At 67.9% G+C, this 56,179-nt stretch carries 48 protein-coding genes (2 of these 48 cut by a window edge); 21 read left to right on the top strand and 27 right to left on the bottom strand.

The genetic code is table 11. The annotated features are described in order from the left end of the window. The 6 genes from G4D77_RS15735 to G4D77_RS15760 form a co-directional block, all read right to left on the bottom strand. Positions 1-581: the start of a benzoate/H(+) symporter BenE family transporter gene (locus G4D77_RS15735; RefSeq protein WP_154836291.1), read on the bottom strand. 601 nt of this gene lie to the left of the window's left edge; the window shows 581 of its 1,182 coding nt (coding positions 1-581); its start codon is at positions 579-581; its stop codon lies beyond the left edge, outside the window. Between the two features lie 50 nt (positions 582-631). Beyond that, positions 632-2,500, bottom strand: a complete 1,869-nt coding sequence (locus tag G4D77_RS15740) for a potassium transporter Kup (protein ID WP_026062036.1) — start codon at positions 2,498-2,500, stop codon at positions 632-634. 97 nt (positions 2,501-2,597) lie between these two features. After that, on the bottom strand, positions 2,598-3,893 hold the full coding sequence (gene gshA, locus G4D77_RS15745; protein ID WP_012207794.1) for a glutamate--cysteine ligase: 1,296 nt from the start codon (positions 3,891-3,893) through the stop codon (positions 2,598-2,600). Positions 3,894-3,974: 81 nt separating this feature from the next. Next, positions 3,975-5,441 carry a TrkH family potassium uptake protein gene (locus G4D77_RS15750; protein ID WP_016447201.1) on the bottom strand — a complete coding sequence of 489 codons (1,467 nt, stop codon included), beginning with the start codon at positions 5,439-5,441 and terminating at the stop codon, positions 3,975-3,977. A 9-nt stretch (positions 5,442-5,450) separates the two neighbouring features. Further along, complete coding sequence (trkA, locus tag G4D77_RS15755) at positions 5,451-6,908, bottom strand: Trk system potassium transporter TrkA (RefSeq protein ID WP_016447202.1); 1,458 nt, start codon at positions 6,906-6,908, stop codon at positions 5,451-5,453. Positions 6,909-6,967: 59 nt separating this feature from the next. After that, the gene (locus G4D77_RS15760; protein WP_016454225.1) at positions 6,968-8,248 is read right to left on the bottom strand and encodes a glutamate-5-semialdehyde dehydrogenase; all 1,281 of its coding nucleotides are present in this window, start codon (positions 8,246-8,248) and stop codon (positions 6,968-6,970) included. A gap of 178 nt (positions 8,249-8,426) precedes the next feature. Between G4D77_RS15760 and G4D77_RS15765 the strand changes: the two genes are divergently transcribed. Beyond that, the gene (locus tag G4D77_RS15765; RefSeq protein ID WP_016454224.1) at positions 8,427-8,729 is read left to right on the top strand and encodes a hypothetical protein; all 303 of its coding nucleotides are present in this window, start codon (positions 8,427-8,429) and stop codon (positions 8,727-8,729) included. A gap of 10 nt (positions 8,730-8,739) precedes the next feature. Here G4D77_RS15765 and holA read toward each other — a convergent pair whose 3' ends face one another. The 3 genes from holA to leuS form a co-directional block, all read right to left on the bottom strand. Next, on the bottom strand, positions 8,740-9,792 hold the full coding sequence (holA, locus tag G4D77_RS15770; RefSeq protein ID WP_016447205.1) for a DNA polymerase III subunit delta: 1,053 nt from the start codon (positions 9,790-9,792) through the stop codon (positions 8,740-8,742). A gap of 5 nt (positions 9,793-9,797) precedes the next feature. Continuing rightward, positions 9,798-10,304, bottom strand: a complete 507-nt coding sequence (locus G4D77_RS15775; RefSeq protein ID WP_016447206.1) for an LPS-assembly lipoprotein LptE — start codon at positions 10,302-10,304, stop codon at positions 9,798-9,800. A 157-nt stretch (positions 10,305-10,461) separates the two neighbouring features. After that, complete coding sequence (gene leuS / locus G4D77_RS15780) at positions 10,462-13,197, bottom strand: leucine--tRNA ligase (protein ID WP_154836292.1); 2,736 nt, start codon at positions 13,195-13,197, stop codon at positions 10,462-10,464. Positions 13,198-13,548: 351 nt separating this feature from the next. On the opposite strand from leuS, the gene G4D77_RS15785 reads away from it, so the two are divergent. Continuing rightward, positions 13,549-14,763 carry a mechanosensitive ion channel family protein gene (locus G4D77_RS15785; RefSeq protein ID WP_213757988.1) on the top strand — a complete coding sequence of 405 codons (1,215 nt, stop codon included), beginning with the start codon at positions 13,549-13,551 and terminating at the stop codon, positions 14,761-14,763. A gap of 51 nt (positions 14,764-14,814) precedes the next feature. Here the strand turns inward: G4D77_RS15785 and G4D77_RS15790 are convergent, their stop codons facing one another. The 4 genes from G4D77_RS15790 to G4D77_RS15805 all read right to left on the bottom strand — a co-directional run bounded on the left by G4D77_RS15790 (position 14,815) and on the right by G4D77_RS15805 (position 17,590). Beyond that, on the bottom strand, positions 14,815-15,294 hold the full coding sequence (locus G4D77_RS15790; RefSeq protein ID WP_016447209.1) for an ExbD/TolR family protein: 480 nt from the start codon (positions 15,292-15,294) through the stop codon (positions 14,815-14,817). Positions 15,295-15,318: 24 nt separating this feature from the next. Then, positions 15,319-16,050: a MotA/TolQ/ExbB proton channel family protein gene (locus G4D77_RS15795; RefSeq protein WP_213757687.1), complete on the bottom strand. Its 732-nt coding sequence runs from the start codon at positions 16,048-16,050 to the stop codon at positions 15,319-15,321. Between the two features lie 30 nt (positions 16,051-16,080). Further along, on the bottom strand, positions 16,081-16,917 hold the full coding sequence (gene dapB / locus G4D77_RS15800) for a 4-hydroxy-tetrahydrodipicolinate reductase (protein WP_016454221.1): 837 nt from the start codon (positions 16,915-16,917) through the stop codon (positions 16,081-16,083). Positions 16,918-17,041: 124 nt separating this feature from the next. After that, positions 17,042-17,590, bottom strand: a complete 549-nt coding sequence (locus tag G4D77_RS15805; protein ID WP_016447212.1) for an outer membrane protein assembly factor BamE — start codon at positions 17,588-17,590, stop codon at positions 17,042-17,044. Positions 17,591-17,746: 156 nt separating this feature from the next. On the opposite strand from G4D77_RS15805, the gene fur reads away from it, so the two are divergent. From fur to G4D77_RS15820, 3 genes are all read left to right on the top strand, one after another. Continuing rightward, on the top strand, positions 17,747-18,172 hold the full coding sequence (fur, locus tag G4D77_RS15810) for a ferric iron uptake transcriptional regulator (protein WP_013804774.1): 426 nt from the start codon (positions 17,747-17,749) through the stop codon (positions 18,170-18,172). 143 nt (positions 18,173-18,315) lie between these two features. Beyond that, a complete protein-coding gene (locus G4D77_RS15815) occupies positions 18,316-19,893 on the top strand; it encodes a DUF1800 domain-containing protein (RefSeq protein WP_154836294.1) in 1,578 nt (525 codons plus the stop codon). A gap of 16 nt (positions 19,894-19,909) precedes the next feature. Further along, positions 19,910-21,124, top strand: a complete 1,215-nt coding sequence (locus G4D77_RS15820; RefSeq protein ID WP_017407283.1) for a DUF1501 domain-containing protein — start codon at positions 19,910-19,912, stop codon at positions 21,122-21,124. Here the strand turns inward: G4D77_RS15820 and sigJ are convergent, their stop codons facing one another. The 5 genes from sigJ to G4D77_RS15845 form a co-directional block, all read right to left on the bottom strand. Beyond that, entirely contained in the window at positions 21,125-22,048 is a 924-nt protein-coding gene (gene sigJ / locus G4D77_RS15825) for an RNA polymerase sigma factor SigJ (protein ID WP_016447215.1), read from the bottom strand. 70 nt (positions 22,049-22,118) lie between these two features. Further along, the gene (locus G4D77_RS15830) at positions 22,119-22,619 is read right to left on the bottom strand and encodes an NUDIX hydrolase (RefSeq protein WP_017407282.1); all 501 of its coding nucleotides are present in this window, start codon (positions 22,617-22,619) and stop codon (positions 22,119-22,121) included. Positions 22,620-22,731: 112 nt separating this feature from the next. Continuing rightward, entirely contained in the window at positions 22,732-23,274 is a 543-nt protein-coding gene (locus G4D77_RS15835; protein ID WP_016447217.1) for a GNAT family N-acetyltransferase, read from the bottom strand. Positions 23,275-23,361: 87 nt separating this feature from the next. Continuing rightward, positions 23,362-24,363: an HD-GYP domain-containing protein gene (locus G4D77_RS15840; protein ID WP_016447218.1), complete on the bottom strand. Its 1,002-nt coding sequence runs from the start codon at positions 24,361-24,363 to the stop codon at positions 23,362-23,364. Further along, on the bottom strand, positions 24,360-28,148 hold the full coding sequence (locus G4D77_RS15845; protein ID WP_016447219.1) for a PAS domain S-box protein: 3,789 nt from the start codon (positions 28,146-28,148) through the stop codon (positions 24,360-24,362). The genes G4D77_RS15840 and G4D77_RS15845 overlap by 4 nt, the downstream gene beginning before the upstream one ends. A gap of 138 nt (positions 28,149-28,286) precedes the next feature. Here G4D77_RS15845 and G4D77_RS15850 point away from each other — a divergent pair, with 138 nt between their 5' ends. Continuing rightward, entirely contained in the window at positions 28,287-28,559 is a 273-nt protein-coding gene (locus tag G4D77_RS15850) for a DUF2061 domain-containing protein (RefSeq protein WP_154836296.1), read from the top strand. A 411-nt stretch (positions 28,560-28,970) separates the two neighbouring features. Here G4D77_RS15850 and G4D77_RS15855 read toward each other — a convergent pair whose 3' ends face one another. Continuing rightward, positions 28,971-29,939 (bottom strand): LysR family transcriptional regulator, encoded by a 969-nt coding sequence (locus G4D77_RS15855; protein ID WP_154836297.1) that lies wholly within the window; start codon positions 29,937-29,939, stop codon positions 28,971-28,973. A gap of 246 nt (positions 29,940-30,185) precedes the next feature. Here G4D77_RS15855 and aptA point away from each other — a divergent pair, with 246 nt between their 5' ends. After that, positions 30,186-31,544, top strand: a complete 1,359-nt coding sequence (aptA, locus tag G4D77_RS15860) for an omega-aminotransferase AptA (RefSeq protein WP_016447223.1) — start codon at positions 30,186-30,188, stop codon at positions 31,542-31,544. A gap of 79 nt (positions 31,545-31,623) precedes the next feature. Here aptA and G4D77_RS15865 read toward each other — a convergent pair whose 3' ends face one another. Both G4D77_RS15865 and G4D77_RS15870 read right to left on the bottom strand, forming a co-directional pair. Next, a complete protein-coding gene (locus G4D77_RS15865; protein WP_016454212.1) occupies positions 31,624-32,652 on the bottom strand; it encodes a Bug family tripartite tricarboxylate transporter substrate binding protein in 1,029 nt (342 codons plus the stop codon). A gap of 109 nt (positions 32,653-32,761) precedes the next feature. Next, positions 32,762-33,778, bottom strand: a complete 1,017-nt coding sequence (locus G4D77_RS15870) for a FadR/GntR family transcriptional regulator (RefSeq protein WP_213757688.1) — start codon at positions 33,776-33,778, stop codon at positions 32,762-32,764. 244 nt (positions 33,779-34,022) lie between these two features. Between G4D77_RS15870 and G4D77_RS15875 the strand changes: the two genes are divergently transcribed. The 10 genes from G4D77_RS15875 (at position 34,023) to G4D77_RS15920 (ending at position 45,392) form a co-directional block, all read left to right on the top strand. Further along, positions 34,023-35,228, top strand: coding sequence for an ABC transporter substrate-binding protein (locus tag G4D77_RS15875; RefSeq protein ID WP_034365479.1), 1,206 nt, complete (start codon positions 34,023-34,025; stop codon positions 35,226-35,228). Between the two features lie 194 nt (positions 35,229-35,422). Next, positions 35,423-36,283, top strand: coding sequence for a branched-chain amino acid ABC transporter permease (locus G4D77_RS15880; RefSeq protein WP_016447227.1), 861 nt, complete (start codon positions 35,423-35,425; stop codon positions 36,281-36,283). Between the two features lie 5 nt (positions 36,284-36,288). Next, positions 36,289-37,281, top strand: coding sequence for a branched-chain amino acid ABC transporter permease (locus G4D77_RS15885; protein ID WP_026062103.1), 993 nt, complete (start codon positions 36,289-36,291; stop codon positions 37,279-37,281). Continuing rightward, positions 37,278-38,057 (top strand): ABC transporter ATP-binding protein, encoded by a 780-nt coding sequence (locus G4D77_RS15890; RefSeq protein ID WP_012207823.1) that lies wholly within the window; start codon positions 37,278-37,280, stop codon positions 38,055-38,057. Before G4D77_RS15885 ends, G4D77_RS15890 begins: the two co-directional genes overlap by 4 nt. Beyond that, positions 38,054-38,764: an ABC transporter ATP-binding protein gene (locus tag G4D77_RS15895; RefSeq protein ID WP_017404300.1), complete on the top strand. Its 711-nt coding sequence runs from the start codon at positions 38,054-38,056 to the stop codon at positions 38,762-38,764. The genes G4D77_RS15890 and G4D77_RS15895 overlap by 4 nt, the downstream gene beginning before the upstream one ends. A gap of 32 nt (positions 38,765-38,796) precedes the next feature. Continuing rightward, positions 38,797-40,092 (top strand): Zn-dependent hydrolase, encoded by a 1,296-nt coding sequence (locus G4D77_RS15900; RefSeq protein WP_046238005.1) that lies wholly within the window; start codon positions 38,797-38,799, stop codon positions 40,090-40,092. Further along, complete coding sequence (locus G4D77_RS15905) at positions 40,089-41,555, top strand: M81 family metallopeptidase (protein WP_154832941.1); 1,467 nt, start codon at positions 40,089-40,091, stop codon at positions 41,553-41,555. Before G4D77_RS15900 ends, G4D77_RS15905 begins: the two co-directional genes overlap by 4 nt. 208 nt (positions 41,556-41,763) lie before the next feature. Next, the gene (locus G4D77_RS15910) at positions 41,764-44,073 is read left to right on the top strand and encodes an NADP-dependent malic enzyme (RefSeq protein WP_016447231.1); all 2,310 of its coding nucleotides are present in this window, start codon (positions 41,764-41,766) and stop codon (positions 44,071-44,073) included. Positions 44,074-44,397: 324 nt separating this feature from the next. Beyond that, positions 44,398-44,817: a guanyl-specific ribonuclease gene (locus G4D77_RS15915; RefSeq protein WP_016447232.1), complete on the top strand. Its 420-nt coding sequence runs from the start codon at positions 44,398-44,400 to the stop codon at positions 44,815-44,817. 149 nt (positions 44,818-44,966) lie between these two features. After that, positions 44,967-45,392 (top strand): barstar family protein, encoded by a 426-nt coding sequence (locus G4D77_RS15920; RefSeq protein ID WP_013804792.1) that lies wholly within the window; start codon positions 44,967-44,969, stop codon positions 45,390-45,392. Positions 45,393-45,458: 66 nt separating this feature from the next. Here G4D77_RS15920 and rsmA read toward each other — a convergent pair whose 3' ends face one another. The 3 genes from rsmA to G4D77_RS15935 form a co-directional block, all read right to left on the bottom strand. Further along, positions 45,459-46,226 (bottom strand): 16S rRNA (adenine(1518)-N(6)/adenine(1519)-N(6))-dimethyltransferase RsmA, encoded by a 768-nt coding sequence (gene rsmA, locus G4D77_RS15925; RefSeq protein ID WP_017404994.1) that lies wholly within the window; start codon positions 46,224-46,226, stop codon positions 45,459-45,461. Positions 46,227-46,302: 76 nt separating this feature from the next. Next, positions 46,303-47,730 carry a peptidylprolyl isomerase gene (locus G4D77_RS15930; protein WP_016447234.1) on the bottom strand — a complete coding sequence of 476 codons (1,428 nt, stop codon included), beginning with the start codon at positions 47,728-47,730 and terminating at the stop codon, positions 46,303-46,305. 41 nt (positions 47,731-47,771) lie between these two features. Continuing rightward, the gene (locus G4D77_RS15935) at positions 47,772-50,207 is read right to left on the bottom strand and encodes an LPS-assembly protein LptD (RefSeq protein WP_043791605.1); all 2,436 of its coding nucleotides are present in this window, start codon (positions 50,205-50,207) and stop codon (positions 47,772-47,774) included. Between the two features lie 92 nt (positions 50,208-50,299). Here G4D77_RS15935 and G4D77_RS15940 point away from each other — a divergent pair, with 92 nt between their 5' ends. Continuing rightward, positions 50,300-51,397, top strand: a complete 1,098-nt coding sequence (locus G4D77_RS15940; protein WP_016447236.1) for an aminoglycoside phosphotransferase family protein — start codon at positions 50,300-50,302, stop codon at positions 51,395-51,397. Positions 51,398-51,410: 13 nt separating this feature from the next. Next, positions 51,411-52,163, top strand: coding sequence for a 16S rRNA (uracil(1498)-N(3))-methyltransferase (locus G4D77_RS15945; protein ID WP_154832943.1), 753 nt, complete (start codon positions 51,411-51,413; stop codon positions 52,161-52,163). Here the strand turns inward: G4D77_RS15945 and G4D77_RS15950 are convergent. Next, entirely contained in the window at positions 52,150-53,034 is an 885-nt protein-coding gene (locus tag G4D77_RS15950) for an alpha/beta hydrolase (RefSeq protein ID WP_154832945.1), read from the bottom strand. The genes G4D77_RS15945 and G4D77_RS15950 overlap by 14 nt on opposite strands. After that, entirely contained in the window at positions 53,034-54,548 is a 1,515-nt protein-coding gene (locus G4D77_RS15955; protein ID WP_154832947.1) for a M20 family metallopeptidase, read from the bottom strand. The genes G4D77_RS15950 and G4D77_RS15955 overlap by 1 nt, the downstream gene beginning before the upstream one ends. Positions 54,549-54,671: 123 nt before the next feature. On the opposite strand from G4D77_RS15955, the gene G4D77_RS15960 reads away from it, so the two are divergent. Together G4D77_RS15960 and G4D77_RS15965 are read left to right on the top strand one after the other, a co-directional pair. Next, positions 54,672-55,061, top strand: a complete 390-nt coding sequence (locus G4D77_RS15960; RefSeq protein ID WP_016447240.1) for a MerR family transcriptional regulator — start codon at positions 54,672-54,674, stop codon at positions 55,059-55,061. A gap of 38 nt (positions 55,062-55,099) precedes the next feature. Continuing rightward, entirely contained in the window at positions 55,100-55,741 is a 642-nt protein-coding gene (locus G4D77_RS15965; protein ID WP_016447241.1) for an NAD(P)H-dependent oxidoreductase, read from the top strand. On the opposite strand, the gene G4D77_RS15970 is transcribed toward G4D77_RS15965, so the two are convergent. Next, positions 55,725-56,179 carry the 3' end of a glycerophosphodiester phosphodiesterase gene (locus G4D77_RS15970; RefSeq protein WP_193726184.1) on the bottom strand. The gene runs 709 nt beyond the window's last position, so the window shows 455 of its 1,164 coding nt (coding positions 710-1,164); its start codon lies beyond the right edge, outside the window; its stop codon occupies positions 55,725-55,727. The two genes, G4D77_RS15965 and G4D77_RS15970, sit on opposite strands and share 17 nt — an antisense overlap.

Consider the following 56,179-nt stretch of genomic DNA (forward strand, 5'->3'; position numbering starts at 1 on the left):
GCGGACCATTGCATTTGCCCGTTGAGCGCCACCCAGGCGATGGAGGCCACCAGCGTGGCGATGACCGCATAGCGCGGTGCCAGGCGGCGCGACAGCAGATAGGTCAGCAGCATGACCAGCACCAGGGGCAGCGCATCCCTGGCGGCGGCAAAGGCCTGCATGCCGAAGTTGGCCAGTACGCCCGCCAGGAGGGCGGCAGCGATTTCCATGGGGATGCGGTTCATGACGCGCTCGAACCAGCCTGTGGCTCCCACCAGGATGATCAGCCCCGCGCTGATGATGAAGGCGCCAACGGCCTCGCCCATGGAAAAGCCCCCCGCAAGCCCTGCCGTGGCAAGGACGGCTGCGCCTGGCGTGGACCAGGCGACCATGACCGGCATGCGCAGTATCAGCGAGGGCAGCAGAGAGCACAGGCCCATGCCCAGTCCCAGCGCCCAGATCCAGGACGTGATCTGCTCGGGCGTGGCATGGAAGGCCTGGGCGGCCTGAAAGACCAGGGCCACCGAGCTGGTGAAGCCCACGAGCACGGCCACGAAGCCGGCTGCGAAGGCAGAGGGACTCAAGTCACGGAAAAAGCGCATCGCGCGATTCTGTCACCACAGCCGCCGACCGTGCGATGCGCTGGCGACGCCTACAGCTCGATCTTGGAGCCCAGCTCCACCACGGAGTTGCTGGGCAGGTGCAGGAAGTCGGAGACACGGCTGGCGTTGCGGTGCATCTGGGCAAACAGCTTTTCGCGCCAGGGCGCCATGCGGTGGCTGATGCGCGGGATGATGACATCGCGCGACAGGAAGTAGCTGGTCTCCATGGCGTCGAGCTGGCAGCCCCGGGGACGCAGCAGGGACAGTGCCGCCGGCACGTCCGGTTCGTTCTTGAAGCCGTAGTTGATGATGACCTGCCAGCAGTCGCTGCCCAGCGCCTCGATCTCGGTGCGCTTGTCCAGGCCCACCCAGGGAATTTCATGGTTGCGCACCGTGACGAAGATGTTCTGGTTGTGCAGCACCTTGTTGTGCTTGAGGTTGTGCAGCAGGGCGTTGGGTACGGTGCCCGGTTCGCCGGAAAGAAAGACGGCCGTGCCCGTCACGCGCGCCGGCGGATGGCGCCAGACCGATTCGAGGAAGCTCTTGAGGTCGATGGCATCGGCCTGCAGCTTTTCGTGCAGCAGCTCGCGGCCCTTGCGCCAGGTCATCATCAGCGAGAACACCGTGCCGCCGATCAGCAGCGGGAACCAGCCGCCGTCGAACAGCTTGAGCAGGTTGGACGAGAAGAAGGCCAGGTCCACCAGGAAAAAGAATCCGGTGGCCGCGATGCACAGGGCCAGCGGGTAGTTCCAGCGGTAGCGGATCACGAAGAAGGTCAGCGTGGTGGTGATCAGCATGTCCAGCGTGACCGCAATGCCGTAGGCGGCCGCCAGGTTGCCGCTGGAGCGGAACAGCACCACGGCCAGCGCAATCGCCACGAACAGGCTCCAGTTGACCAAGGGCATGTAGATCTGGCCGGTCTCGCGCACGCTGGTGTGGCGCACTTCCAGGCGCGGCAGATAGCCCAGCTGTATGACCTGGCGCGTGACGCTGAAGGCGCCCGTGATCAGGGCCTGCGAAGCGATGACCGTGGCCATGGTGGCCATCAGCACCAGGGGCAGCAGCGCCCAGGCCGGGGCCATCATGTAGAAGGGATTCTTCACGGCGGCCGGGTTGGCCAGCAGCAGCGCACCCTGGCCGAAATAATTCAGCGTCAGCGCCGGCATGGCGACCGAGAACCAGGCCAGGCGGATGGGCTTCTTGCCGAAGTGGCCCAGGTCGGCGTAAAGCGCCTCCGCCCCGGTCACGCACAGCACGACGGCGCCCAGGATGATGAAACTGGTGCCGGGGTTGTCCCAGATGAAGCGCACTGCGAAGTGCGGGCTGATGGCCGCCAGGATTTCGGGATGGCCCGCGATCTGGTGCACGCCCAGCGCTGCGATGGTGGCAAACCAGACCAGGGTGATGGGGCCGAAAAACCGACCGATCCCCGCCGTGCCGTGCTTCTGGAACCAGAAAAGCAGGAAGAGGATCACCAGGGTCAGCGGGATCACGGCCTTGGTGAAGTGCGGAGAGACCACTTCCAGGCCTTCGACGGCCGAGAGCACGGAGATGGCCGGCGTGATCACGCCATCACCATAGAACAGCGAAGTGCCGAAGATGCCGATGAGCAGCAGCACGTTGCGCAGGCGGGGCTTGTCCTTGACGGTCTGCGAGGCCAGGGCCAGCATGGCGACCAGGCCGCCTTCGCCGTTGTTGTCGGCACGCAGCACCAGGACCACGTACTTGAGCGAGACGATGACCGTCAGGGTCCAGAACAGCAGCGACAGAACGCCGTAGATGTTCTCCTGGGTGAACGGCACATGGCCGGAGCCGAAGACCTCCTTGACCGAATACAGCACGCTGGTGCCGATATCGCCATAGACCACGCCGATGGCGCCCAGGGTGAGCGCGGCCAACGAAGATTTGGTTTTCTGCACAGGTCTATGCGCCATCCCGTGGGGAGATGGCTTCAGTCAATTGAAATGCCGGCATTGTCCGCTGTCCTGATGACGAGCGCATCGGACAGCACCCCGATCAGTCGTAGATTTCCGCGTTGGGGTTGGTCGCCTCCAGCTCATAGCTGGCCGCCAGCATGGCGACCCGGGCCACCACGCCATACATGTAGAAGCGGTTGGGCATGCTGGCACCCGGGCGCGCGCCTATCTGGGGCAGCTGGGTGCTGTGCTGGAAGGCCAGCGGCACGAAGCCGGCTCCGGGCGCGTTGAGGTTTTCGTCCACATCGCGCTCGGGGTGCATGCGGTAGAAGCCGCCGACCACGTAGCGGTCCATCATGTAGACCACGGGCTCGGCCACGGCGTTGTTCATGCGCTCCTGGGTGAGCACGCCTTCCTGGATGATCACGTCGTGCACGGTCTGGCCGTCCTTGATCATGCCCATCTTGTTGCGGCTCTTGCGCGGCAGCTCGGCCAGCTCCTTGGCATCGCGCACGGTCATCACGCCCATGCCATAGGTGCCGTTGTCGGCCTTGACGATGGCAAACGGCTTTTCCTTGATGCCGTACTCCTTGTACTTGCGGCGCACCTTGGCCAGCAACACATCGACCTGTTCGGCCAGGCCTTCCATGCCCACGCCATTGGCGAAGTCGATGCCTTCGCTGCGCCCGAACAGCGGGTTGATCAGCCAGGGATCGATGCCCAGCAGCTTGCCGAAGCGCTTGGCCACTTCCTCATAGCTCTGGAAATGGCGGCTCTTGCGGCGCACGCTCCAGCCTGCATGCAGGGGGGGCAGCAGGTATTGCTCGTACAGCTCCTCGACGATGCCCGGGACGCCGGACGACAGGTCGTTGTTGAGCAAGATGGTGCAGGGATCGAAATCCTTGAGACCGATGCGGCGCTTGCTGCGGATCACCGGCTCCAGCGTCACCGTGTCGCCATGCGGCAGGGTGACGGTGGTGGTCTTCTTCACATCGGGGCTGATGGAGCCGATGCGCACGTTCAGACCGGCCATGTTGAAGATGCGCTTGAGCTGCACCACGTTGGCCAGGTAGTGCGTGTTGCGCGTGTGGTTCTCGGGAATGATGAGCAGATTGCGCGCTTCGGGGCAGATCTTCTCGATCGCCGCCATGGCCGCCTGTACGGCCAGCGGCAGCATTTCGTCGGTCAGGTTGTTCCAGCCCCCGGGGAAGAGGTTGGTGTCCACGGGTGCGAGCTTGAAACCGGCGTTGCGGATGTCCACCGAGCAATAGAAAGGCGGCGTGTGTTCCATCCATTCGAGCCGGAACCAGCGCTCGATCGCCGGCATGGAGTCGAGGATGCGCTGCTCAAGCTCGTTGATCGGGCCGGTCAGGGCCGTGATGAGATGTGGAACCATAAAGACCCTCTGGGTACGACGGTGGGGGGCAATTGTAGAGATTGGACCATGGTCTAGGTGTTTTCCCCAGTCTTTGCAGCGTCAGCGGCGCCAGAAAGCCGGCGAAAGCAAGGCCATGAAGCTGAGGATTTCCAGGCGTCCCAGCAGCATGGCCAGGGTGCAGACCCAGGTCTGGAATTCGGTGAGCACAGCATAGTTGGAGGACGGGCCCACCGCGCCCAGGCCCGGCCCCATGCAGTGCACGCTGGCCAGCACGGCGGAGAAGGCGGTCACCGGGTCCAGGTCGGTGAGCAGCAGCACCATGCTGAGTGTGATCACGGTGGCGCCATAGACCAGCATGAAGGCCAGCACCGAGAAGATCATGCGGTTGTCCACCACGCCGGTGCCCAGCCGCACGGGCTGCAAGGCGCGCGGATGCGCGAGCCGCGTGAGTTCACGCCGCGCCTGCTTGAGCAGGATGAGCATGCGCACCATCTTGATGCCGCCGCCCGTGGAGCCCGCACTGGTGGCCACACCCGACATCAGCAGCATGAGCACGGGCGCAAAGACGGGCCAGGTCAGGTAGTCCACCGTGGTGAAGCCGGTCGTCGTGGCCACCGAGACCACATGGAAGAGACCGTAGCGCAGGGCCTCCACAGGCCCGTACACGCCCTTGGCCCATAGCAGCAGCGCCACGATCAGCCCGCCTCCCAGCAGCACGGCCAGCGTGGCGCGCATTTCCGGATCGCGCCAGAAGCCGTCCCAGCGGCCCTTGCGCATGGCCACGAAGTACAGCGCGAAGTTGCAGCTGGCCAGCAGCATGAAGACCAGGGCGGTCAGTTCGATCAACGGCGAGTCGAAATACGCAAAGCTGGTGTCATGCGAGGACAGGCCACCGAGGCTGACGGTGGCGAACATGTGCATCAGCGCATCCAGCGGCGACATGCCTGCCGCCCAGAAGGCCAGCAGACAGGCCAGCGAGAACACGCCGTACACGCCCCACAGGCCCTTGGCGGTCTCGGTCACGCGCGGCGTCAGCTTGGTGTCCTTGATGGGACCAGCGGCTTCGGCACGGAACAGCTGGGCGCCCCCCACGCCCAGCAGGGGCAGGATGGCCACGGCCAGGATCAGGATGCCCATGCCGCCCAACCATTGCAGGAAGGTGCGCCAGACATTGATGGACACGGGCAGCGCATCCAGCCCCGTGAGCACGGTGGCGCCGGTGGTCGTCAGGCCCGAGACGGCCTCGAAATAGGCATGGGTGAAGCTGATGCTCAGCCCCACATGGCCCATGCCCAGCACCAGGGGCAGCATGGCGCACAGCGGCAAAACCACCCAGACCAGGGTGACGAGGATGACGCCGTGGCGCGGCTGCAGCTCGCGCCGGAAGTGGTCCAGGCCTATCCACAGCGACAGCCCCGCCGCCGCCGTGATGCCGATGGCCCAGGGGTAGATGCGCCAGATGCCGTCGTCGGTGAACCAGGACACTGCAAAGGGCAGCAGCATGGACAGCGCAAACATGACCATGAGCATGCCAAGCACGCGCAGGACGGGTAACAGGTCGCGCATGGTGTCGGCTCAGAAGAAGGTGGCGCTGACGCGAAACAGGTTCTCCACGTCCCGTACCAGCCGCTTGTGGGGCAGGAAGAAGATCACGTGGTCGCCGCTCTCGATCACGGTGGTGCTGCGCGGGATGATGACCTCGGGCTCGGCACCGGCCGCGATTTCGTCGGCCGGCACGCCTTCGGGTATGCCGCGCACGATGAGGCCGATGTGGGCATCCTCGGGCACGCGCAGGTCCTCGACCTTGCGGCCGACCACGCGCGAGCTTTTGCGGTCGCCGCGCGCCACGATCTCCAGCGCCTCGGCCACGCCCCGGCGCAGGCTGTGCACGGCCTGCACGTCGCCGCGGCGCACATAGGCCAGCAGTTCGCCAAGCATGGCCTGGGCCGGCGACAGCGCAATGTCGATCTGCGTGCCGTGCATCAGGTCGGCGTAGGCACGCCGCGTGATCAGCGACAGCACGCGCCGCGCGCCCATGCGTTTGCCCAGCAGGCTGGCCATGATGTTGTTCTCATCGTCGTCGGTCAGGGCCAGGAACAGGTCCACGTCCTCCACGCTTTCATCGGCCAGCAGGTCCTCGTCGGTGGCATCGCCGTGCAGCACCAGCACCTCGGCCGGCAGCAGCGAGGCCAGGTCCTGGCAGCGCTGCTCGTCGGGCTCGATGATCTTGATGTGGAAGCGGCCCGGCACGCGCGACAGCTGCAGCGCCAGGCGCTGGCTGACCTGGTCACCGCCGGCGACCATGATGCGGTAGACCGGGCGCGAAGGCCGGCCGGCAGGCTGGTGGATGGCACGCAGCACCTCGGCCACATGCTCGCGTGCGGCCAGGATGAAGACCTCGTCGCCGGGCTCGATGCGCGTGTTGCCGTCGCAGCGGACGAAGCGGTCGGGCTCGTCCAGGAAACGCCGGTAGATGGCCACGATGCGCATGGCCAGCTCGGGCATGCAGTCCCGCAGCTCGCCGATGCGCTTGCCGACGGCGGGGGCGCCGTCGCGCGCGCGCACCGAGGCCAGTGCGGCCCGCCCGCCCGCGAAGGCACGCACCTGCATGGCTTCGGGAAACTCGATGAGCTTGCTGATGTAGTTGGTCAGCGATTCCTCGGGGCAGATGATGCGGTCGACGCCAAAGCCTTCCTTGCCCAGCAGCGCCTCGTCCTCGCCAAAGCCCGAGGAGCGCACGCGCGCGATGCGTGTGGGAATCTCGAACAGGACCTGGGCCAGCTTGCAGCACACAAGGTTGGTTTCGTCGAGCGCGGCGCAGGCGATCAGCAGGTCCGTGTCCTTGGCGCCAGCCTCGGCCAGCACATGGGGATCGATGCCGCTGCCCACGACGCCACGCAGGTCGAAGCGCGACTCCAGCTCGCGTAGGCGCCGTGCGTCGGTGTCGATCACCGTGATGTCGTTGCGTTCGGACACCAGGCTTTCTGCCACGCTGTAGCCCACACGGCCGGCGCCAAGAATGATGATTTTCATGGATTCATTGCAGTGCTGCGGTGCCGGCGCGGGGCATTCCGGCGCGCAGCACGGCTCGGTCAGGTGCGGACTTCGCCTTCACCCAGCACCACGTATTTGAGCGAGGTCAGACCTTCGATGCCCACAGGACCGCGCGCATGGAACTTGTCGGTGCTGATGCCGATTTCCGCGCCCAGGCCGTACTCGAAGCCATCGGCAAAGCGCGTGCTGGCATTGACCATGACGCTGGCCGAGTCCACTTCGCGCAGAAAGCGCTGGGCGTGCATATGGTCGCGCGTCAGGATGGCGTCCGTGTGGTGGCTGGAGTAGCGGTTGATGTGGGCGATGGCCTCGTCCACGCCGGACACGATCTTGACGCTGATGATGGGCGCCAGGTATTCCTCGCTCCAGTCCTGCTCGGTGGCCTCGGCCAGTTGAGCGCCGGCCACAGACTTCAGGATGGCCAGCGATTCGGGGCAGCCGCGCATCTCCACGCCCTTGGCGGCGTAGATGGCGCCGATCTTCGGCAGGAATTCGGCGGCCACGCCGCGCGCCACCAGCAGGCTTTCACTGGCATTGCAGGGGCTGTATTTGTTGGTCTTGGCGTTGTCGGCCACCTTGACGGCCATGGCGATGTCGCAGGGATCATCGACATAGGTGTGGCAATTGCCGTCCAGGTGCTTGATGACGGGCACCTTGGCCTCGCGGCTGATGCGCTCGATCAGGCCCTTGCCGCCGCGCGGGATGATGACGTCCACATAGTCGGGCATGGCGATGAGCTGGCCCACGGCCTCGCGGTCCGTGGTCTGCACCAGTTGCACGCCGTGCTCGGGCAGGCCGGCTTCGGCCAGCGCCCTGGCGACGAGGGCAGCCAGCGCCTTGTTGGAGTCGATGGCCTCGGAGCCGCCGCGCAGGATGCAGGCGTTGCCGCTCTTGATGCTGAGGCTGGCCGCCTCGATGGTCACGTTGGGGCGGCTTTCGTAGATCATGCCGAACACGCCGATCGGCACACGCATCTGGCCTACGCGGATGCCGCTGGGCATTTGCTTCATGCCGATGATCTCGCCGATCACATCGGCCATGGAGGCCAGCTGCTCACATCCCTGGGCACAGGTTTCCAGCACCTTGGGCGTCAGGCGCAGGCGGTCCACCATGGGAGCGGACAGGCCGTTGGCCACGGCGCGGTCGAGGTCACGGGCGTTGTCGGTCTGCAACGGCTCCACGTTCTCCCGCAGCAGGCGCGCCAGCGCCAGCAGGGCGCGGCTTTTGACGGCAGCCGAGGCTCGGGCCATCTGGGCGGAGGCCACTTTGGCCTGAACGCCCAGGTTGTGGGTGTATTCGACGATATTGAGCGCGTTCATTCCGAGATTCTCGCCGAGTTGCGCCCATTTGCGCACCGAGAGCGGGCATGCCCCGCGCCAACATGCGGCTGGGATGCGTCCTCGCACGGCCACCAGAGGGCAAACCCCGCGTTCCGGCGGCCGGCAGGATGTCGCGGCCACCCTACACTGCTGCCCAGTACGCAGAGGTTTTCCCGCCATGTCCACCAGCCACGACACTCTTCTCGCCGCCCAGCAGCTCGCACAGTTGCGCGCGGGCTTCGCCCAACTGGCACAGCAGCAGCTGCCGGCCGCCGTGCTCGGGCAGCAGGCCAGGGCTTCCTCGGAGTTGCTGCAGGCCCTGCCGCCGCGCTACGGCGAAGTGCTGCTCAATCTGCTGGACCGATTGGAATCCAGCGCGCTGTTCAGCGAGGAAAGCTGCTCCTTCAGCCAGAAGGACCTGCTGGACAACCTCGAGACCTGGGCCACCAAGGCCCAGGCGCAGCTGGAAAAGACGCGCTAGGAACGGTACGTCAGCCCTTGGCGCCGGCCTGGGCCAGGTCCATGGCCAGGCGGCGCAGGGCCTGCCAGCCGTCGCGGGGCCAGCCCTCGAAGGCCAGGCCCTTGACGATGCCGTCCACCGCGTGGGCCGATTGCAGCAGGCGCGCGGCCTGGGCGTCGGTGATGCGCGGCAGCAGGCGCTCGAACAAACGCTCCTTGACGCCCCAGACGCGCTGGGCGCGCAGGGCCATGGGCAGGGGCTGACCTGCGGCCATGGCGTCCTTGACGCGGCAGATGGAGCGGATGTCCTCGGCCAGGGTCCAGTGCACCAGCACCTCGGCCGTGCCCTCGGCCTGCAGGCCGTCGAGCATGCGCGAAACGCGCGCCAACTGGCCGGACAGCACGGCCTCGGACAGCTTGAACACGTCGTAGCGCGCCACATTGAGCACTGCCTGCTCCACCTGCGCCTGGCTCAGCTCGCCGGCGGGGTGCAGCAGGGCCAGTTTCTGGATCTCCTGGTGTGCGGCCAGCAGGTTGCCCTCGACGCGGTCGGCAAAGAACTGCAGTGTGCGCTGGCCTTCCTCGCCGGGTGCCACGCGCTGGCCCTGGGCTGCCAGGCGCTGGGCAATCCAGGCCGGCAGCTGGCCGCGCTCTATGGGATCAATCTGCAGCGTCATGCCCTGGGCTTCCAGCGCGCTGAACCAGGCGCCGGTCCTGGTGGCCTTGTCCAGGCGCGGCAGCATGACCAGGGTGAGCGTGCTGTCATTGCCGCGCGCCGCCTCGGCGATCTGCTGCAGCGCGGCGCCGCCGTCCTTGCCGGGCTTGCCCGAGGGAATGCGGATCTCGATGATCTGCCGATCGGCAAACAGCGACAGCGAACCACCGGCCGCCAGCACGGCACTCCAGTCGAAATGGGCGCCGGCCACGGTGTAGCTGCTGCGCTCGGTGTAGCCCGCGGCGCGCGCGGCGGCACGGATGGCGTCGGCAGCCTCCTGCTGCTGCAGCGGCTCGTCGCCGTGCAGCACGTAGAGCGAGCGCAATCCCTTGGCCAGATGGCCGCCGAGCTGGTTCAGGGCAAGCTGCATGGGGCTCAGGTCAGGCTCTTGACGGCCGACAAGCGGCGCAGCAACTGCTGGACGATGTCGGTACGCATGTCCTTGTAGAGCATGGCCTCCTCGGCCTCCTTGGACAGCGCATTGGTTTCGTTGTACGTCACGTCGCGCTGCTGCAGGATCTCGGTCTCGGGGATCGGCTCGTCTCCATTGGGCGTGCGCAGCTTGAAGCGCACGCGCAGGCGCAGCTGCAGCTCGCGCACCTGGCCCAGCGCGTTCATGCCGACGATGACCCGCTCCTGCCGCTCGCTGATGATCTGGAAGATCGCATCCGCATCGTCGGGCGATGCCGGATCGCGCAGCACGGTCAGCTTGTCGCTGGCACTGGCCAGGTTGCGCGACAGCTCCCGCGCCACCGGAGAGCCCCGGCCCGCCTGGATGTAGAGCGAGCGGAACACGAAGGTCGGCACCCCCCGCAGGCGAAAGCCGCAGGCCCCCAGCAGCGGAGCCAGGGCCAGGGCGGTGAGCAGGGTACGTTTTTGCATATCAGTTCTCCAAGGCGCTTGCGCCACTCACAGCCCTTGCAACGGTCGCGCCCAAAGCGAGGGACACCGAGCAAGGGCCGCCCCGCAGCGAGGGTGTCGTCCCCCCCGCGAAGCGAGAGGGGGAAGGCGCGCAGCGCCTCAGGGGGCATGCCATGGCCTAGACCACGACGTTGACCAGGCGGCCCGGCACCACGATCACCTTCTTGGGCGCCGCGCCATTGGTGAACTTCTGGCATTCCTCGTTGGCCAGGGCAATGCGCTCGATCTCGGCCTTGTCGGCCGTCGAGGACACGAGGATGGCCCCGCGCAGCTTGCCATTGACCTGCAGCACCAGAGAGATCTCGTCCTGCACCAGGGCCAGGGGATCGACCTGGGGCCAGGGCGCGTCCAGCACATCGCCCAGGTGGGCGGCGTAGCCCAGTTCGCTCCACAGCACATGGGCCAGGTGGGGCGTTGCCGGGTAGAGCACGCGCAGCAGGATGCCGAAGCCTTCGATCAGCGCCACCTGGGCGCCCGCGTCGTCGTGGGACTTGAAGTCCTCCAGCGCGTTGATCATCTTCATGGCGCCCGAGACCACGGTGTTGTACTGCATGCGCTGGTAGTCGTACTCCACCTGCTTGAGCACGGTGTGGATCTCCAGGCGCAGCGCCTTGGCGGCCTTGCCGAATGCCACGTCGTCCAGAGACTTGGCGCCGGCCACGCTCTGCACGGCGCCGGCCATGTCCATCTGCGACAGTTTGGCGCCGAAGTTGTAGACGCGGCGCAGGAAGCGGTAGCTGCCTTCGACGGCGGCATCGTTCCACTCCAGCGTCAGCTCGGGCGGCGCGGTGAACATGGTGTACAGGCGCGCGGTGTCGGCGCCGTACTTCTCGATCAGCTCCTGCGGATCGATGCCGTTGTTCTTGGACTTGGACATGGTGCCCACGCCCTCGTAGTCGATGTCCGTGCCCACGGGCAGCAGGCCGTCGGCGCTGTCCACCTCGGCCTTGAGCCTGGCGCCCACGATCTTGCCGGTCTCGTCGAACACATGCTCGACATCCTTGGGCCAGAAGTACTCCTTGGCACCCTTGGCCGTGCGGCGGCTGTAGATGTGGTTGAGCACCATGCCCTGGGTCAGCAGCTTGGTGAAGGGCTCATCGACCTTGACCAGGCCCAGGTCGCGCATGACCTTGGTCCAGAAGCGCGCGTACAGCAGGTGCAGGATGGCGTGCTCGATGCCGCCGATGTACTGGTCCATGCCGCTGCCGCCGGTGGCGGCATGCTGGTCCCGCATCCAGTAGTCCGTGCCCTTGCCCACCATCTGCTCGCTGTTCCTGGCGTCGCAATAGCGCATGAAGTACCAGGACGAGTCCACGAAGGTGTCCATGGTGTCGGTCTCGCGGCGCGCGCTCTTGCCGCAGCAGGGGCAGACCACGCCGGCGTGGAAGGCTTCGCTCTTGACCAGGGGGTTGCCCGAGCCATCGGGCACCAGGTCCTGGGGCAGGACCACGGGCAGGTCCTTGGCAGGCACGGGCTGGGCGCCGCAGTCCTCGCAGTGGATGATGGGAATCGGCGTGCCCCAGTAGCGCTGGCGGCTCACGCCCCAGTCGCGCAGGCGCCAGGTGGTTTTCTTCTCGCCAAGGCCCTTGGCGGCCAGCAGTTCGGCCACCTTGTCCACGGCAGCCCCATGGGGCAGGCCGTCGAGTTCGCCGGATTCGATGCAGACAGCGCGCTGCTTGTCGCCGTACCAGTCGGCCCATGCCTCGGTGCTGAAGGTCTCGCCCTCGACCGCGATGACCTGGCGGATGGCGATGCCGTACTTCTTCGCAAAGGCGAAGTCGCGCTCGTCATGCGCGGGCACGCCCATGACGGCGCCGTCGCCGTAGCTCATGAGCACGTAGTTGCCGACCCAGACCTCGACCTGGGCCCCCGTCAGCGGATGGGTGACGAACAGGCCCGTGGGCAGGCCTTCCTTTTCCTTGAGCGCGAGTTCGGCCTCGGTGGTGCCGCCCTTCTTGCATTCTTCGATGAAGGCCGCGAGCTTGGGCTGCGATGCCGCGGCATGCTGGGCCAGCGGGTGCTCGGGCGCCACGGCGCAGAAGGTCACGCCCATGATGGTGTCGGCACGCGTGGTGAACACGTACAGGCGGCCGTCCTGGATGGGCTGGCCGTCGGCGCCACGGATGTCGTGGGTGAACGCAAAGCGCACGCCGGAGCTCTTGCCGATCCAGTTTTCCTGCATCAGGCGGACTTTTTCAGGCCAGCCGGTCAGCGTGGCCTTGTCGCCACCCACCTGGACATGGTCCAGCAGCTCCTGGGCGTAGTCGGTGATCTTCAGGTAGTAGCCGGGGATTTCGCGCTTTTCGACCGGCGCGCCCGTGCGCCAGCCGCGGCCGTCGATGACCTGCTCGTTGGCCAGCACGGTCTGGTCCACCGGGTCCCAGTTCACGATCTGGGTCTTGCGGTAGGCAATGCCCTTTTCCAGCATCTGCAGGAACAGCCACTGGTTCCACTTGTAGTAGTCGGGATCGCAGGTGGCCACTTCGCGGCTCCAGTCGATGGCCAGACCCATCGCCTGCATCTGCTTTTTCATGTAGGCGATGTTGTCGTAGGTCCACTGCGCAGGCGGCACCTTGTTCTTGAGCGCCGCGTTCTCGGCCGGCAGGCCGAAGGCATCCCAGCCCATGGGCATGAGGACGTTGTAGCCCTTCATGCGCAGCTGGCGCGCCAGCATGTCGTTGATGGTGTAGTTGCGCACATGGCCCATGTGCAGCTTGCCGCTGGGGTAGGGCAGCATGGAGCAGGCGTAGAACTTGGGCTTGGCCTGGTCTTCGGTCACGCGGTAGGCGTCGCGGGCGGACCAGTGGTCTTGCGCTGCGCGCTCAACGTCGATGTGGTTGTATTTCTCTTGCATGGTGCTGCGGCCCCAAGGGCCGGACAAGGTGGCCGGACGAGCCGGATGGCCGGAATCAACCGACGATTTTAGGGCCCCGGCCCGCCGGTGCCGCAAGCAGCCCACAAGCCCGCAGGCGGTACTGCGCCATCGGCACCCGGTTGCCCGGCCGCCGCGCGGGGAAAAGCCGCGCTGCGTATGCTTGGCACCCTCTGTGGCAGTGCGCCGCAGACGTTCCGCCATCGCCAGCCCGGACTTGCGCAGGAACGGATACGGACATCCCGGGCATGCCGCTATCGCGCGGCAGGTTTTTCCGCGCCCTGGAGTTTTCTCTTGCTGAACTGGTCTTTGATTTCCGGCTGGGATCCCGTCATGCAGGCCCTGGCTGCGCTGTGCGCGCTGGTGCTGCTGGCCCGCTCCGCGGGTTTTGTCGTGCAATGGCTGCTGTTGCGCGTGCTGCCGCGCATGCGCAGCACGCTGGTGGAGATGGAGTGGGCCCAGGTGCTGCTGCACGACAGCGTGCTGCAGCGGCTGGCCAAGGCCGTGCCTTCGCTGGTCATGCAGTCCGGCGTGCAGGCCATACCGCAGCTGCAGCCGCAGTGGGCCACCCTGATCCTGAACCTGGCCATCGCCTGCACCATCTACCACGTGGCCCGCGTGGTCAGCGCCCTGCTCAATGCCATGAACGAGGCGCACGACCTCAAGGAAGAGCGCAAGGCCACGCAGGCGCACTCGATCAAGAGCTATGTGCAGCTGGGCAAGCTGCTGGTGTTCCTGATCGCCATCGTGCTCATCGTCGCCACCCTGGTGGACCGCTCGCCGCTGCTGCTGCTGTCCGGCCTGGGCGCGGCCTCGGCCGTGCTGATGCTGATCTTCAAGGACACCATCATGTCCTTCGTGGCCGGCGTGCAGCTGGGCTCCAACGACATGCTGCGCGTGGGCGACTGGATCGAGATGCCCCAGGTCGGCGCCGACGGCTTCGTGATCGACATCGCGCTGCACACGGTCAAGGTGCAGAACTGGGACAAGACCATCACCACCATTCCGACCTGGCGGCTGATGAGCGACAGCTACAAGAACTGGCGCGGCATGTTCGAGTCGGGCGGGCGCCGCATCCGCCGCTCGCTGCACATAGACGCCCACACCATCCGCCTGCTGACGGCAGAGCAGCGGCAGAAATTGTCATTGCTTGAGCCCCTCAAGGACTATTGGAGCAGTGATGGCGGCCTGCGCATGGCCGATGCGCCGGCGGGCAGCGAGATGGCAGCGCAGCATCTGAGCAATCTGGCCGCGTTCAAGGCCTATGCATACGCCTACCTGCTGCGCCATCCGCACATCCACAAGACACCGAACATGTTCCTGCTGGTGCGCACCATGGAGCCTTCTCCCATGGGGGTGCCGCTGGAGCTGTTTTGCTACACCAGCACCACGGTCTGGGTGGAGTACGAGGCCATACAGGGCGCGATCTTCGATCACCTGATCGGCATGCTGCCGCTGTTCGGGCTCAGTCTGTACCAGCGCTCCTCGGACCATGGCCAGCATCTGCGGCTGGCGGGCAACGAGCGCTGGCCCGAAGGACAGGATTAGGTTCGCGGGCGCAGGCCCGGCGGCGCTTGAGCGCTTGAGCGCCTGATCGCTTCAGCGCCCGGCGCCGGTGGGACCCAGGACGGCTGCGGGTTTTCCATCCTGGTTTCGCGCCGGCTCGGCCACGAAGCCTATGCGCGTCAGCCCTGCCGCGTGGGCCCAGCCCATGAGTTCGGCCACGCGGCCATAGGGCACGGCCTGGTCGGCACGCAGTTGCAGTTCTGCCTGGGGGTTGCGCGCGCCGAGCTGAGCGAGACGCTCACGCAGCGCATCCGCCGTGGCGGGCTGGCCCTGCATCCAGAGCGCGCCCTTCGCATCGACCTCCAGCAGCAGCGCATCGTCCTCGCCCGCGGCGGCCATGGGCTGGGTGCCCTGGGCCTGGGGCAATTGCACGCGCAGCGAGGCGGCCAGCATGGGTGCCGCGAGGATGAAGATAACGACGAGCACCAGCATCACATCCACCAGCGGGGTGACGTTGATGGCGTGCATGGGCTGGGAGGAGCTTTCCTTGCCGCTCAGTCGTCCAAAGGCCATGTGCGCTCCTGGCGAGCCGCCCCGTCAGGGCGCTTCCATGGGGCCGGCCGGCAGGCCGGCGACGGCCATGCCGTCATCGTGCTGCGCCTGCTCCGCCGGCTGGGTGCCGAACATGGCCTGCAGGTCATGGGCAAAGCCTTCCAGCAGGGCCTCCATCTGGGCCGCAGCCCGGCCCAGCAGGTTGTAGGCCAGCACGGCCGGCAGGGCCACGGCCAGTCCGGCCGCCGTCATCACCAGGGCCTCGCCCACCGGGCCGGCCAGTTGTTCGATGCCGATCTGCCCGCTGCCCGCCAGCGTGGCCAGCGCGTGGTGAATGCCCCAGACGGTGCCCAGCAGGCCGACAAAGGGCGCCGTGGCGCCCACCGTGGCCAACAGGGTCTGGCCCCATTGCAGCTGGTGGCTGGCCGATTGCAGCGCCTGGCGAAGCCCCCGCGTCAGGCGGACGGAATGCGCCGCGCGTCCCGCAAGCGCCAGGCCGCTGCCCATGGGCGCCAGCGCCTGTGTCACGGCCTCGGCCATGGGTGCCACCAGTTGCTGGCGATCCCCCTCGCCCATGCGGGCCTGGCCCGAGGCCAGGTCCGGCGCGCTCCAGAAGGCCGCAATGGCCTGGGGAACGCGGCGCCGGCTGGCGGCCATGAACCAGACCTTCCAGACGATGACCACCCAACTGGCCACCGACAGCGCCAGCAGCAGCAGCGCCGTGCCGCGCGCGACGGCATCGCCTTGCTGCCACCAGAGCCAGAGTGGACCGCTCATGGTCTTACCTTGCCCGTGCTGCGAGCCTCGTCACAGGCCCAATACGGCGTACATGTCGTACTGGCCGCTGGTCTTGTCCGCCAGGAAGCGCGCGGCACGCAGGCTGCCCTGGGCATAGCCGGCACGGCTGCTGGACTTGTGCGAGATCTCGATGCGCTCGCCCGTGCCCGCAAACAGCACCGTGTGGTCGCCGATGATGTCGCCACCGCGCACGGTGGCAAAGCCGATGGTGTTGTCCTCGCGCGCACCGGTGTGGCCGAAGCGCTCGTAGACGGCGCGGTCGGCCAGCTTCGTGCCCTGGGCTTCGGCGATGACCTCGCCCATCTTGAGGGCGGTGCCCGAAGGCGCATCCACCTTGTGGCGGTGGTGGGCCTCGACGATCTCGATGTCGTAGCCGCTGGACAGGGCCTTGGCCGCCATCTCCAGCAGCTTGAAGGTCACGTTCACGCCCACGCTCATGTTGGGCGACAGCACCACGGCCGTGCGCTGGGCGTATTCGGCGATGCGCGCCTTTTGCTCGTCGCTGAAGCCCGTGGTGCCGATGACCAGCCTGACGCCCAGTTCGGCGCAGATGGCCAGGTGCTCCAACGTGCCCTCGGGGCGCGTGAAGTCGATCAGGCAGTCGGCCTTGGAAAGCGCGGCGCGCACATCGCTTTCGATGACGATGCCGCTGGCCAGGCCCAGGAAGGCCGAGGGATCGGTGCCCAGCGCAGGGCTGTCGGGACGGTCCAGCGCGGCGGTCAGCGCAAGGTCATCGCTTTGCGCGATGGCCTCGATCAGCATGCGGCCCATGCGGCCGGAGGCGCCGGCCACGGCCACGCGCAGGCGCTGGTTGTTGCTGGAGGAAGTGGCGGTCGTGGCGTTCATGTCGGGAAAGAGATGCAAAGGCTCAATGCGTGGAAAGTGGACTGCCCGGGCGCACGGCAGGCACCGCGGCAGCCGCCATCCACGGAAAAACGCCCGCATGCCTTGCGGCGCGCGGGCGGCGATATCAGCGGGCGCCGGGCTCCAGTGGCGGATAGCTGGCCGCCGCGGGCGGCGGCTCGGCGGCCACGGGCTCTTCGACCGGCTTGGCAGCGGGGAACTTGGACAGTTGCTCCTCGCTGGCTTCCAGCTGAGGAATCTTGCCCAGCTTCTTCTTGGAGCCCAGGCTGGCGACGAATTCGGCCTCGGTGGGCATCTCGTCGCCTTCGGAGCGGGCGAACAGGTCGCCGTTGAAGAAGACGGTCAGCTTGCGCACCTGGGAATCGACGCCGGGACGCTTGATGGTGAACACATATTCCCAGCGGTCGGCGTGGAATACGCTGGTGACCAGCGGCGTGCCGAGGATGTCACGCACCTGCTGGCGGCTCATGCCGGGCTGCAGGGCCTCGACCTGTTCGCGGGAGACGAAGTTGCCTTGGACGACCTCGACCTTGTAGGGAGTGACGACATTGGCGACTCGGTGCGCGGCGCCATCGAGGCTGCTGCAGCCTGCCAGCGCCACCCCGATCAACAGCATCAGGGCCGCACTGGCGCGGCAACGGGCTTGAACATGCATTGGTATCAGCATAGGGATATGATCGTGGATCATTGTAGCGGCTGGTCCCTGGGGCTTGCGATCATGCGACGCCCCTGGCACCAGGGCCATTTTGTTCGCCGTCCCGCACCTGCCGTGGTGGCAGCCCAGCGGGCAGTCTCTGCCAAAGACCCAGACATGAAGAACATCGACGAACTCAAGAGTACCGGCCTGAAGGCCACGCTGCCCCGCCTGAAGATCCTGGAGATCTTCCAGACGGGTGCGCAACGCCACATGACGGCCGAAGACGTGTTCCGCGTGCTGCTGGACGAGCGTTCGGACATCGGCCTGGCCACGGTCTACCGCGTGCTCACGCAGTTCGAGCAGGCAGGCATCCTCATCCGCAGCAATTTCGAGAGCGGCAAGGCCGTCTACGAGCTCAATGAAGGCCAGCACCACGACCACTTTGTCTGCACCAGCTGCGGCAAGGTCGAGGAGTTCTACGATCCCGATATCGAAAAGCGCCAGAACCTGATCGCCAAGGCCAAGGGCTGGGTGATCCAGGACCATTCGATGGCCCTGTACGGACAGTGCGCTGAATGCGCGAGCCGGCCCAGCAAATAAGGCCGGGTCCCTCAGAAAAAGCGGAGTGTGGAGCACTCCGCTTTTTTTTGCCTTTTACTTTTTGCTACCGGCGCTTTACAGGGCGAAGCACATGGGTGGAGGATGCTGGCGTCCAATGGATGCCCCCTACCCACCGAGACACCATGCGCCGCACTTCGCCGTTCGCCATCGCTCTCACTTTCTCCGCCATCGTCCTGGCCACAGGCTGTGCGCCCTTGCAGGCCCCGCCGTCGTCCGCAGCGGCCGCGCTGCAGGGAGTGGCCGAGGCACCGCTCACCGCCGCGCAGCGCCAGCAATGGCTGGACCGCGTCACCTGGGGCGCCACCGACAGCGAGGATGCGCAGCTGCAGCGCCTGGGCCTCAAGGCCTGGCTGGCACGGCAACTGCAGCCGGGGCCTCAGCCGCTGCCTGCGCAGGCGCAGCAGCGCATTGATGGGCTGGGCATCAGCCAGCGCCCCATGGACCAGGTGCTGCTGGAGCTGGGCGACCAGCGCAAGGCCGTGCAGGAAGCCGCATCGGCCGATGAAAAGGCCGCGCGGCAGCAGGCCTACCAGCGCACGCTGAACCAGCTGGGCAGCGATGCCCAGAAGCGCTTCGTGATCCGCGCGCTGTACTCGCCGGCACAGCTGCAAGAGCAGATGACCTGGTTCTGGATGAACCATTTCAGCGTCAGCCTGCGCAAGGCCGATATCCGCGCCTGGGTGGGCGACTACGAGGAGCAGGCCATACGCCCGCATGCGCTGGGCAGTTTCCGCAGCCTGCTGGAGGCCTCGCTGCGCCACCCGGCCATGCTGCGCTACCTGGACAACGCCAGCAATGCGGCGGGCCGCATCAACGAAAACTACGCGCGCGAGCTGCTGGAGCTGCACACCATGGGCGTGGGCAGCGGCTACACCCAGGCCGACGTGCAGGAGATGGCGCGCATCCTGACAGGCGTGGGCATCAATCTGCAGCCGGCCGGCACGCCGCCGCCGCGCATGCGCGCCGGGCGCCAGGGCGACTACCTGCGCTCGGGATTCTTCGAGTTCAATCCCAACCGACACGACTACGGAGCCAAGACCTTCCTGGGCCAGCCCCTGAACGCACGCGGCATGGCCGAGGTCCAGGAGGCGCTGGACCGCATCGTCGCCGCGCCGGCCACGGCGCAGTTCATCGCGCACAAGCTGGCGGTGTTCTTCATTGCCGACGATCCGCCGCCGGCCCTGGTGCAGCGCACGGCACAGGCCTTCACGCGCAGCCGGGGCGACATCGCAGCCACCGTGGCGGCGCTGCTGACCGATCCGGAGGCCGCACGCTTTGGCCGCAAGTTCCGCGATCCGCTGCACTACGTGCTGGCCGCCACGCGGCTGTCAGTGGACCAGCGCGTGGCGGCCGACGTGGCGCCCGTGCTGGGCTGGATCAACCGGCTGGGCCAGAACCTCTACGCGCATGAGACGCCGGACGGCTATCCGCAGATGCAGTCCGACTGGGCCAGTTCGGGCCAGATGGCGGCACGCTTCGAGGTGGCGCGCCAGATCGCCACGCGCAGCGCCGTGCTGTTTCGCGCCGACCCCAAGGAGGCGCTGGAGAAGCCGCCCTACCCCATGCTGTCGGAACGGGCCAGCGTGCGCCAGCGCCTGCCCCAGTGGAGCCAGGCCACGCAGGCGGCACTGGCCCAGGCCCGCAATCCGGCGGACTGGAATACCTACTTCCTGTCCGCACCCGAGATGATGTTCCGCTGAACCCCGGAGACTTTCCATGCAGCGACGCCACTTCCTGACCATGGCATCGGCCCTGCCCTTTGCCGCCCACCTGGGCCGGCTGCAGGCGGCCGCCCTCCAGCCAGCCACGCCGCGCCTGCTGCTGGTGTTTCTGCGCGGTGCCTATGACTGCAACAGTCTGCTGGTGCCCACGCACAGCGACTTCTACTACGAGGCCCGTCCCAGCATTGCCATCCCCCGTCCCGGCGAGGCCGGCGGCGCGCTGGCGCTGGATGGCCGCTGGGGCCTGCACCCGATGCTGGAGGACAGCATCCATCCGCTGTTCCAGGCCGGCCAGGCCTGCTTCGTGCCCTTTGCAGGCACGCACGACCTGTCGCGCAGCCATTTCGAGACACAGGACTCCATCGAACTGGGCCAGGGCCTGGACGGGCGCCGCAGCTACCAGTCGGGCTTTCTGAACCGGCTGGCCCAGGTGCTGGGGCAGGACGGGCGGGGCCCGGTGTCGCCCATGTCGTTCACGCCCCAGTTGCCACTGCTGCTGCGTGGCAGCCTGCCGTCCGCCAACATGGCCCTGGCGTCCGTGGGCAAGGGCGGGCTGGACGATAGACGCAGCCAGGCCATTGCCGCCATGTACGCAGGCACTGCCCTGGGCACGGCCGTGCAGGAGGGCTTTGCCGTGCGCGATGCGGTGCAGCGCAGCGTGCAGGAAGAGATGGACCAGGCCGGGCGCGACGCCATCAGCGCGCGGGGCTTTGCGCTGGTGGCGCAGCGCATGGCGGCCCTGATGCGCGAGCGCTTCGACCTGGGCTTCGTCGATGTAGGCGGCTGGGACACGCATGTGGCCCAGGGCGGCGCCACAGGCGCGCTGGCCGGACGGCTGGACGAGCTGGGCCGGGGCCTGGCCGGTTTTGCCCAGGAGATAGGTCCCGAGGCCTGGCGCCATACGGTGGTGGTGGTGATCAGCGAATTCGGCCGCACCTTCCGCGAGAACGGCAACAAGGGCACGGACCACGGCCACGGCACGACCTACTGGCTGCTGGGCGGCGGGCTTTCCGCGCGCGCGGGCGGTCGCATCGTGGGAGAGCAGGTCGAGGTCAACCAGAAAAACCTGTTCCAGAACCGCGACCATCCCGTGCTCAACGAGTACCGCGCCGTGCTGGGCGGCCTGTTCCAGCGCATGTATGGACTGAGCCCCGCCCAGCTGCAGCGTGTCTTCGAAGGCGCGACGCCCCGCGACCTGCAACTCGTCTGACTACGGCAGCGCCTGCGGCGGCACTGGCACGCCGGACAGCTTGTCGGGATTGCGCAGCGTGTAGATGCGGCGGATCAGGCCGTCTTCGACCAGCAGCGTCTGCACGGATTCCAGCTCGCCGTCGATGCAGCGCAGCAGGCCCGGCAGGCCGTTGATGCGCGCCAGGTGCAGGGTCTGGCGCTGGCCGTTGCGCCGCATGCGGCGCGTGGTGGCGAAGTACAGCAGGGCCAGGCGCCGGCCGGTCTCCAGCACGCGGCCGAACGAGGGCACCTTGCCGCCGCCGTCGCTGATGAGTTCGGCATCGGGCGCGAACAGCGCCTGGATCTGCGCAAAGTCCCCACCCTGCACGGCCTGCGCAAAGCGCTGCAGCAGCGCGGCATGGGCCTCGGGCGGCGCCGCAAAGCGCGGGCGGCCGGCCTGCACATGGCTGCGGGCGCGGTGCACGAGCTGGCGGCAGGCGGCCTCGCTGCGGCCCAGGGCCTGGGCCACCTCGGCATAGTCGGCATCGAAGACCTCGCGCAGCAAAAAGGCGGCGCGCTCGTCGGGCGTGAGCTGCTCGAGCACGAACATCAGCGCCGTGGACACGTCGTGGGCACGCTCCAGCAGGTCTTCGGCCGAGGGGGCGGACTCCTCGGCCCAGGGCTGGACCAGGGGCTCGGGCAGCCAGAAGCCCTGGTAGTGCTCGCGCTCGGCGCGCAGGCGGCGCAGCCGGTCTATGGCCAGGCGCGTGGTCACGGAGACCAGCCAGGCCTCGGGCTGCTCTATGCCGGCGCGCTCGGCGCCATGCCAGCGCAGCCAGGCCTCCTGGACCAGGTCCTCGGCATCGGCACGCTGGCCGAGCATGCGGTAGGCCAGGCCGAACAGGCGCGGGCGGTGGCGCTCGAACAGGGCCAGGGGATCGTCGGTGGCGGAGGAGGTCTGCATGCCATCAAGACGCGGGAGCGTGGCGTTGTGTGACAGACAGGGCCGGCATGGTGCTCGGTGCCTTGGTGACTCAGTGGGGCTGCGGAGCCTGCAGCACGCTGGGATCGGTGTGGATCAGCTCCAGCGGGTAGCGGCGGCCGGCCAGGTAGTCCTCTATGCTTTGCATCACCAGCGGACTGCGGTGCTGGGCGGTGCAGGCCTTGAGTTCGTCCAGCGTCATCCAGACCGTGCGGATGATGCCGTCGTCCAGCGGCTGGCCGGCCCGGAAGTCACCCAGCTCGCCCGTGAAGGCAAAGCGCAGATAGGTGATGTCGGAGCCGGTGCGCGTGCGCACGAAGCGGTTCAGGTAGACGCCGACCAGGGCCGTGGGCACGAAGTCGTGCGCCGTCTCCTCATCGACCTCGCGCACACAGGCGGTGATGGGCGACTCGGCAGGGTCGAGATGGCCGGCGGGGGTGTTGTAGCGCACGCCATCGGCCGTGTCTTCTTCCACCAGCAGAAAACGGCCATCGCGCTCAATGATGGCCGCCACAGTGACATTGGGTTTCCAGCGATCGGGCATGGCGCGCATTATGACCAGAGGCGGCCGGCCCGTCCCCGGCCAAAAACCCCATCACCGCGCCTTGCAGACCACCACGCGACACGGCGCCCTGTAGCACCCTGTAGCGCCCTGTAGCGCCGCCCTACAGCGGCCGGGCCATGTACAGCGCACCGTCGCCGTAGCTCATCAGGCGCTGCTGCTGCAGCGGATCGGTCAACGCCTGCACGGCATAGCCATGGCGCTCCCAGTAGCCGCGCGAGCCCTGTACCGACACCAGGGCCGTGTGGCGCAGGCCCTCAGCGCGCGCCCGCTCCCACAGCGGCGCCAGCAGCGCACGGGCCAGGCCCTGGCCTGCGGCCTCGGGGTGCACGGCCATGTCGTGCAGGTAGAGGGTGTCGGCCTGCTCGACGGCCTCGAAGTCACCGTGCAGCGGCGTGATCTTGGCCATGAGGCTGCGGTAGGCCGCGAGATAGGCGCGCACCCGGCCGCCCTGCTCCAGTGCCAGCGAGCAATGGGCCGTGCCGGCCAGGCGCCGCGCAAAGACCTCGCCGCTCTCGGCATAGTCCTCGCCATAGCAGGCCCGCTGGATGTCCAGCAGACCGGGCAGGTCGGCGGCGGTCAGTGCGCGGACATGGAAGCGGTCAGCGGCAGGCAAGGAAGAGGATGGAGAAGGCGAACAAGACATGGGCAGGACAGGCAGGTGCCGGAGACAGGCCGCCCAGGGTAAGCGATTGCCCAAGCCCCGGCGCACCCTGCCGGAATCGGTTCCCCGTCAATCCTTCCAGCGCTCGCGTATGTCTTCCAGCTGCGGGCGCAGGCCGATGAACAGCGGCACCAGGCGCGGGTCGAAGTGGGCGCCGGCCTGCTGCTCTATGTGATCCATGGCGTCGTCCACCGTCCACGCGTGCTTGTAGGGGCGTTCCGTGGTGAGGGCATCGAACACGTCGGCCACGGCCACGATGCGCGAGGCCAGCGGGATGTCCTCGCCCGCCAGGCCCTGCGGATAGCCCGTGCCGTCCCATTTCTCGTGGTGGGTCAGCGCGATGCTGTAGGCCATCTGCAGCACCTGGGAATCGTGCTCGCCGATGATCTCGGCGCCGATCTGCGGATGGCGGCGCATGACCGTCCATTCCTCGGCCGTCAGCGGGCCGTTCTTGAGCAGGATGGCATCGGGGATGCCGATCTTGCCCACATCGTGCATGGGCGCGGCGTTGAGCAGGTCGTCCGCCCACTCGTCGGTGCAGCCGGCCGCCAAGGCCAGTGTCTTGGCGTAGTGGCTCATGCGGATCACGTGCATGCCCGTCTCGTTGTCGCGGTACTCGGCCGCGCGGCCCAGGCGCTGCACGATCTGCAGCCGCGTGCTGCGCAGCTCGTCGAGCTTGACCAGCGACAGGTGGTTGCGCACCCGCGCCCGCACCACGGGCGCACGCACGGGCTTGACGATGTAGTCCACCGCGCCCGAGGCAAAGCCCAGCGCCTCGTCCTGGCCGTCCGACAGGGCGGTGATGAAGATCACCGGGATGCGGGCCGTGTCGGCCTGCGCCTTGAGCTGGCGGCACACGGCGTAGCCGTCCAGCTCGGGCATCATGATGTCCAGCAGGATCAGGTCCGGCTGGTGCTGGGCCAGCTGCAGAGCCTTGCGCCCGTCCGTGGCGAACGAGAGCCGGTAATCCTCGCCCAGGATCTGGCGCAGCACATGCAGGTTGGTCGGGTCGTCATCGACCAGCAGCAGGCGCGGGCGCTTGTCCGTTGCCAATAGATTGGGCGCATTCATGCTCTGTCTCCATCGTTCGAGGGCAGTTGCTGCTGCAACTGCTGGGCGCATTCCTGCGCGCGCTCGAAGTCGAAATTATCCAGTGCCTGCTGCAGCGGCTGAAGCTGTTCGGCCGTCAGCATGCGCACGAGGGCCTGCATGGCCTGCCCGTCCAGCTCCCCGCTGTGCAAGGCGGCCACGATGCGCTCCAGCCAGGGCCGGGCATCGGCAGGCAGGGCGGGTGCGCCCGCCTGGGGCGCCGCATCGCCCTCGGCCTGCGCCCACGCATGGCCCTGCGCCTGGCCCGGCGCCTCGCCCGATGCCGCCCCCTGTGCCTCGGCCATCGGCATGGCGGCCGGGTGGCGCTGGCGCAGCTCGCGCGCGACGGCATCCAGCGCCTGGTGCAGCTGGTCGATGAGGGCGAGCAGCTGCGGCTGCCCGGCGCCCTCCTGCGCCAGGCCTTCCAGGCGCGATGCCAGCCGGTACACGGCCTGCAGGCCCAGGTTGCCGGCCGCGCCGCGCACGCGGTGCGCCAGGCCGATCAAGGCCTCGGGTCCGGGGCGCTGCAGGGCACGGCGCAGGCGGTCGGCCAGGTCCAGCTGTTCATTGAGGAAACGCCGAATGGCGGCCACCAGCGGATCGACCCGGCCCCACAGCGCAATGCCCGAGGCCCAGTCCACCGTGACATCAGGCAGCCCCGGCTGGGCGCTGGCGGGCGCGGGCGGCCTGGCCTCCTTGAGCGCCACCTGCAGCGACAGCAGGCGTGCGATCTCGGCCTGCAGCCGCGCCATGTCCAGCGGCTTGGAGGCAAAGCCGTCCATGCCGGCGGCGGTGGCGTCGCTGCGGTCCTTCTCCAGCACGCTGGCCGACAGCGCGACGATGGGCACGGGCCGGCGCTGCAGCTGCCGCTCCCAGACACGGATGGCGCGCGCCGCCGCCAGGCCGTCCATGCCCGGCATCTGCAGGTCCATCAGCACCACATCGAAAGGCGGCTCCTGCGCCTGCACGCAGCGCAGCGCCTCGGCACCGTCGTGGGCCAGCACCATCTGGTGGTTCTGGCTGGAGAAGTTGATCTGCAGCAGCTCCAGGTTCTCGGGCACATCGTCCACGGCCAGGATGTGCAGCGGCGGCAGGCCGCGGCTGGCCGCCCCGCGCTCGGACAGCGGGCTCTCGCCGACCGGCAGGGGCAGGCGCACCTCGAACACCGTGCCCACGCCCACCGTGCTGTGCAGCTGGATGCTGCCGCCCATGAGTTCGGCCAGCTGGCGCGAGATGGTCGTGCCCAGGCCCGTGCCGCCGAAACGCCGCGTGGTCGAGGCGTCGGCCTGGGCAAAGGGGTCGAAGATGCGGTGGATCTTCTCGGCCGCGATGCCTATGCCCGTGTCATGCACATCGAGCTGGAGCACGCCCTGCTCGTAGCGCACGCGCAGCAGCACATGGCCGCGTTCGGTGAACTTCACGGCATTGCCCAGCAGGTTCACCAGGATCTGCTGCACACGCATGCCGTCGCCGCGCAGCGCGGCCGGCGTGTGCGGGTCGTAGTCCAGGCGCAGGTCCAGGCCCTTGCGATCGGCCGTGATGCGCAGCGATGCCAGGATCTGCTGGCACAGCTCGCGCACCGAGAAGTCCTCTATCTCCAGCTCCACCGCGCCCTTGTCGAGCTTGGCCGTGTCCAGGATGTCGTTGAGCAGGCGCAGCATGGAGCGCGCCGCATAGTGCACCGTGTCCAGGTAGCGCGCCTGCGTGGGCTGCAGCGCCGTTTCGCGCAACGCCTCGGTGAAGCCGATGATGGCGTTCATGGGCGTGCGGATCTCGTGGCTCATGTTGGCCAGGAAGGTGCTGCGCGCGGCGGCCGCGGCTTCGGCATGCTCCTTGGCCAGCACCAGCTCCTGGGCCAGCTTGCGCTGGGCGCTGATGTCGGTGAGCAGCTTGACGATTTTGTAGGGCCGGCCGTCGGCACCGCGTATGGGGTTGTAGGTGGCCTGCACCCAGATGCGCCGCCCCTCGTGCCCGCAGCGCAGGAACTCGCCGGCCTGGAACTCGCCCTCGGCCAGGCGGCGCCAGAACTGCACATGCTCGGGCGAATGCGCATAGCCGGGCTCGCAGAACATGCCGTGGTGGCGGCCCGCGACCTCGTCGAGCCGGTAGCCGAACAGGTCCAGGAAATTGCGGTTGGCGCGCAGCACATGGCCGCGCAGGTCGTACTCGATGGTGGCCAGCGACAGGTCGATGGCGCGCACCGTGCCCTCGAACTCGGCATTGCGCGCGCGCGCCGCCGTCTGATCCATGATCACGCCGTCGATCCAGGTCAGTTCGTCCTGTTCGTTGAAGACGCCGCGCCCGGTCTCGGACACCCAGCGCGTGCTGCCGTCGCGGTGCAGCAGGCGGTAGTCGGCGTTGTAGGTCTGGCGCCGCGCCAGAGAATGCGCCACCGCAGCCTCCAGCCGGTCGCGGTCCTCGGCGTGGATGAGCCGGTCCCAGCCCGTGAGGCCATCGGTGAAATCCTGCTCGGTCCAGCCCGTCAACTCCTCGATGGAGCGGCTGAGCAGCAGCGGCGTCCATTTGCCGTCGTACAGGCAGCGGAACGTGGTGCCGGGCACGTTGTTGATCAGGGTGCGGTACTGCTCCTCGCTGCGGCGCAGCGACTGCAGCATCTGGCGGCGCTCGCGGATATCGGTCACAAAGCCCACGTACAGCGGATCGCCGGCAATCGCCACCCGCCCCACGGCCAGGCGCACGGCGATCTGGGTGCCGTCCTTGTGCATGGCGTTGATATCGCGGCTGGAGCCCAGCAGGCCCGCAAAGCCCGTGGCCAGATGCTTTTGCAGCGAGCCGCCATCGCCATCGCAGCCCGACGCGGGCATGAGCAGGCTGGCGCTGCGGCCCACCACCTCCTGCGCCGTCCAGCCCAGCAGCCGCTCGGCCGCGCCGTTGAACGACACGATGCTGCCGCGCCCGTTGATCATCACGATGCCGTCCACTGCCGTCTCCACCACGGCGCGCAGGCGCGATTCGCTGCGCTGCACCTGGCGGTAGATCTGGCGGTAGCGCAGCGTCATGTTGACCGCGAACACCAGACCGAAGATCAGCACCACCATGCCGACGATGGAGAACACCAGCAGCGCATGCGTGGGCGACTCCACCTGCGCCAGCACATCGATCTCGGGCTTGAGGCGCAGTGCATACAGGCCCGCATAGTGCATGCAGGAAATGGCCAGGCCCATGACGATGCCGGCCACCAGCGTGGGCCACAGCCGGCCCGTGTTGCCCAGCCTGAAGCGCACCCACAGCGACAGCATGGCCATGCCTGCCGCCACGATCACCGACAGCAGCACGCCCCAGGGGTCGTAGAGCATCGAGGTCCAGGTCTGGGCCGCCGCCATGCCGATGTAGTGCATGGAGCCAATGCCCAGCCCCATGAGCACGCCGCCGCCCACCAGCGCCTGCGTGGACAGCTGCGGCCGCACCATCAGCGTCAGCGCCAGCCAGGACGCCAGCATGCTGGGCAGCATGGACAGCGTGGTGATCCAGGGGTCGTAGTCGCCAAAGGTGCAGGGCACGAAGGCCAGCATGCCGATGAAGTGCATGGCCCAGATGCCCGCGCCCAGGCAGAAGGCGCCCGTGAGCACGCCCACGCGGCGTATGCGCGGCGACGCGGCATCGCGCGCCAGCCCGGCAATCTGCATGGCCATCACCGACGTGGCCACGGCCACCAGCACCGACAGCGTCACCAGGCCCGGATGCAGCCACTGGAACCACTGCGGATGCGGCGCCCAGCCGAGCACGAAAATCTGGTCCCAGCTCATGGCGCGCCCCCCGCATGGCACAAGGCCGCAGCACGCAACCGCCGGCCATCGATAGTGTTTATAACTTTGATGATCATTTTCGATTGGCCATAACTATTACGCGCACCTAGCATGGAGTCTCATCCCGAGGAGAGCCCCATGAGCCGCATCCGCCAGACCCTTCACCACCACCGCCGCACGCTGTTGAAGACTGCCAGCTACTACGTCATCCATGTCACCGTGGCAGCGGCCGTGGCCTATGCCGTGACCCGCAATCTCTGGGCCGCGCTGACGCTCAGCCTGCTGGAGCCCACGGTGCAGGCCGTGGCCTTCTTCTTCCATGAAAAGCTGTGGGAGCGCGGCCTGCGCCACCGTGCCGACGCGGGCGCCGGCATGGCGCCGCCCGCAACAGCCACTGCGGCTGCGGCCTGAACCCGCCAGGAGCACGAACATGCCCACGCCTCTGCGGTCCTTCAGCGCGGACGCCTCATTCGGCAATTGGCTGACCGAAACCCTGGCAAGGATGGTCGATGGCGGCACGGGCTGAAACCCGGCCCTGCCGTGGCGGCAAGAGAGGTGGACATGGCGGCGCATGGTGGCAAGAACCCGGGAAATGCGAAATCGTTGGTATCAAGGCGCTGCCCGTGCGGCCCATGGCCGGCACGGAATCCATACATGCCTTTCGACCGCATCGGGGCGGACTGAAGCCCCGGCGCCGGTCACAATGCCAAACATTGTCAAGCGCATACGCTGGAAAATATGTGCACAAGCTGTGCGAAAAGCTGTGCATATCCTCTTCGCAAACCTGTGATTTTCCTCTTGCCAAGGCTGTGGCAAAGCGGTTCATTCACGGTGCACGCCCAGCAGCGCGTCGATGAACACACGGGCTGCACGGCCAGGCACCACGGCACTGCGCCAGACCGCGAAGAAATCACAGAGATAGAAGAACCGGTGGGGGGCCACGGCCTGCAGCAGACCCTGGCCCTCCATGGCCTGTGCATAGTGGTCGGGCAGAAATCCCAGGTAGCGGCCCGAACGCACCAGCATGGCAATGGCCTCCTGGTCAAAACCCGTGGCCTGGCGCTGCAGGCCGGCCTGGTGGCTGAGCGCCATATTGGGTGACTGGTAGCCCAGGCCTGCAAAGGCATGTGCGCCCAGGCTGTCCCAGTCCAGCCCGCCATGGTCGGCGCCATGCAGCGGATGGCCGGGAGCGCAGTACAGCTGCATGCGCTCGCCGAACAACCGGGCACTGTCCAGCGCGCCCGAACTGGGTGCAGAGGGCAGCACGCCCACCTGCCAGCGCCCCTCCATCAGTCCGCGCTCGATGGCCTGTATCGAGGCCACGTGCAGCCGCAGGTGCAGTTGCGGCGCCTGATCGTGCAGCAGGCCTATCGCCTCGGGAATGCGTGACTGCGGATTGCCCACGGTCTTGTCGAACAGCGCCACGTCCAGCGTACCGGCCAGCCGGCCATGGATGTCGTCCACCTGGCCCAGAAACCCCTCCACGCCGCCCAGCAGCTGCAGCGTGGCCTCGTAGATGCGGTGGCCTTCGGGCGTGAGCGCGAAGCCGGCGCGCCCGCGCCGGCACAGCGTCAGGCCCAGGCGCTCTTCCAGGTCCTTCATGTGGCGGCTCAGCGTGGAGCTGCCGATGTTCAGTTCCAGCTCGGCAGCCGACATGCCGCCGCACTCGACAACGGCCTTGAACACGCGCAGCAGGCGCAGATCCATGTCGCCCAGCTGGCCCAGCGCCGCGCGCGAACGGCCATCGCGTGCCCGGCGGCTCGCAGGGGTATCCAGAGAAAATTCCGCCATCGCCATTCGCCTCCCGGTGTGCTTGCCGGACATGGCCACCGCTACAGGGGAGCCACTATAGGGGAGCCACGGGGCGGCAGTGGCGACGGATTCCCCCAATGCGCGCACGCCATGCCGCGACCGGCAGGCGCTTGGTCACTTGCAGAAATATGCAAGTAAACCTCGATATCGCGCTCTTCGCGAAATCAAACAGCGCGCTCACAATGGGCCGATCCACATTTCTTCCCTAAGCTCGAGGAGATCGCCATGACCCTGGTTCCCACCGAACAAAGCGCCGCCCCCGCCACGCGCACCGATGCCGCCTGGCTCGAGGCCCACTGGATGCCCTTCACCGGCAACCGCGAGTTCAAGGCGCGCCCGCGCATGATCACCAGCGCCCAGGGCGCCTACTACACCGATGCCGACGGCCGCAAGATCTTCGACGGCCTGTCGGGCCTGTGGTGCTCGGGCCTGGGCCATGGCCGCCGCGAGATCGCCGAAGCCATCGGCCGCGCGGCCCAGCAGCTGGACTATGCGCCGGCCTTCCAGTTCGGCCACCCGGCCTCGTTCGCGCTGGCCAACAAGATCAAGGAGCTGACGCCCGCAGGCCTGGACCATGTGTTCTTCACAGGCTCGGGCTCGGAAGCCGCCGACACGGCGCTGAAGATGGCACGCGCCTACTGGCGCGCCAAGGGCCAGGGCGGCAAGACCCGGCTGATCGGGCGCGAGAAGGGCTACCACGGCGTGAACTTCGGCGGCATCTCGGTCGGCGGCATGGTGGGCAACCGCAAGACCTTCGGCCAGGGCGTGGAGGCCGACCACCTGCCGCACACGCAGCCGGCGCTGGGGTCCTTCCACAAAGGCATGCCTGCCACCGATGGCCGCGCGCTGGCCGACCGGCTGCTGGACCTGATCGCCCTGCATGACGCCAGCAACATCGCGGCCGTCATCGTCGAGCCCTTCTCGGGCTCGGCCGGCGTGGTGATTCCGCCGGCCGGCTACCTGCAGCGCCTGCGCGAGATCTGCACGCAGAACAACATCCTGCTGATCTTCGACGAGGTCATCACGGGCTTCGGCCGCTGCGGCGCCATGACGGGGGCCGAGGCCTTCGGCGTCACGCCCGACATCATGAACATCGCCAAGCAGGTGACCAATGGCGCCCAGCCCCTGGGCGCCGTGGTGGCCAGCAAGGAGATCTACGACACCTTCATGGCAGCGGGCGGCCCCGAGTACATGCTGGAGTTCCCGCACGGCTATACCTACTCGGCCCACCCCATTGCCTGCGCGGCGGGCGTGGCCGCGCTGGACCTGCTGCAGCGCGAGGACGGCCCGGGCCGCGTGCGCGCGCTGGCCCCGTTCTTCGAGCAGGCCGTGCACAGCCTCAAGGGAGCAAAGCATGTGGCCGACATCCGCAACTTCGGCCTGGCTGCGGGCTTCACCATCGAGTCGCTGCCCGGCGAGCCGGCCCGCCGTCCCTACGAGATCGCCATGAAGTGCTGGGACAAGGGCTTTTACGTGCGCTACGGCGGCGACACCATCCAGATCGCGCCGCCCTTCATCAGCGAGAAGGCCGAGATCGAGCGGCTGGTCAGCGCCCTGGGCGATGCCCTGACCGAAACGAACTGAGCATCTCCGGCACATGAGAAAAGCCCCTGGGCCGTGAGGCCGCAGGGGCTTTTTGCATGGCAACGGCAAGGCTGCGAAATCAGTCCAGCGTGATGCCCGCGTTCTTGATCACATCGCGCCACTTGTCCACTTCCACGCGCAGGAACTGGGCCGAGGCATCGGGCTTGAGGCCCGAGGGCAGCACGCCCATGGCGTCCAGCTTTTCCTTGACCTCGGGCGCGGGCAGGGCCTTGGCGATCTCGGCGTAGAGCCGGTCCACGATGGGCTTGGGCGTGCCTGCGGGCACGGCCGCGAGGAACCAGGCATCGGCCGTGAAGTCCTTGAGGCCGGCCTCCGACATGGTGGGCACGTCGGGCATGGACTGCAGGCGTTCGTTGTGGGCCACGGCCAGCGCGCGCACCTTGCCGGCCTTGAGCTGCGCGGCAATGGTCACGGCCGTGAGAAAGCCGAAGTCGGTCTCACCGGCGGCCAGCGACACCACCGAAGGCGCACTGCCCTTGTAGGGCACGTGGCCGATCTTGACCTTGGCCTGCATGGCATACAGCTCGGCGCCCAGATGGTTGGGTCCGCCCGTGCCCGACGAGGGGTAGTTGAGCTTGCCGGGCTGGGCCTGGGCCGCCGCCGTTAGCTCCTTGAGTGAGTGGAACGGGCTTTGCGCTCCCACGGTGAGCACCAGCGGGCTGCGCGCCACCAGGCTGATGGGCGCGAAGTCGCGCAGCGGGTCATAGGGCAGCTTGGTATACAGGCCCTTGGCCATGGCCATGCAGCCCACGTCGCCCAGCACCACGGTGTAGCCGTCGGCCGGCGCCTTGGCCACCAGGTCGCAGCCGATGGTGCCGTTGGCACCGGGCTTGTTGTCCACCACCACCGTGGTGTGCATGCTCTCGCCCAGCTTTTGCGCCAGCAGGCGGCCCAGGATGTCGGTGGAGCCACCGGGTGCGAAGGGCACGACCAGGCGAATGGTCTTGGACGGATAGCTGCCTGCGCCCTGGGCATGGGCGAGGGGCGCCGCCAGCGTGGCCGCCAGCGCCAGGCCGCCGGCCAGGGCGTGCCACAGGGCTGCGCGGCGCACCGGGGTGCGGGAGGATGCGAAAGGGGTTTGTCTCATGCTGTTGTCTCGTGAGGGGAATGCGTGAAGGCCAAGCGCGCGGCAGCATACCAGCAGCGGGCAGCGCGAAACGCGTGGCGTGGGGCGCCGATGACCGGTGCGGGACAGCTCAGGAGGCCGCGCGCTTGCGTGCGGCAGCGGGACGCGCGGACGTGGCCTTTGCAGGCGACTTTGCCGGAGCCTTCGCAGCCGTCTTTGCGGAGGCCTTTGGGATGGTTTTTGCGGGGGCCTTTGCCGGGGCCTTCGCGGTGGTCCTTGCGCTCGCCCTTGCCGTTGTTTTTGGCGCAGTCCCTGGCGCTGTCGCTGCGGCCTTTTCCACCGGCTGCACGGCGCGTCGCGGACGCGGGCTGCGCAGGCTGTCGGCATCGAGGATGAGCCGGCCCTGGATGCGGCCCTTCATGCGCTTGACGCTGCTGGCCGCATCGCGCATGTGCTCCTGCATCAATGCGCGCACCTTCGCAGCATCGCGCTCGCGCGCGGCCTGCACGATGCTGCGGTGGAACTGCGCATTGGCCTCGCCGAAGCGCCGGTGCTCGGCCTGCGGAGTACGGTTGGCGAAGACGATGAGCTGGCGGATCATCTCGTTGATCAGCTCGCAGGTGAAGCGCAGAAACGGGTTGGGGTTGGCGGCCGCCAGGATGTCGTGGAAGTTCACGTCCTCGCGCCGCTGGCTCACCAGGTCGTCGCTGCTTTGCGTGGGATCGCAGCAGGCGATGCTGTGCTCCAGGGCCTCGAAATCGGCCTCGGTCAGATGGGGCACGGCGCCTGCCGCCAGCTCGGGCTCCAGCATCTGGCGCACCGTGTAGATGTCGTCGATGGTCACCTCCTGGAAGAACAGGTAGTTCTGCATGAACTGCAGCGTGCGGTCCAGCGGCACCTCCACGACCATGCCCCCGCCCGAAGGGCCCGTGGAGATGGTGATCAGCCCCTGCACTTCCAGCGACTTGAGAGCCTCGCGGATCGTTCCCTTGCTGACCTGGAACTGGGCCTGCAGCTCGCTTTCGCGCGGCAGGCGGTCGCCGGGGCTGAGGTTCTTTTCGGTGATCAGGCGCTTGATCTCCTGGGCCACCAGATCCGGGCGCTTGAGCTGCCGGATCGCCAGGGGGGCGGACTTGGGTGTAGCCATTGTTGTGTTCTCCGGAAGGGCACCGGATCGTGTCCGCGCCCAGTCTGCATACGGGTTTGGTGCAGTATGCACCGCCATGGCGCGTGGGCGTTTGCGCCTAGGGTAAGCACGCGCCCTATTCCTTCTATTTATCACTATAAATATGAATCAAGGAGCCTGCACGCACCCGTTTCGTCTGGCATGCAACTTGCTCTGAAAAGCGTACCCGGGCCGCAGCGCCTTCAGTCCCCATCACGGAGATCCCATGCAACGTCGTCACCTCCTGCAACTCTCGGCACTGGGCGCATTGCCCGCATCGCTGGGCCTGGGCCGCAGCGTCTGGGCGCAGTCCAAGGACAGCATCCAGTTCGCCTGCCCCGTGCCCATGTCGGGCGCCTTCGCGGCCAACGGCAAGTACGCGGACCTGGGCATGAAGCTGGCCATAGAGCAATACGGCAAGGCGCTGGGCCGCCCGCTGGCCTACACCGTGCTGGACACCGAGGGCAAGCCCGCCACGGCCGTGCGCAAGCTGCAGGAGTCTTCGCAGCAGCAGGGCACGCGCTTTTTCGCAGGCGGCATCCTGTCGTCGGAGGCGCTGGCCATGGGCAAGGAGGCCGAGAAGGCCGGCGGCATCTTCATCACCACCGCAGGCGCAGACGAGATCACGGGCAAGGACTGCAACAGCGCCACCTTCCGCTGGTCGGCACCCACCTTCGGCGCCATCGAGCAGACCGTGCGCCCGCTGATCGAATCCCTGCCCAAGGCCAAGCGCTGGTACACCATCACGCCGCAGTACGTGTTCGGCGACGGCCTGCTCACGGCGGCCAAGAACATCTTCAAGGAAAAGGGCATCGAGCATGTGGGCAACAGCTACCACTCGCTGACCGAAAAGGAGTTCAGCGGCTACCTGACCAATGCCGTGGCGGCCAAGCCCGACGTGCTGCTGCTGCTGAACTTCGGCGCCCAGTCCTCGGACACGCTGCGCCAGGCCATCAGCTTCGGCATGAACAAGAACATGACCATCCTGATCGCCTGGGCCTCGGGGCTGGAGCAGTTCGAGTCGCTGGGCGCCGACCTGTGCGACGGCGTGTACTTCGGCGCCCAGTACTGGCACACGGTGGACACGCCGCTCAACCGTGATCTGGTGCAGCGCTGCAACGACAAGTTCAAGGCCAATCCCAACTACAGCCTGGCCGGCCACTACATCTGCACCAAGCTGATGATCGATGCCATCGTCAAGGCCGGCACGGTCGACCCCAAGGCCGTAGTCGCCGCGCTGGAAGGCATGAAGTACCAGGGCCTGACGGGCGAGGAAGAGGTGCGCAAGGCAGACCACCAGGTGCTCAAGAACTACTACCTGCTCAAGGGCAAGGCCAAGTCCAAGATGAAGAACAAGGACGACTACGTGGATGTGGTCAGCTCCGGCAAGTCCTTCCTGCCCGTAGACCAGACCGGCTGCAAGCTGGTTTAGAGCTCCCCCTGAGGCGCTGCGCGCCTTCCCCCTCTCTCGCTTCGCGGGAGGGGGACGACACCCTCGGTGCGGGGCGGCCCTTCCTCGGTGTCCCTCACTTAGGCTGCGCCAGTTTCATAGGCACAGCACCATGACCGGCGTGCTTCAGAGCCACCGGGCACTTCGCCTCCTTCGTCCATCGTTTCGGACCCTGTATGAGCATCTATCTGCTTCAGACCATCAACGGGATCGGCATAGGCATGCTGTATTTCCTGTTGGCCGTGGGCCTGTCCATCGTTTTCGGCCTGCTGCGTTTCGTGAATTTCGCGCACGGTGCCTTCTACCTGCTGGGCGCCTATTTCTGCTACCAGATGACGCGCTGGGGCATGAGCTTCTGGCTGTCCCTGATCGTGGTGCCGCTGGCCGTGGGCGCGCTGGGCTGGCTGGTGGAAAAGCTCATGCTGCGCCATGTGTATGCCAAGGCGCATGAGTTCCACATCATCGTCACCGTGGGCCTGGCCCTGGTGGTGCAGGAGCTGGTGATCGTGCAATGGGGCCCGCTGGGCGACAGCGTGGCCGTGCCCGATCTGCTGCAGGGCGTGGTGATGTGGGGCAGCTTCGTCTATCCCAAGTACCGGCTGTTCGTGATCGGCTTCACCGCCGTGCTGGCCGTGCTGCTGTGGTGGCTGCTGGAAGGCACGCGGCTGGGCAGCGCGGTGCGCGCGGGCAGCGAATCGACCGAGATGGTGTCCCTGCTGGGCGTGAACGTGCTGCGCATCTTCAGCCTGGTGTTCGCGCTGGGCGCGGCCACGGCGGCGCTGGCCGGCGTGCTGGCCGCGCCCATACGCGGCGCCGAGCCCTTCATGGGCGTGGAGGCGCTGGGCGTGGCGTTCGTGATCGTGGTCGTGGGCGGGCTGGGCAGCTTCGGCGGCGCCCTGGTCGGCGGCCTGCTGATCGGCATCGTGCAAAGCGTGATGAGCACGCTGTGGCCCGAGGGCGCGCGCCTGATGATCTACGTGGCCATGGCCGCCGTGCTGCTGCTGCGACCCCATGGCCTGCTGGGCCGCAAAGGATGAAGACCATGACCAGGCATTCCCATCTCCTTCTCGCGCTGGCCATCGTGGTCGCCATGCCGCTGTGCATGCAGTCGGGCTCGCTGGCCAGCGAGGTGCTGATCTTCGGCCTCGCGGCCATGGGCTGCAATCTGCTGCTAGGCTACACGGGGCTGCTGTCCTTCGGGCAGGGCATCTTCTTCGGGCTGGGCAGCTACACCATCGCCCTGCTGCTGACGCGCTGGCCCCTGCCCATGCCGCTGGCCCTGCTGGCCGCCACCGCCATGGGCGCCGTGGGCGCGGCCATCGTCGGCTGGGTGGCCATACGCCAGCGCGGAACCTATTTCGTGATGCTCACCCTGGCGTTTGCGCAGATGTTCTACTTCATCGCCTACTCGGCCACGGACATCACCGGCGGCGACAACGGCCTGCTCGATGTGCCCCGCCCCGCCCTCGCGGTGGCCGGCCAGACGCTGTGGCCGCTGGCCACGCCCTGGCAGTACTACGGCTTTGTGGCCGTGCTCTTTCTGGTGGTGTTCTGGCTGCTGCGCCGCGTCTGCGACTCCATGTTCGGCCGCACGCTGCTGGCCGTGCGCGACAACGAGGAGCGCGCCGCCGCCGTGGGCTACGACCTGAGGCTGCTGAAGCTGCAGGCCTTCGTGATCTCGGGCGCGGTCACGGGCCTGGCCGGCGCGCTGCACGCCATGATGACGGGCATCGCCCCGCTGTCCAATGCCGAGTACCACACCAGCGAAATGATCCTGGTGATGACCGTGATCGGCGGCACGGGCAACCTGCTGGCCTCGGTGCTGGGCGCGGCCTTCTACGTGCTGCTGGGCGACTGGCTGTCCACGCTGTGGCCGCGCTGGCTGCTGCTGCTGGGCGTGGTGCTGATGATCGTGAGCCTGGGCCTGCAGCGCGGCCTGTGGGGCCTGGGCGAGAGCCTGTGGGCCCTGGTGCGCCGCAAAGGGCCGGCAGATGCCGCGGCGGCCGCTGCAGAAACCAAAGGAGGCCAGGCATGAGCGCCGCAGCATCTCCCATCCTGCTCGAAGCCGTGGGCGTCGAGAAACGCTATGACAAGTTCGTCGCCCTGGGCGGCGTGGACCTCAAGGTCCGCGCCCACACCGTGCACTCGGTGATCGGCCCCAACGGTGCGGGCAAGACCACGCTGTTCCACATGCTCACGGGCACCAAGAGCGTGAGCGGCGGGCGCATCGTCTTCGACGGCCACGACGTGACGCGCGAGCCCGACCACCGCCGCGTGCGCCGTGGCATGGCACGGTCCTTTCAGGTCACCAGCCTGTTCCTGACCCTGCCCGTGCGCGAGAACCTGCGCCTGGCCGCGCAGGGCGTGGCCCCCGCCAGGGCCCTGGACTGCTGGAACGCGCCCGTGGGCGCTCGCGCCCTGGCCGATACCGTGGCCAGCGTGCTCTCGCGCCTGGGCCTGGAGCGCCATGCGGACACGCCGGCCGGCAACCTCTCGCACGGCCAGCAGCGGCGGCTGGAGGTGGGCATGGCCCTGGCCGCGCGGCCCAAGGCCATCTTCCTGGACGAGCCGACCTCGGGCATGGGCATCGACGACCTGGACGAGATGAAGCGCCTGATCCAGGGCCTCAGGGACGAGCACACCGTGGTGCTCATCGAGCACAACATGAACATCGTCATGGACATCTCCGACACCATCACCGTCATGCAGCAGGGCCGTGTGCTGGCCGAAGGCCTGCCCCACGAGATCCGCGCCGACGAGCGTGTGCGCAGCGCCTATCTGGGCAACATGATCACGGGAGGAAAGGCATGAGCGGTCCCCTGCTTTCGGTCGAGGGCATACACGCCCACTACGGCAAGAGCCATGTGCTGCAGGGCGTGTCGCTGCAGGTGCAGGACGGCGAGCTGGTCACGCTGCTGGGCCGCAACGGCGCGGGCAAGACCACCACGCTCAAGTCCATCGCAGGCGTGATGCAGCCCTCGCAGGGGCAGATCCGCTTCGGCGGCGAGCCCGTGCACCGGCTGGCCACGCACCAGGTGGCCCAGCGCGGCATCTGCCTGGTGCCCGAGCACCGCGGCATCTTCAAGCTGCTCACGGTGGAGGAGAACCTGATGCTGGGCCAGCGCAAGCGCTCGCCCTGGCAGCTGGCCGACATCTACCGCATCTTCCCGCGCCTCAAGGAGCGGCGCGGCAACGGTGGCGGCCAGCTGTCGGGCGGCGAGCAGCAGATGCTGGCCATAGGCCGCGCCCTAATGAACGCGCCGCGCCTGCTCATGCTGGACGAGCCCGTCGAGGGCCTGGCGCCCGTGATCGTGGAGGAGATCGTGGCCCAGCTCAAGACCATCAAGGCCGCTGGCGTGGCGATCTTGCTGGTGGAGCAGAACCTGGAGGTCTGCACCCAGCTGGCCGACCGCCACTACATCATCGAACAGGGTGCGATTGCGCACGAGGCAGGCAATGCCGCTTTCCTGGCCGATGACGCCATCAAGGACCGGTATCTCGGTGTAGGGATCGCCTGATCCACCGCCTTTCGCATTCCCAGGAGTCATTCATGGATCTCAGTACCCCTCTTGCAGCCGCCGCCGTTGCGGCCGGGCTGCGCACCGACGGCGCCCGCCTGTGGCAATCGCTGATGGACCTGGCGCGCATAGGCGCCACACCCAAGGGCGGCGTGTGCCGCCTGGCGCTGACGGACCTGGACCGCCAGGGGCGCGATCTCTTCGTGCAGTGGGCGCGCGAGGCCGGCTGCAGCATCCGCGTCGATGCCATCGGCAACATCTTCGCGCGCCGCGCGGGCCTGGACGATGCGCTGCCGCCCGTGATGACGGGCAGCCACATCGACACCCAGCCCACGGGCGGCAAGTTCGACGGCAACTACGGCGTGCTGGCCGGGCTGGAGGTGCTGCGCACGCTGGGCGATGGCGGCGTGCGCACGCGCGCCCCGTTGGAAGTGGCCGTGTGGACCAACGAGGAAGGCTCGCGCTTCGTGCCCGTGATGATGGGCTCGGGCGTGTTCGTCAATGCCTTCACGCTGGAGCATGCGCTGGCCCAGCGCGATGCCCAGGGCGTGAGCGTGGACGAGGCGCTGCGCGCCATCGGCTATGCCGGGCCGGCCGGCCCGGCGCCTGCGGTGGGCGCGTATTTCGAGGCCCATATCGAACAGGGCCCGGTGCTGGAAAACCATGAACGCGTGATCGGCGTGGTCAGCGCCGCGCTGGGCCAGCGCTGGTACGACGTCAGCGTGCAGGGCATGGAGGCCCATGCCGGCCCCACGCCCATGGAGCTGCGCCGCGACGCCCTGCTGGCCGCCAGCTGCATCGTGGCCGAGGTCAACCGCATCGCCCTGGACCGCCTGCCGCATGCGCGCGGCACCGTGGGATCGCTGGAGGTGTTTCCCAACTCGCGCAACGTGATCCCGGGCGGCGTCAAGCTCAGCGTGGACCTGCGCGCGCCGGACGACGGCCAGTTGCTGGACATGGACGCCGCACTGCGCGCGGCCTGCGAGCGCATTGCGGCCGCGCATGGCGTGACCGTTGGCGTGGAGCAGGTCGTCTACTTCCCGCCCCAGCCGTTCACGCCACACCTGGTGGAGGCCGTGCGCGCCAATGCCGCCGACCTGGGCTACAGCGCCATGGACGTAGTCAGCGGCGCGGGCCACGATGCCGTCTACCTGGCGCGCGTGGCGCCTGCCGCCATGATCTTCGTGCCCTGCGCCGACGGCATCAGCCACAACGAGATCGAGAATGCCGAGCCCGCCCACCTGGAGGCCGGCTGCAACGTGCTGCTGCGCGCCATGCTGGCGGCCGCGGGCGTGGTGCAGGCAGCGGACGGCGGGGTGCCGGCATGAAGATCCTGATCGCCCGGCTCAACCACGAGACCAATACCTTCTCGCCCGTGCCCACGCCCATCGAGGCGTTTGCGCCCACCTATGGCGAGGCGGCCTATTCGGCCAACAAGGGCATGCGCACGGCCATGGCCGCCTTCATCGACCTGGCCGAGGCGGCGGGCGCCACCCTGGTCACGCCCGTGTCGGCCACCTCCAATCCCAGCGGCCCCGTGCATGCGGCCGCCTATGACGAACTCACGCACCGCATCGTGGCGGCCGCGCCGGGCTGCGATGCCATCTTGCTGGACCTGCACGGCGCCATGGTGGCCGAGAACAGTGCCGACGGCGAAGGTGACCTGCTCGAACGCGTGCGCGCCGCCGCACCCGGCGTGCCCGTTGGCGTGGCGCTGGACCTGCACGGCAACATCACCGAAAAAATGGTGGGCAATGCCGATGTGATGGTGGGCTTCAAGACCTATCCGCACATCGACATGTACGAGACCGGCGAGCACGCGGGCCGGCTGCTGCTGGACATGCTGGCCGGCCGCGCGCGCTACGCCGTGTGCTGGCACCGCCTGCCCCTGATGAGCCACACGCTGCGCAGCACCACGCTGGACGGCCCCATGCTGGACGCCGTGAACGCAGCGCGCGCCCTGGAAGCGGAGGGCCTGCCCGCGGTCTCGGTGTTCGGCGGCTTCTCGCTGGCCGACATCGCCGCGCCCTGCGTGAGCGTGGTCGCCACCTGCAGGACCGACGAGCGCGCGGCCACCCAGGCGAGCGTGGACGCGCTGGCCGCCCGGATCTGGCAGCGCCGCGCCGACTTCGTCTACCGCAGCGAGCCGCTGGCCGATTCGCTGCGCCGCGCCCAGGCCCTGGCCGAGGGAGCCGACCGCCCCGTGCTGCTGCTCGACCATGGCGACAACTGCATGTCCGGCGGCACCTGCGACACCATGGACGTGCTGCAGACCGCGCTGGAGCTGGGCCTGTCAGGCATTGCCGTGGGCCCGCTGTGCGACCCCGAAGCGGTTGCCTCGCTCACGGCGGCCGGCGAAGGCACCGAGGTGGAGATCGCGCTGGGCAACAAGGTCTCGCTCGAAGGCATAGGCCTTCACAAGCAGCCGCTGCGGCTGCGCGGCACGGTGCGCGCCGTCAGCGACGGCACCTACACGGTCAGCGGCCCCATCTACACCGGCCAGCGCTGCCACATGGGCCGCACGGTCTGCCTGGACACGGGCGCAGCGCAGATCGTGATCACCGAGCAGACGCACGAGCCCTGGGACCTGGGCGTGTTCCACTGCGTGGGCATGGACCCGACGCGCTTTCGCTTCGTGCTGCTCAAGTCGCGCATGTACTGCCGGCCCGTCTTCGTGCCGCTGTCCGCCGGCCTGGTCGAGTGCGACAGCCCCGGCGTGACCACCTCGGACTATTCGCGCTTTCCGTTCGCCCAGGTCAGCCGCCCGGTGTTTCCGCTGGACGCCATCTGATGGACGCCATGTGATTGCCCGGCTTTGCGGCGCCGCGCAAGCAAAGACCGCCGCCGCCGCAGGACATTGGGCAACCAGGCATCACAACAGTTTCACAGCAGGGCCCGGCTATTGCCTGTCGGCCTACAATCGGTTCCCCCCTACCTCGGCCGACGGCACGCGGGCTGATCCGCGCGTGCGTTGGCCATGCCTTCGCTGGAGACGCTTGATGTCCGACAACACGGCCCCGACCCCTTCCGATAAACGTGCCCAGCTGCGCCGTGCCGCACTCGAATACCACGAGTTTCCCAAGCCCGGCAAGCTGACCATCGTGCCGACCAAGCCCATGGCCAACCAGCATGACCTGGCCCTGGCCTACTCGCCCGGCGTGGCAGCGCCCTGCGAAGAGATCGTCAAGGACCCGGCCGCCGCCTTCAAGTACACGGCGCGCGGCAACCTGGTGGCCGTGATCTCCAACGGCACGGCCGTGCTGGGACTGGGCGACATCGGCGCGCTGGCCTCCAAGCCGGTGATGGAAGGCAAGGCCGTCCTGTTCAAGAAGTTCGCGGGCGTGGACGTCTTCGACATCGAGATCAACGAGAAGGACCCGCAAAAGCTGGTCGACGTGATCGCCGCGCTGGAACCCACCTTCGGCGCCATCAACCTGGAAGACATCAAGGCGCCCGAGTGCTTCTTCGTGGAGCGCGAACTGCGCCGCCGCCTGAAGATCCCCGTCTTCCACGATGACCAGCACGGCACGGCCATCACCGTGGCTGCGGCCATGGTCAACGCGCTCAAGGTCGCGGGCAAGAAGATCGAGGAGGTCCGGCTCGTCGCCTCGGGCGCGGGCGCCGCTGCCCTGGCCTGCCTGAACCTGCTGCTCAAGGTCGGCCTGCGCCGGGAGAACGTGTTCGTCACCGACCTGGCCGGCGTGGTCTACGAAGGCCGCACCGAACTGATGGACGAGGACAAGGCCCAGTTCGCACGCGCCACCGAGCTGCGCACCCTGGGCCAGGTCATCGAAGGCGCCGACGTCTTCCTGGGCCTGTCCGCTGGCGGCGTGCTCAAGCAGGACATGGTGGTCAAGATGGCCGCGCGCCCGGTGATCTTCGCGCTGGCCAATCCCAACCCCGAAATCGTTCCCGAAGACGTCAAGGCCGTGCGCAGCGACGCCATCATCGCCACGGGCCGCTCGGACTATCCCAACCAGGTCAACAACGTCCTGTGCTTCCCGTACATCTTCCGCGGTGCGCTGGACTGCGGCGCGACCACCATCACCACCGAGATGGAAATCGCCACCGTCCACGCCATCGCCGAACTGGCCCAGGCCGAGCAGAGCGAGGAAGTGGCGGCAGCCTACGTGGGCGAGCAGCTGAGCTTCGGTCCTGAGTACCTGATCCCCAAGCCCTTCGATCCGCGCCTGATGATGAAGATCGCCTCGGCCGTGGCCCAGGCTGCCGCCGAATGCGGCGTGGCCCAGCGCCCGATCCAGGACATGGACGCCTACCGCGCCCATCTGCAGACCTTCGTCTATGCCTCGGGCACGATGATGAAGCCGCTGTTCGCCACGGCCAAGAAGGCCACCAAGAAGCGCGTGGCCTATGCCGAAGGCGAGGAAGAGCGCATCCTGCGCGCCGCGCAGATCGTGGTGGACGAGCGCATTGCGCGCCCCACGCTGATCGGCCGCCCGGCCATCATTGCCCAGCGCATCGAGAAGTTCGGCCTGCGCCTGAAGGAGGGCCAGGACTACGACGTGGTCAACGTCGAGCACGACGAGCGCTACCGCGACTTCTGGCAGACCTACCACCGCATGACCGAGCGCAAGGGCATCACCGTGCCCATCGCCAGGATCGAGATGCGCCGCCGCCTGACCCTGATCGGCTCCATGCTGCTGCACAAGGGCGAAGTGGACGGCCTGATCACCGGCACCTGGGGCCAGACATCGCACCACCTGCAGTACGTGGACCAGGTGATCGGCCGCCGCGCCGGCGTGCAGACCTATGCCTGCATGAACGGCCTGCTGCTGCCCGACCGCCAGGTCTTCCTGGTGGACACCCACGTCAACTACGACCCCACGGCCGAGCAGCTGGCTGAAATCACCATCATGGCCGCCGAGGAAATGATGCGCTTCGGCGTCAAGCCCAAGGCCGCCCTGCTGTCGCACTCCAACTACGGCTCCAGCAACCAGCCCAGCGCCGTCAAGATGCGCCAGACCCTGGAGCTGCTGCGCGAGCAGGCCCCCTGGCTGGAAGTGGACGGCGAGATGCACGGCGACGTGGCCCTGGACGGCAAGGCCCGCGCCCAGCTCATGCCCAACAGCACGCTGCTGGGCAATGCCAACCTGCTGGTCATGCCCAACATCGACGCGGCCAACATCAGCTACAACCTGCTCAAGCAGGCCGCTGGCGGCGGCATTGCCATCGGCCCCGTGCTGCTGGGCGCCGCCCGTCCCGTGCACATCCTCACGCCGAGCACGACGGTGCGCCGCATCGTCAACATGACGGCGCTGACGGTGGCGGACGCTAACGCTAATCGGTAAGCTCCCCCTGAGCGGCTTCGCCGCTTCCCCCGTGTGCACGGCGCCCTCTCTCGCTTCGCGGGAGGGGGACGACACCCTCGCTGCGGGGCGGCCCTTGCTCGGTGTCCCTCGTTTTGGCCGCGCGCGTTTTTGAGACAACGGGCGGCATTTGCATTGAATGGAAGGCAACTCAGGCGCAGAGTTGCCTTCTCACTGTTCAATCCCCAGACATTTCCTCAGTCAAGCTGCCTGTTTTTTAGGCAGAACTTGCATTTTGAGGGGTGTTCCGTCACACTAGCGGGTCGAGATTTCAGGGCTTCCCTGGATTTCTGAAAGGTGTAGTTGATGCTGAAGGCAGCCGCCGCCAAGGCGTACCAGTCCGGTCTAGCGCTCATCGTCGGGGCCGCCTTTGTGCTGTCGCCCTCGCTCGCTGATGCGCGCCGCTCGGCGCCCGAGAGCGCGGATTCGACGGCGGCCATGGCCACCGTCACCCTGTCAGAGCTGCCGCGCGAAGGCCGTTCCACCTATACGCTGATCCTGCGCGGCGGGCCTTTTGCCCACGACAAGGACGGCACGGTGTTCGGCAACCGCGAGCGCATCCTGCCGCGCCAGTCGCGCGGCTACTACCGTGAGTACACGGTGCGCACGCCCGGCTCGCGTGACCGCGGAGCCCGCCGCATCGTCTGCGGCGGAGAGCCCCAGCAGCCCGATGCCTGCTACTACACCAGCGACCACTACAGCAGCTTTCGCAAGATCATCGAATGACCTCGACCCAGTCTTTGCAGCCAGTTCGACCCTCCGCGTCCGACGCAGTGCGCTGGCAGGGGTCTGCATTTCATCCACAGCCCGGGGACACCGCAGGCCACGTGCCCGTACCCGCAGGCCACATCCACGTTAGAGAAAGAGCCACGGAGATGGATGCACCACTTCGTAAGATCCCGGACACCCCTTTGCGGAACGTGCGCGCCAACATCGTGCAGTCCATCCGCGCCTACAGGGTGGAGGATCTGCAACAGGCGGCCGAGACGCTGGGGTGCCATTTTCTGTATGCCAACCTGGCCCATGCGCAGACCAAGGCCGACATCCTGGAACTGCTGGCCACGCAGTTCTTCTTCCCCGCGCATTTCGGCAAGAACTTCGACGCGCTCTACGACTGCCTGACCGACCCCATCCACAAGGCCGGCCCGCAGCCGGGCTTTGTGCTCGTGCTCGACCAGATCCCGACCACGCCCAAGTTCGACAAGGAAGTGCGCGAGCAGCTGCTGGACAGCTTCCGCGACGCGGCCGAGTACTGGGCCGAGCGCAAGATCCCGTTCCGCTGCTTCTACTCTTTCCTGTAAGAGCCGCACATTGATTGCACGGCGCCAGCGTCCCATGCGGGCGCTGGCGCCGTGCGCCACCTGCGTCTAGCTGCGCGTGAACCGGGCTGCAAGTGCCTCGTACTCGGACACCGGCACTTCCTCGGCGCGGCGCTGCAGGTCGAACTCCCCGTCAAAGCCCTTGGCTTCCAGCCAGCGCCCCAGCGTGTTGCGCAGGATCTTGCGCCGCTGGCTGAAGGCCACCTGCACCATCTCCTCCAGCAGCTTCGCGTCCAGGGCCGCCGGCGCCTCGCGCGGGACCATGCGCACGACGGCGCTGTCCACCTTGGGCGGCGGATTGAAGCTCTCGGGCGGCACGTACAGCACGCTCTCCATCGCATAGCGCCACTGCAGCATGACCGTCAGCCGCCCATAGGCGGCCGTGGCCGGAGAGGCCACCATGCGGTCGATGACCTCCTTTTGCAGCATGAAGTGCTGGTCCTCGACCACGTCCACCTGCTCGAGCAGGTGAAAGAGGATGGGGCTGGAGATGTTGTAGGGCAGGTTGCCCGCAATGCGCAGCTTGGGCACGCCCAGGCGCGCAGCGATGGCGCGAAAGTCCACCTTGAGCACGTCGGACTCGACCACGTCGAGCTGCTCGTGCAGGCGCAGGCGCACGGCCAGGTCGCGGTCCAGTTCGATCACGGTGAGCCGGCCCAGGCGCTCGACCAGGGGCTGGGTCAGGGCCATCAGGCCCGGACCGATCTCGACCATGGACTGGCCCGGCCGGGGATCGATGGCACGCACGATGCCGTCGATGATGCCGCCATCGGTCAGGAAGTTCTGGCCGAAGCGTTTGCGAGGAATGTGTTTCATAGAAAAAGCAAGGCGGTGCGCCATGGCACCGCCTTCCATTGTGGACTGCCGCAGCCATGGCTGCTTGGGGGGTGTCTTATTGCGGGGGCTCGCGGTACTCGACGTAGGCGCGGCCACGCAGCTCCTGCAGCCAGGTCTGGTAGTCGGTTTCGAGCTTGCGCTCGCGCACCACGTTGCGCACCATGTCGCGCTGCTCGCGCGGCGTCAGCGCGGCCTGGCGGCGCTCGATGAGCTGGATCAGGTGCACACCGAAGCGCGAGACCAGCGGGTCGCTGACCTGCCCGGGCTGCAGCGCATTGAGCACCTGCTCGAACTCGGGCACGAACTGGCCGGGCGAGGCCCAGCCCAGATCGCCGCCGTTGCGCGCGCTGCCGTCCTGCGAGAACTCGCGGGCCAGCGATTCGAAGCTGGCCTGGCCGCTGTCCACGCGGCGCTTGTAGTCGGCCAGGCGCTTGGCGGCATCGGCCTCGGTCATCTGGTCGCCGATGCGCAGCAGGATGTGGCGCGCATGGTTTTGCGTGACCACGGAAGGCATGCCGGCCTGCGACTTCTCCAGCACCTTGAGCACGTGAAAGCCCGCGCCCGAACGGAAGGGACCGACGATGCCGCCCTGCGGCGTCTGGCCCACGGCCTTGGTGAACAGTTCGGGGTAGCGGTCCAGCGGGCGCATGCCCATGGCGCCGCCGCCCTGGCCGTCGGGCACATCGGAGAACTCCTTGACCACGGCCAGGAAGTCGCCTTGCGTGCGGGCCGCCTCGGCAGCCTGCTTGGCGCGGGCTTCGCGCTCGGCCACTTCGGCGGGGCTGGCATCCTCGCGCACGGCGATCAGGATGTGGCCCAGGTTCACGGCCGCCGGCGCCTTGTCGGCGCCGCCGCTGCGCTGCTCGGCCAGGTAGCGGTCGATGTCGGCTTCGGTCACGCGCACGCGGCCGTCCACATCGCGCTCGCGCAGGCGCTGCAGCGTGATCTGGCGGCGCAGTTCTTCGCGGAACTGCTTTTCGTTCACGCCCTCGGCCCGCAGGCGTGACTGCAGGCCGGCCTTGTCCAGGCCGTTTTGCCGCGCCACATTGGTCAGCGCCTGGTCCACGGCGTAGTCATCCACGCGCAGGCCCGTGTCCTTGGCTTCCTGCAGCTGGGCCTTTTCCACGATCAGCCGCTCCAGCACCTCGCGGGCCAGCAGCGCCTCGGGCGGCATCTGGCCGCCCTGCTCGGCAATGTTCTGCGCCACGCGCGCCATGCGGGCCCGCACCTCGTTGTTGGTCACGGGCTCGGAGTTGACCACGGCCACGATGTAGTCGGCCGAGCGCACGCCGGCATTGCTGCCGCGATCACGCGACAAGGGCTGGTTGGTGGCGTCCAGCGCGCGCGAGACGGAGGCATCGCCGGCCTGGGGCGCCCTGGACTGGCCCGGAACACGCAGGCCTTGCGCCTGGGCTGTGGTGGCCAGCAAGGCCAGCGCCACAGCGGCCGCTGCGCAGCAATGGGTCTGGGAAAGAAAACGCATGGGAGAGATGCCTTGCAAAAAGCGTGTTTGGAGCCTTGGCTCTAATCGTAATTGGTGAAGCGGCTGGGCGGCGTCACCGACTCGCGCAGGTACTGGTAGCGCGGCACATTCTGCTTGAGGCTGCGCTGCGGGTCGGCACCCAGGCTCAGCCGCGAGAAGCCTACGAACTCGATCTGGAACAGCAGCCGGGTGTTGGACTGGGTGATGGAGCTTTGCAGGCGCTCCAGCACCACGCGGCCAATCCAGCAGCAGCCGTCGTACTCCAGCCCGACCACGGTATCGACGAGCTTGCGGTCCTTCAGGCTGTAGTTCAGCCGGCCCACCGTGTACCAGCGGCCGCCGCCCTGGCCACGGCCGGCCCCCAGGTCACGGCCCTTGTCGCCCCAGAGGTCGTTGATGGGCCATTGCCAGCCCACATCGACCAGCTTGCTGGCATCGGTGCGTGCCACGGTGTCGTACTGGGTACGGTAGGCCACGTTCACCGTGCGGTAGGAGCTGGGGCTGTAGCGCGCGCCGAAGGTGGTGCGCACCGGGCGGTTCAGGTCGCGGTTGTACTGGGTCGTGCCTTCGGTGGACCAGGCATCGGTCCAGTTGATGGCCGCACCCAGCAGCACGTCGGACAGCCGGCTGGTGGCAGGCACCTCGCCGGGCAGGATGACCTTCTGGTCGGAGAAACGCACGCGCTGCGCAATGCCGAAGCGCGCCTTCTCCGCGCCCGTGGCCCCGTCGATCAGGCGTGTGGTCGCGCCCAGGGTCAGCAGGTGGTTGTCGGCAATGCGGTCCTGGCCGTTGTAGTCGTTTTCGGAGTAGATGCTCGCGAAGTTGAAGTCGTTGCGCGCCGTGTCGTACAGCGGCAGAAAGCTCTGGTCGCGGTAGGGCGTGTAGGTGTAGAAGGCGCGCGGCTCGAAGGTCTGCAGCAGCTGGCGGCCGAACAGCGTGGTGTCGCGCTCGAACACCAAGCCGCTGTCCACACTGACCGTGGGCAGCGTGCGCGAGGCATTGCGGCTGCCGTTGCTCATCAGGCGGTCCACCTGGTAGTTGCTGGTGTGCAACTGGATCCTGGGCGTGATGAAGGCGCCCGGCGACAGGAAGGGACGGCTCAGCTGCGCCTGCATGTAGCTGCGCTGGCCGTTGTTGTAGGTCATGCCGGCCAGGGGCTTGTCGATCTCGAAGCGCGTGGTGTCGGCCACGAAGCTGAAGTCCAGGCCGTGCGGCAGGTCCAGCGGCGTGTAGCGCCATTGCAGCTGCGGCTTCATGCCGTAGGGCGGGGCAATGGGCGCCGATGCGTCCTGCATGGTCTGCCAGTACAGGGTGCGCAGGGTCAGCACCCCGTCGCCACGCGCCCAGGACAGGTTCACGTCGTTGGGCAGCAGGCGCTCGCGCAAGGAACGGGCGGCCAGCGGGAAATCACGCCAGTAGTTGTCGTCGCTGACGCGGTTGAGGTTCATGTTCAACCCAAGGCCGCCGATGGGCGAGCTGATGACGCCCCGGTGCTGCAGCGAGTAGGCCCAGCGGTCACGGTCGCGCTGGCGGTCGCCCGGCATGTAGGCCGCGTAGGCCTCGCCCGAATAGGTGGGCTCCAGATAGCGGAACTGGGCGCCCAGGTTGACGCCGCGCTTGCTCATGACCGAGGGATACAGGGTCATGTCGCGGTTGGGCGCGAGGTTCCAGTAGTAGGGCTGCGTGTATTCGATGCCGCTGAGCTTGTCCAGGCCCATGGTGGGAGGCAGCAGGCCCGACTTGCGCTTGTCCGACAGCGGAAAGCTCATGCGCGGCACGGGCAGCACGGTCACGCCCTTGAACTGCAGGGCCGCGCCTTCGGCCACGCCGACTTCCTCGGCCATGTCGATGTGCAAGGTCCGGGCGCGCAGCATCCAGGCCGGCTGCCAGGTGGCTTCGTCATCGCGCTGGCAGGTGGTGTAGGTCGCGTCATGGACCACGGCATGGTCGCGGTCGATGAAGTCCACGCGCGAGGATTTGCCGTAGGCCCCGTTGGCCAGGAAGCGGTAGCCGGCGTTGTCGAAAAAGCCCTTGAAGGCATCGACCTGCAGGTCCAGCTGCGAGCCTTCGTAGACATTGCCGGCCTGGTTGATGTGCACGGCGCCCGAGGCATTAACGCGGTCGTCGGGCACCTGGTATTCGAGCCGGTCGGCGCGGATCATGGTGTCGCCGCGGCGCAGTTCGGCATTGCCCTCGATCACCGCATTGATGTCCGGCTGGCCGCTGAGCGCGTCGCCACGCACGTAGACGGGCTGCTGGGAGCGGACCGCCTCAGGGTAGGTTTCCTGCATCAGCGTGCTGGGGCGCAGCGGGCGCACCTGCTGCAGCCGGCCTTCATCGGCCGCAGCGGGCTGGGCCTGGGCCAGCGTCGAGCCACCGGCCCATGCGAGAGCCACAAGCCAGGCCAGCGGGCGTACAGCGGGGCGCGCGGGCGCGCGGGCAGCCAGCGGATCGGGGAGCGGCGGTCGGAGGTACACGGTGGTCAACAGCGGCGGGTGGACAAAGGCGCAAGCCTAGCATCACCGCCGGGCATTCGCCGGGGTGGCGGTTTGTAGAATCGCGATTATCCATGAGCCATCCAAACACCCCCACGGCCGGCGTTGTCTGGGCCGACCCCGCCCGCCATGCCGCCTTCGACGCCTGGCTGGCCCCGCTGTCCGCCCGCCACGCGCTGCGCCCCGAAACCCTGCGCCCGGCATCGGCCGATGCCAGCTTTCGCCGCTATCTGCGCCTGGACACCGCCGCCGGCGCCAGCCTCATCGTCATGGATGCCCCGCCGGACAAGGAAGACTGCGCGCCCTTCGCCAAGGTGCAGGCACTGATGGCCTCGGCCGGCCTGGCCGTGCCGCAGATCCTGGACTGGGACGCCGTGCACGGCTTCATGCTGCTGTCCGACCTGGGCGGCCACACCGTCATCGAGGCGCTGGACCCGGAAAAGCCCCAGGACGCGGAAGCCTGGTACCGCTCGGCGCTGGAGGTGCTGCTGGCCTGGCAGACCGCCTCGCGCCCCGACGTGCTGCCCGCCTATGACGACGCCCTGCTGCGCCGCGAACTGCAACTGTTCCCCGACTGGTACATCGCGCGCCACCGCGAGACCGTGCTCGACGACAGGCAGCAGGCCACGCTGGCCAAGGCCTTCGACCAGATCGTGGCCCACAACCTGGCGGCACCCAGCGTCTTCGTGCACCGCGACTTCATGACGCGCAATCTCATGCAGCCCGTGACCGCCAGCGGCCCGCTGGGCGTGCTGGACTTCCAGGATGCGGTCTACGGCCCAGTGACCTATGACATCGCCAGCCTGCTGCGCGATGCCTTCATCAGCTGGGAAGAGGACTTTGTCATCGACATTACCGTGCGTTACTGGGAAAAGGCACGCAAGTCGGGATTGGTGGGCGCGCGCAGCCAAAGCGGCTGGGGCGACGATTTCGGCGAGTTCTACCGTGGCGTGGAGTGGATGGGGCTGCAGCGCCACCTCAAGGTGGCCGGCATCTTTGCACGGCTGACATTGCGAGACGGCAAGCCCCGCTACCTGGCGGATACGCCGCGCTTCATCCACTACATCCGCGCCACCTGCAGCCGCTACCGCGAACTGACGCCGCTGCTGCGCCTGGTGGACCAGATCGAGAACATTCAGCCCCAGGTGGGCTGGGCCTACGGGCGCGTTTGAGGACAGGTACGCCATGCCACGCTTTCACTGCCCCAGCGCGCTGCGCAGCGGCGACGACATCGAACTGCCGCCCGGTGCGGCGCGCCATGTGCAGGTGCTGCGCCTGCAGCCCGGCGACGGCATCACCCTCTTTCAGGGCCGTGCCGGCGAAGGCTTCAGCGGCGGCGAGTTCGAGGCCACCGTGCTGCGCATGGGCCGCAGCGACGTGGCCGTGCGCATAGGCGCGCACCACGCCGTGGAACGCGAACCGCTGCGCCCCGTGCACCTGCTGGCAGGCATCACGGCCAACGAACGCATGGACTGGCTGGTGGAAAAGGCCGCCGAGCTGGGCGCCGCCAGCATCACACCGCTGGTGGCCGAGCGCAGCGTGCTCAAGCTCAAGGGCGAGCGCGCCGAGAAAAAGCTGGCGCACTGGCAGGCCGTGGCCGTGTCGGCCTGCGAGCAGTGCACACGCAACCGCGTGCCGCCGCTGCATGCGCCCACCGACCTGCAAGACTGGCTGGAGGGCGGCGCGAAACAGCTGCCGCCCGGCACGCTGCGGCTGCTGCTGTCGCTGGGCGAGGGAACCCGGCCGCTGGGCGAGATCGTGGACGCCACGGCCGAGGATGCGCCCGTGGTCTTTCTATCGGGCCCCGAAGGGGGCCTCTCTCCGGCCGAAGAGGCCCTGGCCCGCGCCCAGGGTTTCGTGCCCGTCACGCTGGGTCCACGCGTTCTGCGCGCGGAAACCGCGCCCTTGGCCGCGCTGGCGGCGCTCACGCTGGACTGAACCGGCCCAGCCACTGCCGCAGCCTTGCGAACACGGGCGCGGCGAAGGCATCGCTTTCGTTGAACAGCTCGTGGTAGGCGCCGTCAAAGCACTGCGCCTGCACCACGGCCGGCGGCGCACGGTCGGAAAAGGCCTGGCTGCCGGCCGGCGCCACCAGCCTGTCGTCCCCTGCCCACAGCAACAGGCTGGGCACACGCCAGCTGCCCGCACGGGCCAGCACCTGCGGGCCGCCCTGCGCCAGAAAGCGCGCCAGCCGTGCGCTGATGCGGTCGTGGCACAGCGGATCGGCGCGGTAGGCATCGCAGACCGCCACGTCGTGCGAGAGATACGGAATCTGCAGGCCGTTGGACACGCGCAGATCGGGCAGCAGGTGCGGCAGCGTGCCAACGAGCAATTTCTGGATCGGCGACAGACCCACATCGAGGGCTGGCGAGGACAGCACCAGCGCATCGACAGGCCGGATGGCCCGGGCCACGAACAGCGCCGCCACCAGGCCGCCCAGGCTGTGGCCCAACAGCACCAGCGGCTGGCCGGCCGGTTGCCGGGCGCGCGTGTCATCCACCACGGCCGCCAGGTCGTCCAGAAGCCGGTTGTCGCCCGTCAGGCCACCGCGCGGCCCTGCCGAGCGTCCGTGGCCATATTGGTCGTAGCCGCGTACGGCATAGCCCCAGGCATTGAGCCGCTGGGCCAGTGCCGCATAGCGGCCGATGTGCTCGCCCAGGCCGTGCACCAGCAGCACGGTGGCGCGCGCCGGGCCCTCGTCCACGGGCCAGTCGCGCAGTGACAGCTCGGCGCCGTCGCTGGACGCAAGGCGCGTGGCCTGGCCTTGCGAGGCAGATGCAGGAACGGGTGCGGGGGCAGACGCTGCCATCACGCCACGCCGGCAGTGCCGGCACCGGCTTCGGAAGCTGCCTGCGTCCCGGCCATGGCGGCGATCACCTGGGCCACGGCGGCCGTGAGCTTCTTGGCATAGGGCACGTGCAGGAATTCATTGGGACCGTGGGCGTTGCTCTTGGGGCCGAGCACGCCGCAGACCATCATCTGGGCCTTGGGAAAGCCCTGGCTGAGCATGTTCATCAGCGGAATCGTGCCGCCCTGCCCGATGTAGCCGCAGGAAGCGCCGAAATGCGCCTGGCTGGCGGCGTTGAGCGCGTCCTCGAACCAGCCGTCCATGGCTGGCGCATTCCAGCCGCTGGCACCCGACAGCCCTTGCCAGGTCACACGGGCCTGGTAGGGCGCGTTGTCCTCCAGCAGCGCCTTCATCTCCTGCACGCAGGCGGCGGCATCGACCAGGGGCGGCAGGCGCAGGCTGAGCTTGAAGGCCGTGTAGGGCCGCAGCACGTTGCCGGCATCCTGCAGCGCGGGCAGGCCCTCTGCGCCTGTGACACTCAGCGTGGGCTCCCAGGTGCGCTTGACCAGCGCCTGCACCGGGTCGGTGGTGGTGGGCAGGGCAAACAGCGTGGAGCCGCCGCAGTCGTAGTGCGCCCAGGGAAAGCGCGCATAGGTCTCCTCGCCGAGGATGGCCGCCGTGGCGCGCATCTGGGCCATGCGGTCGGCCGGGACCTCGCAGTGGAAGCTGGCGGGCAGCAGGCGCCCGGTCTTGCTGTCCTCCAGACGGTCCAGCACCTGGCGCAGGATGCGGAAGGACGACGGCACGACGCCCGAGGCATCGCCCGAGTGCACGCCCTCCGTGAGGATCTCCACCTTCAGCGTGCCGCTGGCCATGCCGCGCAGGCTGGTGGTCAGCCACAGCTGGTCGTAGTTGCCGGCGCCGCTGTCCAGGCAGATCACCAGGCCCACATCGCCCAGGCGCGGACGCAGGGCATCGACATAGGGCAACAGGTCGCGCGAGCCGCTTTCCTCGCAGGTCTCGATCAGGCCCAGGATGCGCGGGTGCGGCACGCCCTGGCGCTTGAGCTCCTGCACGGCCGCGATGCTGGCGTAGACCGCGTAGCCATCATCGGCACCGCCGCGCCCGTACAGCTTTCCGTTCTCGTACTTGGGCGTCCACGGACCCAGGTCGCTGCGCCAGCCGTCGAACTCGGGCTGCTTGTCCAGATGGCCGTACATCAGCACCGTGGGGCTGGAAACCGCCTTGTCCTGCGTGCCTTCCACCTCGAAGAACAGCACTGGCGTGCGGCCCGGCTGGCGCACGATCTCCAGCGTCAGGCCGGCCACCTTCTGCGCCTGCACCCAGTCGGCCGCATTGCGCAGCACGGTCTCCAGGTGGCCCTGCTGCTCCCAGTCGGGCGCGAACATGGGCGACTTGGCGGGAATGGCGATGTACTCGGTCAGCGCCGGGACGATGCGCTCGTCCCAGGAGCGGCTGATCCGGTCCAGCGCGGCTGCGGGCTGCAGCAGTTGTGAAGGAGTGCGTGCATTCATGGTGGGTCCTCGTGTCAGGGATGGGCGCACCGTTCGAGCGAAGCCAGCGCCGCGATCCGGTCATTGTGCGCCAACGCCATGCAGACCATGAGAGCCCGGCGCCAGCGACTACGATCACGCCCCATGTATATCGGAGAACTCGCCCGACGCGCCGGCTGCTCGCCCAAGGCCGTCAGGCTCTATGAATCACGGGGCCTGCTCGGTGCCGTGGCGCGGGCAGGCAGCTACCGCGTGTATGGACAGCAGGATCTGGTGCTGGTGCAGCGCATCCGCCAGGCGCTGGGGCTGGGCTTTCGACTCGACGAGCTGCATGGCCTGCAGCGCCTGGACCACGCCGACAGCTGGGACGCGCTGGCCCGGCTGCTGCGCGGCCGCCGCGAGCAGGTGCAGGCGCAGATGCAGCACCTTCAGGGACTGCAGACGCAGCTGGCCGCACTGGAGCGTGAGCTGCTCGAATGCCGCCTGGAGCCGGCGGATTCCAGAGAACGCGCCTGCGAAACCGCCATGGCTTGATCCAGGGTCTTGACCCTGCCCCTTGGGGCAAGGCGAACATGGCCGCCATGTCTCCAAGCACCACGCACCCCCATCATCCCCAGCGCATCCTGATCATCCTCGGCCACCCGTCGGCCGGCAGCCTGTGCGCCGGCCTGGCCGATGCCTACGCCCAGGGCGCACGCGACAGCGGTGCCCAAGTGCGCACGCTGCGCCTGGGCGAACTGGAATTCGACCCGCTGCTGCGCGCCGGCTATCGCCAGGATCAGCCCCTGGAGCCTGACCTGCAGCAGGCCCAGGCCGACATCCTGTGGGCCAGCCACCTGGCCTGGGTCTATCCGACCTGGTGGGGCGGCCTGCCGGCCTTGCTCAAGGGCTTCATCGACCGCATCTTTCTGCCGGGCTTCGCCTTCAAGTACCGCAAGGGCTCGATGCTGTGGGACCGGCTGCTGGCCGGCCGCACCGCCGATCTGCTGGTGAGCATGGATTCCCCGCCCTGGTATTACCGCTGGCTGGCGCACATGCCGGGCCATCACCAGATGCGCCGTGCCATCCTGGAGTTCAGCGGCATCCGGCCCGTGCGCATACACAGTTTCGGACCCGTGCTCGGCGCCGATGCCGCACGCCGCCAGCAGTGGCTGGAGCAGGCGCAGGCAGCGGGCCGGCGCACGGCAGCACGTCCGGTCAAGGCCGCGACTTGAGCAATGCGTCAATGGCGGCTCGCCCCACCGACGGGTCGTCGGTGAAGATGCCATCGATGCCCGTGCGCAGGAAATCGTCCATGTCGGCGCGCGCATTGCCACGCCGGGCGCCGTCCTGTGCGGGCGGAGATTTCAGGCTCAGGGGAAGGAAGGCGTTCTCGGGCCGCAGCGTCCAGGGATGGACCAGCAGCCCCGCGCGATGGGCATCGGCCACCAGCGCAGTGGGCGCGGCATTCGCACCCTGCACCACGGGGATCACCATGCTTTTGCTCGGCCCTATGCCGTTGGCGTAGCGCGCAATCTCGGCCAGGCCTGCGGGCGTGACCATGTCGGCATAGCCGGGGCCCGTGCCGCGTGCCACGCTGTCATAGGGCTTGCCCTTGGGCGCCAGCAACTGCACCAGGCGCAGGCTGCTGCGCGCACGGATCCAGCGCAGGT

Source organism: Delftia sp. WY8, assembly GCF_018437695.1.
Taxonomy (GTDB): Bacteria; Pseudomonadota; Gammaproteobacteria; order Burkholderiales; family Burkholderiaceae_C; genus Comamonas; species Comamonas tsuruhatensis.

What these genes read in the sequence shown, in the direction of transcription:
- trkA (WP_016447202.1), bottom strand. Translation starts at nt 6,908, where the DNA reads ATGAAAATCATCATTCTTGGCGCCGGCCGTGTGGGCTACAGCGTGGCA.
- aptA (WP_016447223.1), top strand. Translation starts at nt 30,186, where the DNA reads ATGACCCTGGTTCCCACCGAACAAAGCGCCGCCCCCGCCACGCGCACC.
- G4D77_RS15940 (WP_016447236.1), top strand. Translation starts at nt 50,300, where the DNA reads ATGAGCCATCCAAACACCCCCACGGCCGGCGTTGTCTGGGCCGACCCC.
- G4D77_RS15835 (WP_016447217.1), bottom strand. Translation starts at nt 23,274, where the DNA reads ATGTCTTGTTCGCCTTCTCCATCCTCTTCCTTGCCTGCCGCTGACCGC.
- G4D77_RS15900 (WP_046238005.1), top strand. Translation starts at nt 38,797, where the DNA reads ATGGATCTCAGTACCCCTCTTGCAGCCGCCGCCGTTGCGGCCGGGCTG.
- G4D77_RS15750 (WP_016447201.1), bottom strand. Translation starts at nt 5,441, where the DNA reads ATGCGCGACCTGTTACCCGTCCTGCGCGTGCTTGGCATGCTCATGGTC.
- G4D77_RS15760 (WP_016454225.1), bottom strand. Translation starts at nt 8,248, where the DNA reads ATGAACGCGCTCAATATCGTCGAATACACCCACAACCTGGGCGTTCAG.
- G4D77_RS15960 (WP_016447240.1), top strand. Translation starts at nt 54,672, where the DNA reads ATGTATATCGGAGAACTCGCCCGACGCGCCGGCTGCTCGCCCAAGGCC.
- G4D77_RS15790 (WP_016447209.1), bottom strand. Translation starts at nt 15,294, where the DNA reads ATGGCCTTTGGACGACTGAGCGGCAAGGAAAGCTCCTCCCAGCCCATG.
- G4D77_RS15775 (WP_016447206.1), bottom strand. Translation starts at nt 10,304, where the DNA reads ATGCAAAAACGTACCCTGCTCACCGCCCTGGCCCTGGCTCCGCTGCTG.
- G4D77_RS15885 (WP_026062103.1), top strand. Translation starts at nt 36,289, where the DNA reads ATGACCAGGCATTCCCATCTCCTTCTCGCGCTGGCCATCGTGGTCGCC.
- G4D77_RS15930 (WP_016447234.1), bottom strand. Translation starts at nt 47,730, where the DNA reads ATGCGTTTTCTTTCCCAGACCCATTGCTGCGCAGCGGCCGCTGTGGCG.
- G4D77_RS15805 (WP_016447212.1), bottom strand. Translation starts at nt 17,590, where the DNA reads ATGCATGTTCAAGCCCGTTGCCGCGCCAGTGCGGCCCTGATGCTGTTG.
- G4D77_RS15965 (WP_016447241.1), top strand. Translation starts at nt 55,100, where the DNA reads ATGGCCGCCATGTCTCCAAGCACCACGCACCCCCATCATCCCCAGCGC.
- G4D77_RS15845 (WP_016447219.1), bottom strand. Translation starts at nt 28,148, where the DNA reads ATGAGCTGGGACCAGATTTTCGTGCTCGGCTGGGCGCCGCATCCGCAG.
- holA (WP_016447205.1), bottom strand. Translation starts at nt 9,792, where the DNA reads ATGCAGCTTGCCCTGAACCAGCTCGGCGGCCATCTGGCCAAGGGATTG.
- G4D77_RS15765 (WP_016454224.1), top strand. Translation starts at nt 8,427, where the DNA reads ATGTCCACCAGCCACGACACTCTTCTCGCCGCCCAGCAGCTCGCACAG.
- G4D77_RS15855 (WP_154836297.1), bottom strand. Translation starts at nt 29,939, where the DNA reads ATGGCGGAATTTTCTCTGGATACCCCTGCGAGCCGCCGGGCACGCGAT.
- G4D77_RS15815 (WP_154836294.1), top strand. Translation starts at nt 18,316, where the DNA reads ATGCGCCGCACTTCGCCGTTCGCCATCGCTCTCACTTTCTCCGCCATC.
- rsmA (WP_017404994.1), bottom strand. Translation starts at nt 46,226, where the DNA reads ATGAAACACATTCCTCGCAAACGCTTCGGCCAGAACTTCCTGACCGAT.
- dapB (WP_016454221.1), bottom strand. Translation starts at nt 16,917, where the DNA reads ATGAACGCCACGACCGCCACTTCCTCCAGCAACAACCAGCGCCTGCGC.
- G4D77_RS15945 (WP_154832943.1), top strand. Translation starts at nt 51,411, where the DNA reads ATGCCACGCTTTCACTGCCCCAGCGCGCTGCGCAGCGGCGACGACATC.
- G4D77_RS15910 (WP_016447231.1), top strand. Translation starts at nt 41,764, where the DNA reads ATGTCCGACAACACGGCCCCGACCCCTTCCGATAAACGTGCCCAGCTG.
- G4D77_RS15915 (WP_016447232.1), top strand. Translation starts at nt 44,398, where the DNA reads ATGCTGAAGGCAGCCGCCGCCAAGGCGTACCAGTCCGGTCTAGCGCTC.
- G4D77_RS15875 (WP_034365479.1), top strand. Translation starts at nt 34,023, where the DNA reads ATGCAACGTCGTCACCTCCTGCAACTCTCGGCACTGGGCGCATTGCCC.
- gshA (WP_012207794.1), bottom strand. Translation starts at nt 3,893, where the DNA reads ATGGTTCCACATCTCATCACGGCCCTGACCGGCCCGATCAACGAGCTT.
- G4D77_RS15880 (WP_016447227.1), top strand. Translation starts at nt 35,423, where the DNA reads ATGAGCATCTATCTGCTTCAGACCATCAACGGGATCGGCATAGGCATG.
- G4D77_RS15820 (WP_017407283.1), top strand. Translation starts at nt 19,910, where the DNA reads ATGCAGCGACGCCACTTCCTGACCATGGCATCGGCCCTGCCCTTTGCC.
- G4D77_RS15920 (WP_013804792.1), top strand. Translation starts at nt 44,967, where the DNA reads ATGGATGCACCACTTCGTAAGATCCCGGACACCCCTTTGCGGAACGTG.
- G4D77_RS15830 (WP_017407282.1), bottom strand. Translation starts at nt 22,619, where the DNA reads ATGCGCGCCATGCCCGATCGCTGGAAACCCAATGTCACTGTGGCGGCC.
- G4D77_RS15865 (WP_016454212.1), bottom strand. Translation starts at nt 32,652, where the DNA reads ATGAGACAAACCCCTTTCGCATCCTCCCGCACCCCGGTGCGCCGCGCA.
- G4D77_RS15840 (WP_016447218.1), bottom strand. Translation starts at nt 24,363, where the DNA reads ATGAATGCGCCCAATCTATTGGCAACGGACAAGCGCCCGCGCCTGCTG.
- G4D77_RS15785 (WP_213757988.1), top strand. Translation starts at nt 13,549, where the DNA reads ATGCAGGCCCTGGCTGCGCTGTGCGCGCTGGTGCTGCTGGCCCGCTCC.
- G4D77_RS15870 (WP_213757688.1), bottom strand. Translation starts at nt 33,778, where the DNA reads ATGGCTACACCCAAGTCCGCCCCCCTGGCGATCCGGCAGCTCAAGCGC.
- sigJ (WP_016447215.1), bottom strand. Translation starts at nt 22,048, where the DNA reads ATGCAGACCTCCTCCGCCACCGACGATCCCCTGGCCCTGTTCGAGCGC.
- G4D77_RS15905 (WP_154832941.1), top strand. Translation starts at nt 40,089, where the DNA reads ATGAAGATCCTGATCGCCCGGCTCAACCACGAGACCAATACCTTCTCG.
- fur (WP_013804774.1), top strand. Translation starts at nt 17,747, where the DNA reads ATGAAGAACATCGACGAACTCAAGAGTACCGGCCTGAAGGCCACGCTG.
- G4D77_RS15895 (WP_017404300.1), top strand. Translation starts at nt 38,054, where the DNA reads ATGAGCGGTCCCCTGCTTTCGGTCGAGGGCATACACGCCCACTACGGC.
- G4D77_RS15850 (WP_154836296.1), top strand. Translation starts at nt 28,287, where the DNA reads ATGAGCCGCATCCGCCAGACCCTTCACCACCACCGCCGCACGCTGTTG.
- G4D77_RS15950 (WP_154832945.1), bottom strand. Translation starts at nt 53,034, where the DNA reads ATGGCAGCGTCTGCCCCCGCACCCGTTCCTGCATCTGCCTCGCAAGGC.
- leuS (WP_154836292.1), bottom strand. Translation starts at nt 13,197, where the DNA reads ATGCAAGAGAAATACAACCACATCGACGTTGAGCGCGCAGCGCAAGAC.
- G4D77_RS15795 (WP_213757687.1), bottom strand. Translation starts at nt 16,050, where the DNA reads ATGAGCGGTCCACTCTGGCTCTGGTGGCAGCAAGGCGATGCCGTCGCG.
- G4D77_RS15890 (WP_012207823.1), top strand. Translation starts at nt 37,278, where the DNA reads ATGAGCGCCGCAGCATCTCCCATCCTGCTCGAAGCCGTGGGCGTCGAG.
- G4D77_RS15955 (WP_154832947.1), bottom strand. Translation starts at nt 54,548, where the DNA reads ATGAATGCACGCACTCCTTCACAACTGCTGCAGCCCGCAGCCGCGCTG.